Source organism: Streptomyces sp. NPDC017991, from assembly GCF_044328075.1.
Classification (GTDB): domain Bacteria; phylum Actinomycetota; class Actinomycetes; order Streptomycetales; family Streptomycetaceae; genus Streptomyces.
The window spans coordinates 287,020-339,638 of record NZ_JBIRGP010000016.1 but is presented as its reverse complement, the minus strand read 5'-3'; the positions used below and the strand labels follow the sequence as shown (position 1 = coordinate 339,638).

Sequence of the window (52,619 nt, the reverse complement as noted above, 5' to 3'; positions counted from 1 at the left end):
CGGGGTATCAACATATCTGGCGTTGATTTTTGGCACGCTGTTGAGTTCTCAAGGAACGGACGCTTCCTTTGTACTCACCCTCTCGGGCTTTCCTCTGGGCGCTTCCCTTCGGTCTTGCTGTTTTACTGTTGTGCTTGTCTTGCTGTCTTGCGTTTCCGACTCTATCAGACCGTTTCCGGTTCCGATTTCCTCGGTGCTTTCCAGGTTTTCGCTTTCGCGTTTCCCTTTCCGGCGATTCCGACTTTATCAGAAGTTCTGAGTCAGAATTCCCGCCCCGTCCGGGGAGGTCCGGACACCAAGTTGTGTCGGGTTCCCGTTCAGGCGGAGCCGTAAACGTACTGGAGCGGAGCGCCCCGATGCAAATCGAGGTGCCCCGCTCCGGGTGTACGTGCTACGAGGTGGCTCAGACCTCGACGACGACCGGCAGGATCATCGGGCGGCGGCGATAGGTGTCCGAGACCCACTTGCCCAGCGTGCGGCGGATGAGCTGCTGCATCTGGTGGGCTTCGACGACGCCGTCCTGGGCCGACCTCTCCAGGACCTCGACGACCTTCGGGAGGACGGCGCTGAAGGCGGAGTCCTCGATGCCCGAGCCGCGGGCCTGGATGTGCGGCCCGCCGGTGATCTTGCCCGTGCTGGTGTCCAGCACCACGAAGACCGAGATGATCCCCTCGTCACCGAGGATCTTGCGGTCCTTGAGCGTGGGCTCACCGACATCGCCGACCGAGAGGCCGTCGACGTACACGTAACCCGCCTGGACCTTGCCGGAGATTCTCGCCTTGCCCTCGATGAGGTCGACGACCACGCCGTCCTCGGCGATCACGATCCGGTCGTGCGGGACGCCGGTGAGGGCGCCCAGTTCGGCGTTGGCGCGCAGGTGGCGCCACTCGCCGTGGACCGGCATGAGGTTGCGTGGCTTGCAGATGTTGTAGAAGTACAGGAGCTCGCCGGCGGAGGCGTGGCCGGAGACGTGCACCTTGGCGTTGCCCTTGTGGACGACGTGGGCGCCCCAGCGGGTCAGGCCGTTGATGACGCGGTAGACCGCGTTCTCGTTGCCGGGGATCAGCGACGACGCCAGGATCACGGTGTCGCCCTGCACGATCCGGATCTGATGGTCCCTGTTGGCCATCCGCGACAGGGCCGCCATCGGCTCGCCCTGGGAGCCGGTGCAGACGAGGACGATCTCGTGTTGCGGGAGGTCGTCCAGTGTCTTGACGTCCACCACGAGGCCCGGCGGAACCTTCAGATAGCCGAGGTCTCGCGCGATGCCCATGTTGCGGACCATCGAGCGGCCGACGAAGGCGACCCGGCGGCCGTACTCGTGGGCGGCGTCGAGGATCTGCTGGATGCGGTGCACATGGCTGGCGAAGCTGGCCACGATGATGCGCTTGCTGGCACCCGCGAAGACCTGGCGCAGCACGTTCGAGATGTCGCGCTCGGGCGGGACGAAGCCCGGGACCTCGGCGTTCGTGGAGTCCGAGAGGAGGAGGTCGATGCCTTCCTCGCTCAGCCGCGCGAAAGCGTGCAGGTCCGTGAGACGGCCGTCCAGCGGGAGCTGGTCCATCTTGAAGTCGCCGGTGTGCACCACCATGCCCGCGGGGGTGCGGATGGCGACCGCGAGGGCGTCCGGGATGGAGTGGTTGACCGCCACGAACTCGCACTCGAAGGGACCGATGCGCTCCCGGTGGCCCTCCGCGACCTCAAGCGTGTACGGGCGGATGCGGTGCTCCTGGAGCTTCGCCTCGATGAGGGCGAGGGTCAGCTTGGAGCCGATGAGCGGGATGTCCGGCTTCTCGCGGAGGAGAAAGGGGACACCGCCGATGTGGTCCTCGTGGCCGTGCGTGAGGACGATGCCCTCGATGTCGTCGAGACGATCCCTGATCGAACTGAAGTCCGGAAGGATCAGGTCGATCCCGGGCTGCTCCTCCTCGGGGAAGAGCACGCCACAGTCGACGATCAGAAGGCGGCCGTCGTACTCGAAGACCGTCATGTTTCGGCCGATTTCACCGAGGCCACCGAGCGGGGTGACGCGGAGGCCCCCCTGGGGAAGCTTCGGCGGCAGACGGAGTTCCGGATGCGGATGACTCAAAAGACTCTCCTCACCACACGCGCCACGTACCTGGCAGGGCACGTGGCGCGCATGACGTTCGTGCAGTAGCAGTTGTCTGGTGGAGCAGGCGCTGGGCCTGCGTGGTCGTACGTATTCAGTTGTGAAGTCTGTGGTTAGAGCTGTACCCCGCCGGCGGCAAGATCGATCTTGAGTTGCGCGGTCTCCTCGGGCGACAGGCCGACCATGGGCAGGCGCAGCGGTCCGGCGGGCAGGCCCTGCAGGGCGAGTGCGGCCTTGCTGGTCATGACGCCCTGGGTCCGGAACATCCCGGTGAAGACGGGGAGCAGCTTCTGGTGGATCTCGGTCGCCTTCCGGACGTCGCCGCTCGTGTACGCGTCGAGCATCGCCCGCAGCTCGGGGGTGACCACGTGGCCGACCACGGAGACGAAGCCGACCGCACCCACGGAGAGCAGCGGCAGGTTCAGCATGTCGTCGCCCGAGTACCAGGCGAGGTCGCAGCTGGCGATGGCCCAGCTGGCGCGGCCGAGGTCACCCTTGGCGTCCTTGTTGGCGACGATACGCGGGTGCTCGGCGAGGCGCACCAGGGTCTCGGTGTTGATCGGGACACCACTGCGGCCGGGGATGTCGTAGAGCATCACCGGCAGGCCGGTGGCGTCGGCGATCGTGGTGAAGTGCTGGTACAGCCCCTCTTGCGGGGGCTTGTTGTAGTACGGCGTCACGGTGAGCAGGCCGTGTGCGCCGGCCTTCTCGGCGTCGCGGGCCAGCTCGATGCTGTGGCGGGTGTCGTTCGTGCCGACGCCCGCGACGACGTGGGCGCGGTCGCCGACGGCCTCCAGTACGGCTCGTACGAGATCCGCTTTCTCCGCGTTGCTGGTGGTCGGGGACTCGCCCGTGGTGCCGTTGACGATCAGGCCGTCGTTGCCTGCGTCCACCAGGTGGGTGGCGAGCCGCTGCGCGCCGTCGAGATCGAGTGCGCCGTCCGCCGCGAAGGGCGTGACCATGGCAGTGAGGACCCGCCCGAAGGGGGTCTGCGGAGTGGAGGTCGGAGCCATGGGTAACACGCTACTCGCTGCTCACCGTGCGGTCTGCCCTCGGGGGAGTCGACAAGTCAGGACAAAAGTGGAACCCGGCACTGCCTGCTCGGGGGTTCAAGCAGTGCCGGGTCCGTTTCATCAGGCTAGATGAACTTCTCGAAATGCCGCAATACGGACACTTCACCTGGCCGACCCGTACAGATGTGCCCGACCGGCGTCCGACAGGGTGTCGAGGCGCGTTACGGCGCGACGCGCCCGTTCGTGTTGAAGGCGGCGTACGTGAGGGGCATGAGCCGCGCCCACTCCGCCTCCATCTTCTCGCCGACCATCTCGATCTCCCGCTGCGGGAAGGACGGGACCCTGGCCAGCTCGTGCTGGGTGCGCAGGCCGAGGAAGTGCATCAGGGAGCGCGCGTTGCACGTCGCGTACATCGAGGAGAACAGGCCGACCGGGAGGACGGCGCGGGCGACCTCGCGGGCCACCCCGGCGGCGAGCATCTCCTGGTACGCCTCGTACGCCCGGCGGTACGAGTCCTCCATGACGCGGCCCGTGAGCTCCTGCTGGGCCTCGGTGCCGTCCACGAAGACGTACTTGCCGGGGCGGCCCTCCTGGACCAGCTTGCGGGACTCGCCGGGGACGTAGAAGACCGGCTCCAGCTCCCTGTAGCGGCCCGATTCCTCGTTGTACGACCAGCCCACGCGGTGCCGCATGAACTCGCGGAAGACGAAGATCGGGGCGCTGATGAGGAACGTCATCGAGTTGTGCTCGAAGGGGCTGCCGTGCCGGTCCCGCATCAGGTAGTTGATCAGGCCCTTCGAACGCTCCGGGTCCTTCTGCAGCTCACCCAGGGACTGCTCCCCGAGGGTCGAGACCCGGGCGGCGAACAGCACGTCGGAGTCGGAAGCGGTGTGCTTGACCAGCTCGACGGTGACATCGCTGCGGAAGCTGGGCTTGAGATCGTCGGCGGGGGTGTCGGTCACGGCGTGGAGGGTCCTTCCATCACTGGCTCGGGCGGCGCCCACTCTACGGCCCGGCACCGACAACGGGACGTTCGGTGCCGGGCCGCGACACAGGTCGGCGAACTTCTGCGGATCCGGTGGAAGACGGCACCTTTTGGGGCACTCGCTCGTCTGTATTGATGACAACGATTCGTTCGAGTCTCCAGGGGAGATTCGAGTCTCCGGAGGAGAAGCGCACCCCATGTTCCGTCGGCGCGAGCCAGTACCGTTCGCCTTCATCGCCGAAGCCGACCAGTTCCGCAGCAATGTCGCTCCCCCGCCGCGTCAGCGTGCCTCCGCCGGTGAGCTGGTCGGCCGATGGCTCATAGGCCTGACCGTGGTCGCGGGTCTCGTGGGCTCCCTGCTGGTCGGGCTGCCCGCCCTTTCGGCCGACGTCTCGCCCGCGCACACGCAGCAGTCCGACGCGTCCTCGCGCCGCTGACCCTCCTCCTCTGGCCCCATGGCCGGGCAGCACCCTCATGGACCCCCGCGAGTGGTGGGCGGAGATCGGGCTAGGTAGCCTCACCGGGCATAGTCCATGCGTGGATTGAGTGAGGATCAGTCGTGCCCCTGCCCTTTCTGACCGCCGATCGCGCTTTCGACGAGGCCGGCGAGGATCTCGCGCTGCCGTTCGACGACCGCGACCAGTGGCGGCGTCCCTACCGGCCCGGCCCGTGGCGGGTCGGCGCGGCCGCGCTTCTGCTGCTGCTCGCCTCGTACCTGCTGTTCGCGGCGGTCATCATCACCGCGGCCGGTAACGCGTCCGGGGGCGCGGTGTGCCTGACCCTCGCCGTGGTGGTCATCGCGGGCGCCCTGCGGCTGCTGCGGATGGGCGCGTGGGTCAGCGCCGCCGGGCTGCGCCGGGTGCGTTTCCTGCATACGAGTACGACCTCGTGGGCGCACGTCATGGTCGTACGAACGGTGCAGCAGCCGGTGCGCTGGCTCGGGCTCCCGCGGACCGTGCAGGGGCAGGCGCTCGTCCTCGTCCGTGGCGGCCACTCCGGCAACGAGACGACCCCTCTGCTGACCACGCACAACGCGGACTTCCTGGGACGCCCCGAGGCCTTCGACCGGGCCGCGGACGGTGTCGAGGTCTGGGCGGACGAGTACCGACAGCACGCCTGAGCGTCATGACCACCGCGGTCGTGACGACGAAGGGGCCGGCCCGCTGATGCGGGCCGGCCCCTTCGTCGTCATGCCGTTCAGGCCCGTACGGGCTTGCCGTCGTGCAGGGCGATCGCGTGCTGCATCGCCTTGCGGGCCCGTGGGGTGTCGCGAGCGTCGTGGTAGGCGATCGCCAGGCGGAACCAGCTGCGCCAGTCGTCGGGGGCGTCCTCCGTCTCGGCCTTGCGCCGGGCGAAGACCTCGTCGGCGGAGTCGCGGTCGATACGGCCCGCCGGCGTGCGCGCCAGCTCGTCGACGGGCAGCCCGCCCTCGGCGTCGAGCTCGGTGGCGAGCCGGTTGGCCCGCTTCACGAACTGGGTGTTCTTCCAGAGGAACCAGACGCCGATCACCGGCAGGATGAGGACGGCGACACCGAAGGTGACGGTGAGCAGCGTGCCGTGCTGGATCAGCATCACTCCGCGGCTGCCGACCAGGACGAAGTAGACGACCAGGACGGCGGCCGTGACGGCGTACGTGATTTTCGCGGCCATGGCGGTTACTTCAGGTCCAGGAAGTGTTCCAGGCCGAAGGTGAGGCCCGGGGTGTCCACGACGCGGCGTACGCCGAGCAGGATGCCCGGCATGAAGCTGCTGTGGTGGAGGGAGTCGTGGCGGATCGTGAGGGTCTCGCCCTCATCGCCGAGCAGCACCTCCTGGTGGGCCAGCAGGCCGCGCAGCCGGACCGCGTGCACCGGCACGCCCTCGACGTCCGCGCCGCGGGCGCCGTCCAGGCCCGTCGCCGTGGCGTCGGGCTGCGGGGCGATGCCCGCCTTCTGCCGGGCGGCGGCGATGAGCTGGGCGGTGCGGGTGGCGGTGCCGCTGGGGGCGTCCACCTTGTTCGGGTGGTGCAGTTCGATGACCTCGACGGACTCGAAGTACTGCGCGGCCACCTCCGCAAACTTCATGGTGAGGACCGCGCCGATGGAGAAGTTCGGGGCGATGAGCACGCCCGTCCCCGGTGCGGCTGCCAACGAGGTGGTCAGCTGTGCGAGGCGCTCGTCGGTCCAGCCCGTCGTACCGACCACGGCGTGGATGCCGTGGCGGACGCAGAAGTCGAGGTTGTCCATCACCGAGTCGGGCGTGGTCAGTTCGACGACGGCCTGGGCGCCCGAGTCGGTCAGGGTCTCCAGGGTGTCCCCGCGCCCGAGGGCGGCCACCAGCTCCAGGTCCCCGGCGGCCTCGACGGCCCGGACCGCCTCTGATCCGATACGCCCCTTGGCGCCGAGGACCGCCACGCGCAGCTTGCTCATGTTCTTGCTTCCTTAGTCGGGGGCGTACCCCAGTCGAGGACTTGTGCCGCTCTACGCGACGGCTTCGTGCAGACGGGACGCCTGCTTGTCCTTCAGCGGGCCGATGACCGACAACGAGGGCCGCTGTCCCAGGATCTCGGCGGCGACCTCCCGGACGTCGTCCGGGGTGACCGACGCGATCCGGGTCAGCATGTCGTCGACGGACATCTGCTCGCCCCAGCACAGCTCGCTCTTGCCGATACGGTTCATCAGCGCGCCCGTGTCCTCCAGGCCGAGGACCGTGGAACCGCGGAGCTGGCCGATGGCCCGGCCGATCTCGTCGTCGGACAGGCCGTGCTCGGCGACCTGGTCGAGCTCGTCGCGGCAGATCTTCAGCACGTCGTGGACCTGGCTCGGACGGCAGCCCGCGTACACGCCGAAGAGGCCGCAGTCGGCGAAGCCCGAGGTGTACGAGTACACGCTGTAGGCCAGGCCGCGCTTCTCCCGGACCTCCTGGAAGAGGCGGGAGGACATGCCGCCGCCCAGTGCGGTGTTCAGGACGCCGAGCGCCCAGCGGCGCTCGTCGGTGCGGGCCAGTCCCGGCATGCCGAGGACGATGTGGGCCTGCTCTGTCTTGCGGCCGAGGAGCTCGACGCGTCCTGCGGTGCGGAGGGTGCGGGAGCCGTCGCGCGGGGCGATCGGGGTGGCGGCCTGCTGCTTGAGCGCGCCGGCCTTCTCGAAGGCGGCACGGACCTGGCGTACGACCTTGTTGTGGTCGACGTTGCCGGCGGCCGCGACCACGAGGTGGGTCGGGTCGTAGTGCTTCTTGTAGAAGCGCCGGATGCGGTCCGCGGTGAGAGCGTTGACCGTGTCGACCGTGCCGAGGACCGGCCGGCCGAGCGGGGTGTCGCCGAGCATGGTGTGCGCGAACAGGTCGTGCACGCAGTCGCCCGGGTCGTCCTCGGTCATGGCGATCTCTTCGAGGATCGCGCCGCGCTCGACGTTCACGTCGTCCTCGCGGATCAGCGAGCCGGTGAGCATGTCACAGACCACGTCGATGGCGAGCGGCAGGTCGGTGTCGAGCACGCGTGCGTAGTAGCACGTGTACTCCTTCGCCGTGAACGCGTTCATCTCGCCGCCGACCGCGTCGATCGCGGAGGAGATGTCCAGGGCACTGCGCGTGCTCGTGCCCTTGAAGAGGAGGTGTTCGAGATAGTGCGTGGCGCCGTTCAGAGCCGGCGTCTCGTCGCGCGAGCCGACGTGCGCCCAGATGCCGAAGGTGGCGGAGCGCACGGAGGGCAGGGTCTCGGTGACGACGCGCAGGCCCCCGGGGAGGGTGGTCTTGCGGACCGTACCGATGCCGTTCTCGCCCTTGATCAGGGTTTGGGTACGGGCGACGGCCCGCGCCTCCGAGGAGGTGCGGGCCGTCGCCGTGGAGCTGCTCGACGTCACTTGTCGGTGTCGTCCTTCTTCTCGTCGTCGCCCTCTTCGCCCTCGATCACGGGGATGAGGGAGAGCTTGCCTCGGGAGTCGATCTCGGCGATCTCGACCTGGACCTTGGAGCCCACGGCCACGACGTCCTCGACGTTCTCCACGCGCTTGCCGCCGGCGAGCTTGCGGATCTGCGAGATGTGCAGCAGTCCGTCCTTGCCCGGGAGCAGCGACACGAACGCACCGAAGGTCGTCGTCTTCACGACGGTACCCAGGTAGCGCTCACCGACCTCCGGCATGGTCGGGTTGGCGATCGCGTTGATCGTGGCGCGCGCGGCCTCGGCCTGCGAGCCCTGCTGGGCACCGATGTAGATGGTGCCGTCGTCCTCGATCGTGATGTCGGCGCCGGTGTCCTCCTGGATCTGGTTGATCATCTTGCCCTTCGGGCCGATGACCTCACCGATCTTGTCCACGGGGATCTTGACCGTGATGATCCGCGGGGCGTTCGGGGACATCTCGTCCGGCGTGTCGATCGCTTCCATCATCACGTCGAGGATGTGGAGGCGGGCGTCACGGGCCTGCTTGAGGGCCGCGGCCAGGACGGAGGCCGGGATGCCGTCCAGCTTGGTGTCCAGCTGGAGGGCGGTCACGAACTCCTTGGTGCCGGCGACCTTGAAGTCCATGTCGCCGAAGGCGTCCTCCGCACCGAGGATGTCGGTGAGGGCGACGTAGTGCGTCTCGCCGTTGATCTCCTGGGAGATCAGGCCCATGGCGATACCGGCGACGGGGGCCTTGAGGGGCACACCGGCGTTCAGCAGCGACATGGTGGAGGCGCAGACCGAGCCCATGGACGTCGAGCCGTTGGAGCCGAGGGCCTCGGACACCTGACGGATCGCGTAGGGGAACTCCTCGCGCGTCGGCAGGACCGGCACGATGGCGCGCTCGGCGAGCGCTCCGTGGCCGATCTCGCGGCGCTTCGGGGAGCCGACGCGGCCGGTCTCGCCGACGGAGTACGGCGGGAAGTTGTAGTTGTGCATGTACCGCTTGCGGGTCACCGGGGAGAGGGTGTCCAGCTGCTGCTCCATCCGGAGCATGTTCAGGGTGGTGACGCCCAGGATCTGGGTCTCGCCACGCTCGAACAGGGCGGAACCGTGCACGCGCGGGATGGCCTCGACCTCGGCGGCGAGCGTACGGATGTCCGTGACGCCGCGGCCGTCGATGCGGACCTTGTCCTTGATGACGCGCTCACGGACGAGGGCCTTGGTCAGCGAGCGGTACGCGGCGCTGATCTCCTTCTCGCGGCCCTCGAACTGCGGAAGCAGCTTCTCGGCGGCGATCTCCTTGACGCGGTCCAGCTCGGCCTCGCGCTCCTGCTTGCCTGCGATGGTGAGCGCCTGGGACAGCTCGCTCCTGACCGCGGCGGTGAGGGCCTCCAGGACGTCGTCCTGGTGGTCGAGGAAGACCGGGAACTCGCCGGTCGGCTTGGCGGCCTTGGCGGCGAGGTCGGCCTGGGCCTTGCAGAGCACCTTGATGAAGGGCTTCGCGGCGTCCAGACCGGCGGCGACGACCTCCTCGGTCGGCGCCTCGGCGCCGCCCGCGACCAGCGTGATCGTCTTGTCGGTGGCCTCGGCCTCGACCATCATGATCGCGACGTCGCCGTCCTCCAGGACGCGACCGGCGACGACCATGTCGAAGACGGCGTCCTCAAGCTCGGTGTGCGTCGGGAACGCCACCCACTGGCCGTTGATCAGCGCGACGCGGACGCCGCCGATCGGGCCGGAGAAGGGCAGACCGGCCAGCTGCGTGGACGCGGAGGCGGCGTTGATCGCCACGACGTCGTACAGGTGGTCGGGGTTGAGCGCCATGATCGTGGCGACGACCTGGATCTCGTTGCGCAGGCCCTTCTTGAAGGAGGGGCGCAGCGGACGGTCGATGAGGCGGCAGGTGAGGATCGCGTCCTCGGAGGGCCGGCCCTCGCGGCGGAAGAAGCTGCCGGGGATCTTGCCGGCCGCGTACATCCGCTCCTCGACGTCCACCGTGAGGGGGAAGAAGTCGAGGTTGTCCTTGGGCTTCTTGGAAGCGGTGGTGGCCGACAGCACCATGGTGTCGTCGTCCAGGTACGCCACGGCGGAGCCGGCGGCCTGCTTGGCCAGGCGGCCCGTCTCGAAGCGGATGGTGCGGGTGCCGAAGGTTCCGTTGTCGATAACGGCCTCGGCGTAGTGGGTCTCGTTCTCCACTAGCGTTTTCTCCGATACTTTTCGTCTTTCGTCCCGGCCTGCCCGTGTGGCAGGGGGACGCTTCTGCGGAGAAGCGCGCCTTCTTGTGCGGGCCGGTCTTCGATCGAAGCTCCCGGGGCTCGCATTCCCCCGGGGGCCACTACCGAGGACCGGCGGCGGCGAGGTGCGCTTTTCCTCGTGTCCTACCTGTGGTGCTTGGTGTCCTACATGTGGTGCCTGTCGTACGCGTGGTGCGTCTCGTACGTGTGGTGCGACGTGGCGGCCGCGCATCGCTGTGCGCTGTGACGGTGCCACGCTGTGTTCCGCGTATTGCGTTGTGCCACCACACTACAAAGGGGTGGTGACACTCCGCACGTACAGCAAAGGGAGCGGCCCCGTCTTGCGTGGGAACCGCTCCCTTCACGATGTCTTACTTGGCGCCGCCGGCCGCACCGCGGCGGATGCCCAGGCGGTCGACCAGCGCACGGAAGCGCTGGATGTCCTTCTTCGCCAGGTACTGCAGCAGGCGACGGCGCTGACCGACCAGGATCAGCAGACCACGACGGGAGTGGTGGTCGTGCTTGTGGGTCTTGAGGTGCTCGGTCAGGTCCGAGATACGGCGCGAGAGCATCGCGACCTGAACCTCGGGAGAGCCGGTGTCGCCCTCCTTCTGACCGAACTCCGTGATGAGCTGCTTCTTCGTAGCGGCATCGAGCGGCACGCGTACTCCTCGTAGTGTTCTGGTGGCCACCGAGTGCCCCTGGTCCACTTCTCAGGGGAGCTTCCGTAACTCGGGAGGCGGGGATCCGCTGAGCGCGTCCTCCAGGGCCCCTAGGGGCGGTCCGGGGGTGCGTACACATACGGCCGTAACACAGCGTACCAGGGGGTGGGGGCCCTTCCGACCGGGGTTCCCGGAGTCCGGGGAGGCCAGGGCCGGTCCCAGTAGGGTGACGCGAAGTCGTTCGCAGGTCGGGTTCGTTTGTCGGGTTGGTTCGTCGGAAGGGGTCGCTTCGCCATGGCCGAGGCAGAGGACAAGGACGTCAAGGCGCGCAAGGAGCGGGAGAAGGACGAGCTCTACGCCCTCGACATCTCGGGGGTCGAATGGCAGAGCGCGCCCGGTACCGAGGAGCACGAGGAGCGGGTCGAGATCGCGTATCTCCCCGAGGGCGCGGTGGCCATGCGGTCGTCGCTCGACCCGGACACGGTCCTGCGGTACACGGAGGCCGAGTGGCGCGCCTTCGTGCTCGGTGCTCGTGACGGTGAGTTCGACCTGGAGCCGGCGCCGCAGGACGGCGGGGCCGCGGCCGGGTAGTACGGCGGCGGAACCACGCGGCGGCGCGGAGCCGCACAGCGGCGCAGTCCGCACAGCGGCGGAGCGTCAGCCGCAGAACGTCAGCAGCGGAGCGTCAGCAGCAGAAAAGAAGGGCCGGTGGCATGGATGCCGCCGGCCCTTCTCGCTTTAGCGCTCTTTGTCCACTTTGCCTTCCGTGCAAGGCCGTTCGTACGCCACTTCTGGGCAGGCTGTGACGTAGTGGGCGCGACCGGAGGGGTGGACGGGCCTGCCCTGGGGGTGGTTGTGGTGATTAGGCTGGGGTGGGCGCGGCAGTAGTACCCGTGGACGGGACCGCCGCTTCACAGGGGGATCCGGGGCGCGTCGAAAGGCCCCGGACGACGAGAACGGTCGCCCCAGCTCGGCATGAGGGTGCTCGACCACATCAGGAGGAATTGTGAACAGCGATCGGGACGGGATCCGCGGGGGCTGGGCCACACCCGGCGATGACCAGTCCGACGCGGAGTCCGCCGTCGAGACGACGGGCGAGTTCACCATCGACTACGCCCCTCCTGCCTGGTACACGCAGAACGCGTCAGGCAGTTCCGACGGAGCTTCTCCGGCCGCGCCGGAGGCGGACACGACGGACGAGCCGGACGCCCCGGATGAGTCGAACGAGTCGAAGCAGGCCGAGGAAGAGGGGGCGGCCGCGAAGGCGGAGCGGGACGCGGGCGGCACGACCGGCACGGCGCCGGTGGCCGAGCAGGCTCCGGTGGCCCGGCAGGCTCCGGTCGCGCCTTCGTTCGGCCCTCGGCTTCCGGGCGTGCCCGCGTTCGCCTCCGGGACTCCCTACAGTCGACCGGTCGCGCCTCCTGTTGCTCCCGTCGCTCCCGTTGCTCCTGTCGCTCCCGTTGCTCCTGTCGCTCCCGTTGCTCCTGTCGCTCCGGCCAGGGGGCCCGCCGGCGTTCCGAACCTGCCGAACTTCCAGGCACCAGGGCAAGGGGCGGGGCACGGACAAGGCCAGGGCCAGGGCCAGCAGTCGTGGTCTCCGTCACCGTCGGGTGCGGCGGTCCCTCCGGTTGCCGCCCCTCAGGCCGCGCAGGCTCCCGGCGACGCCGAGGGCGACAGCGGCGACGTCGAGAGCGGCGCCACTCTGCGGATCTCCCCCGGCGCCGTGAAGCGAGAGGCCGCGGAGCGGGCCGCAGCCGGTTCCCCGACCGCCGAGGGCGGGCGCGTACCCGGCGCCGAGGCGGCTGCCGAGCCCAAGGCCGCGACCGAGTCCGGGTCCGGGTTCGGGTCCGGGTCCGTCGGCCCGGACTATGTGGCTGACGTTCCGGAGACCGCCGACGGGGAGGTCGTCCAGGTCGCGTTCGGGAGTCAGTCCGAGGACGACGATCAGGTGGACGAAGGGGCCGAGGAGGCGCCTGCGGCGGACGAGGACGAGGAGCGGGAGGACGTGGCCTCAGCTCCGACCCCGGCCCCTGCCGGGGTCGGAGCCGCACAGACGTTCGCGGACGACGACGAGCCGCGACCCGTTGACGCCCTCGCACAGAACTCCGGCAACCCCGATGCTTCCGCGCCCGTGCCGGACGCCGAGCAGGGGGACGCGCCGCCGACGGATGAGGCCGAGCCCGTCGCCGCCGAGCCCCAGGACGCCGTCGCGGAGCCGGTCCCGGACGCGGCCGACGTCGTACAGGACACGCCTCCCGCCTGGACTCCGCCGCCGCTGCCGCAGGGCGGACTGCCTCCGCTGCCGCCGTCGTACCAGCCTGCCGCGCCTGCTGCCGCCGGACAGTGGCCCACGTCGACGGAGGGTGAGGACGAGCAGTCGCAGCCGGATGCTCCGGCTCGGCCGTCCGCGCCGCCGCAGGGACAGCCGTTCCAGCCGCAGGCGCCGCAGCCCTCCCCGCCGGCCTGGCCTGTCACACCCGGTACGCCCGCTGCGCCTGGTGCACCCCCCGCTGCTCCCGGTACGCCCGCTGCCGCCAGTACGCCTGCCCCCGGTGGTCCGGCGTCTCCGGGGCAGCCCGGTGGTTACGGGTTCCCGCAGTTCAGCGCTCCGGGTACAACTCCGGGGGCGCAGGACAGCGTTCCCGGTACGCCCCCTGCGGCCCAGGCAGCCCCTGACTTCCCGCAGCCCCAGCCGCAGCAGCCGCAGCCCGGGGTCGCGACCGCACCTCCGGCTCAGGCTCCTGTTCCGGGTCCCGCGCCGGTCGCGGGTCCGGGACCGCAGGGCGGTTACGGCTTCCCGCAGCCCGGACCCGTCGCCGCGCAGCCCCCTGCCGCCCCCGCACCTCAGGACGGCTACGGTCTCCAGCAGCCGGCGCAGCCCGCGCAGCCCGCGGAGGATCTGCGCGGCGCCCTGGAGGAGGCACGGCGTGCGCGCCGGGCGGCCGCTCAGGCCCAGCCCGTCCAGCCCGTCCAGCACCCGCAGCCTGTCCAGCCCGCCCAACCCGATCCGGCTGCCGCGAACGCGCCCGCGCAAGCCCCTGGTTACGGGTTCCCGCAGCCGGGTGTCCCCAGCGTCCCCAACTCACCTGTGCAGCAGGGGGGGTATGGGTTCCCGCAGGCGCAGGCTCCGCAAGCCCCGCAGGCTCCGGCTCCCCAGCAGCCCGCCGCGCAGCCCTTCCCCCAGCAGGCCCAGCCCTACCAGCAGCCCCAGGCCCAGCCCCAGCCGCCTCAGACCCAGGCCCAGCCGGAACAGCAGGCCCCCGTCGATCCCCGTACCGGTACCGCCTGGCCGCAGCCCGTGCAGCACGATCAGCGGCAGCGGACCAACCCGGGGGCGCCGCTCGGCTACACGGCGGCCGTGGAGCTGTCGTCCGACCGGCTGCTCAACAACAAGAAGCAGAAGGCGAAGAGCGGGCGGCCCACCGCCGGGTCCTCCCGGTTCAAGCTCGGCGGGAAGAAGGAGGAGGCCGAGCGGCAGCGCAAGCTCGACCTGATCCGTACTCCGGTCCTGTCGTGCTACCGCATCGCCGTCATCAGCCTCAAGGGCGGCGTGGGCAAGACGACCACGACGACCGCCCTCGGCGCCACGCTCGCCACCGAGCGGCAGGACAAGATCCTCGCCATCGACGCCAACCCGGACGCCGGTACGCTCGGCCGCCGGGTGCGCCGGGAGACCGGGGCCACCATCCGTGACCTCGTCCAGGCGATCCCGTACCTCAACTCGTACATGGACATCAGGCGGTTCACCTCGCAGGCCCCGTCGGGCCTTGAGATCATCGCCAACGACGTCGACCCGGCCGTGTCGACGACGTTCAACGACGAGGACTACCGGCGCGCGATCGACGTGCTCGGCAAGCAGTACCCGATCATCCTCACGGACTCCGGTACGGGCCTGCTGTACAGCGCCATGCGGGGCGTGCTCGACCTCGCCGACCAGCTCATCATCATCTCGACGCCGTCCGTCGACGGTGCCAGCAGCGCCAGTACGACGCTGGACTGGCTCTCGGCGCACGGGTACGCGGATCTGGTGTCGCGGTCCCTCACCGTCATCTCCGGGGTGCGCGAGACCGGGAAGATGATCAAGGTGGACGACATCGTCAGCCACTTCGAGACGCGCTGCCGCGGCGTGATCGTCGTGCCGTTCGACGAACACCTGGCGGCGGGCGCCGAGGTCAATCTCGACATGATGCGGCCGAAGGTGCGCGAGGCGTACTTCAACCTCTCGGCGTTGGTCGCGGAGGACATCGCGCGGCACCAGCAGTCGCAGGGCCTGTGGACGTCGGACGGCAACCCGCCGCCGGTCGCGGCCCCGCCGATGCCGGGCCAGCAGTATCCGGGCCAGCCCGTGCCCGGACAGCCCGTCCCTGGCCAGCAGTACCCGGGCCAGCCCATGCCCGGCCAGCCCATGCCCGGACAGCCCGTACCGGGCCAGCAGCATCCCGGGCAGTTCCCCCACCAGGGCCAGCCCGCGCAGCCGTCGCAGCCGGCTCAGCCTTACCAGCAGCCCCAGCCTCAACCCCAGCCCCAGCCCCAACCGCCGCATCCCGGCCAGCCGTACCCGCCGCACGGCTCGCAGCCCCCGCACGGAGCATCGCCGCAGCAGCCCGGGCAGCCGGACTACCCCGCCCCCCAGAGCTGGCAGCCCCAGCCCGGGCAGCAGCCGGGCCAGCCCTTCAACCCGAACGCACCCGCGCCCACCCCGGGGCAGCAGTTCCAGCCGGGTGCGACCTACCAGCCCCAGCCCCAGCCCCCGCAGGCGGAACAGAGCGGTCAGGACTCCCAGGGTCAGGGCCACGGCCAGGGGCAAGGCCAAAGCCAACCTCAGACCCCTCCGCCCCCACCGCCCCACCAGTAACCGCCCGCACAGCCAACCCACACAGCTGACCCGTACAGCTAACCCGTACGGTCCAATCCTCGGCCGTCGATCCAAGCTCAGGGCCCGCCCCGTTCACCTACGGCGCGGGCCCTCGGCATACCCCCGGGCGCCTCTCGCGCGGCCGGTGCCAACACACCGCCGCACCAGCCCCGTTCCGTACCGCCAGCCTCCCACCAGGCACCCTTCACCGGTCTGGACCAATGACCATGAAATCTGGGTCAACTCGTTATTTCCGCAGGCCACACGGGGTTCACGGGCCGTTGACGCATGCCGACCAGCGCTGATAGACACTCACATCGACCCGGCCGCGGTCACCGGATCAGCAGGGCAACCGCCCATCTCCGTGCATGTGATGACGTGAGGTCAGCGAGCCATGGACACACACGACCAGTACGGCATGAAGGGCACCGTCCTCCGACTTCTCGCGGTCGCCGGTGCCGCCGCCCTCACACTCACCGTCGGTCAGATGACCCCGCTCGGCCCCGCTCCCCAGCAGGCCGAGGCGAAGGACGACAAGCAGGTCCTCACGGTCGCGGTGGCGCAGAGCGTCGACTCGCTGAGCCCGTTCCTGGCGGCTCGGCTGGTCAGTACGAGCATCCACCGGCTCACGTACGAGTACCTGACCAACTACGACCCGAAGGACAACCACGCCGTCCCGGGGCTGGCCACCAAGTGGGAGCCCTCGGCCGACAAGCTCACCTGGACCTACACGATCCGCGACAACTCCACGTGGTCGGACGGAAAGCAGGCCACCGCCGAGGACGCGGCGTGGACGTTCAACACGATGATGACCGACGAGGGCGCTGCCACCGCGAACGGCAGTTTCGTCGCGAACTTCGAGAAGGTCACCGCTCCGAGCCCCACCAAACTGGTCATCGAGCTGAAGAAGCCGCAGGCCACGATGGCCGCGCTGGACGTGCCGATCGTGCCGAAGCACGTGTGGGAGAAGGTCGACGACTTCTCCGAGTTCAACAACGACAAGAAGTTCCCCGTCGTCGGCAACGGCCCCTTCGTCCTGACGGCCTACAAGGCCGACAGCTACGTACGGCTGAAGCCCAACAAGTCTTTCTGGCGCGGGGCTCCGAAGTTCGACGAGCTGGTCTTCAAGTACTACAAGGACGGCGACGCGGCGGTCGCGGCGCTGCAGAAGGGTGAGGTCTCGTTCGTCTCCGGGCTGACGCCCGCGCAGGCCGCGGCGCTGAAGAGCCAGCAGGACGTCACCGTCAACGACGCCCCGGGCCGCCGTTTCTACGCGCTCGCCACCAACCCGGGCGCCCGGGCCAAGGACGGCAAGAAGTTCGGCGACGGCCATGAGTCGCTGAAGAACCAGAAGGTCCGCCGGGCGCTGTTCGCGGCCGTGGACCGCAAGACCGTCGTCGACAAGGTCTTCCAGGGCCACGCGGTGGAGGGCGAGGGCTACATCCCGCCGCGCTTCTCCACGTACTTCTGGAAGCCGGCGGACGGCAAGCAGATCTCGTACGACCCCGCCGAGGCCGCCCGGCTGCTCGACGAGGCGGGCTACGAGAAGAACGGTGACGGCAAGCGCGTCGGCAAGAACGGCGAGCCGATCACCTACCGCGTCCTCTGCCACGCCACGGACCCGCAGGACAAGGCCGTCGGGAAGTATCTGCAGGAGTGGTGGGGCAAGCTCGGCATCGGTGTCTCGCTCGACTGCCGGGACAACGTGAGCGACCCCTGGCTCGCGGGCGAGTACGACCTCGCCTTCGACGGCTGGTCCGTCAACCCCGACCCCGACTTCGTCCTCTCCATCCACACCTGTGCGGCGCTCCCGGCGACGCCCAAGGACATCGGCGCGACCGACAACTTCATCTGCGACAAGAAGTACGACGAGCTGTACGACCAGCAGCTCGCCGAGTACGACGCCACCAAGAGGGCGGAAATCGTCAAGCGGATGGAGTCGCGGCTGTACGACACCGGGTACATGAACGTCATGGCGTACCCGAACGCGGTCGAGGCCTATCGCTCGGACCAGATCGCGTCGATCACGAAGATGCCCGAGGCCGCGGGCAACATCTACGGCCAGGACGGCTACTGGAGCTGGTGGTCGGCCACTCCGGCCGCCGCCAGCGAGTCCTCCGACGAGTCGAGCCAGACAGGCGTCATCATCGGCATCGTCGCGGGCGTCGTGATCCTCGCGGGTCTCGGGGCGTTCTTCGCGATGCGCCGCCGCGCCACCGCCGAGGACCGCGAATAGACCCCGGGATCCCGGAACCCCCGGCCCACGGAGTCCGGACTCCGGACTCCGGACTCCGGACTCCGGACTCCGGACTCCGGCAAGGCAGGACAACCGAGAGTGGCCCAACAGTGAAAGCCGTTCATGACCGCTGAAGCGACACCCTCGCCGGCCTGGAAGACCGGCGGTCCGGCCGAGGCCGGTCCGCCGGCGGCCCGCGGACGACGGGTACGCGGCACCGCCTATCCGCGGTACGTGGCCGGCAAGCTGGGCGGCGCGGCCGTCTCCCTGCTCGCCGTCCTCGTCACCAGCTTCTTCCTCTTCCGGCTGATCCCCGGCGACCCGGTGAAGTTCATGACGGGCGGGCGCCAGGTGTCGGCCGAGCAACTGGCCGCGTATCGAAGGGAGTTCGGGCTCGATCTGCCGTTGTGGCAGCAGTTCACGGACTACTGCGGCAAGGCGCTCACCGGTGATCTCGGCACCTCGTACCAGTTCCGGGCGCCGGTCATGGACAAGATCAGCGAGGCCCTGCCGAACACGCTGCTGCTCACGGGGACGTCCTTCGTGATCTACACGGTGATCGGCGTCCTCCTCGGCACCCGGGCCGCGTGGCGCAACGGCGGCCTCGGCGACCGCCTCAACACCGGCCTCGCGCTGACCCTCTACTCGATCCCGTCGTTCTGGCTGGGCCTGCTGCTGATCATCGTCTTCTCGGTCGGGGTCGGGCCGATCCCGGGCCTCTTCCCGACGGGCGGCATGGAGTCCGGCGACGAGGTGGGTTTCGCCTACGTCCTCGATGTCGCCCATCACCTCGTCCTCCCCGTGGTGACGCTGGTGGCGGTCGAGTACGGGCAGACGCTGCTGGTCACCCGCTCGGCGCTGCTCGACGAGATGGGCAGCGACTATCTGACGACCGCGCGGGCCAAGGGCCTGCGGGACGATCTCGTCCGCCGCCGCCACGCGGTACCGAACGCGCTGCTGCCGACGATGACGCTGGTCTTCATCAACCTCGGCCGGACCGTCGCCGGTGTGATCCTCGTCGAGACGGTCTTCTCCTGGCCCGGCCTCGGCGGGCTCTTCTACCAGGCGCTGAGCGTGCCCGATCTGCCGCTGGTGCAGGGGCTGTTCTTCGTCTTCGCCGCCGCGGTGATCGTGATGAACACGCTCGCCGACCTGATCTATCCACTGCTCGACCCGAGGGTGGGCCGATGACGACGACGGACCCGGACGAGCCGATGAGGGACCCGGGTGAACCGATGACGGACGCCGGTGAACCGATGATGTCCCGGCCGGTCCCGGCGAAGGCCGGTCCCCGCGCGCTCGCCCGGCAGCGGCGGCGCGCTTCGGCCGTCCGTTTCTGGCAGCGGTACCGCACCCACCGCTCCGGCCTCTTCGGTCTGGCCGCGCTCGCGCTCTTCGCCCTGGTCGCGCTGACCGCACCGCTGACCGTCGGCTCCGACGTGCAGAGCGTGACGGGCGCACCGGGGCGGCCCATGGAGAGCCCGAGCCTCGAATTCCCGCTGGGCACCGACCAGTTCGGGCGCAGCCTGCTCGGTCTCGTGGTGTGGGGCTCGCGGGTGTCACTGCTCGTGGGACTGCTCGCGGCGGTCCTCTCCGTGGCGATCGGCGCGCTCATCGGTGTCACCGCCGGTCACTTCCGCGGCTGGTTCGCGACGGTGATGATGCGGATCACGGACTGGTTCCTGGTCATGCCGACGCTGGTGCTCGCGATCGCGCTCGCGACCGTGATGTCCCGCTCGCTCGGCACGATCATCCTGGCGATCGGTGTCACGACCTGGCCGACGACGGCCCGGCTGGTGCGTGCGCAGACCCTCGCCGTGGAGTCCAGGCCGTACATCGAGCGGGCCAAGGCGCTCGGCGGCGGCCACTGGCACGTCATGTCCCGCCACGTACTGCCCAATGTCATGCCGCTGGTGCTCGCGCAGACGACCCTGATCATCTCCTCCGCGATCCTCGCCGAGGCCACGCTCGCCTTCCTCGGCCTCGGCGACCCGACGGTCGTCTCGTGGGGCGGTCTGCTCCAGGACGCGCGCGAGGCGGGTGCGGTGAGCGCCGGGAAGTGGTGGTACCTCGTGCCGCCGGGCATCGCGATCGCCGTCGTGGCCCTCGCCTTCACGCTGTGCGGGCGTGCCGTGGAATCCGTCCTCAACCCCAAGCTGGGGGTGGCCCGTTGAGCACACCGACCACAGAGCGTCCGCCTGCCGCGGAGCATCTGCTGGACGTACGGAACCTGGAGGTGACGTACGCCGGCGGGGTGGCCGCCGTGCGCGGCGTGAACCTCACCGTGGACGCCGGGCAGAAGGTCGGCATCGCGGGCGAGTCCGGCTGCGGCAAGTCCACGCTGGCGCTCGCGCTGCTGCGACTGCTGCCGGCCGGGGCCCGGGTGGGCGGAGAGATCCTCCTCGACGGCGAGGACGTACTGACCATGAAGTGGGGGCGGGTACGGGCGGTCCGCTGGGCCGGGGCCTCGATCGTCTTCCAGGGCGCGATGCACTCGCTCAACGCCGTGCACCGCGTGGGGGACCAGATCGCCGAGCCGATCCTGCTGCACCGCAGGGCCACCGCGGCGGGAGCGCGGAAGCGGACCGGCGAGCTGCTGGAGCAGGTGGGTCTCCCGGCGGCGCGGGCGTCCGCGTATCCGCACGAGTTGTCCGGCGGTCAGCGGCAGCGCGTGATGATCGCGATGGCGCTGGCCTGCGATCCCCGGCTGGTCGTCGCCGACGAACCGACCACCGCGCTCGACGTGATGATCCAGGCGCAGATCCTGCGGCTGATCCAGCAGCTCGTCTCCGAGCAGGAGCTGGGCCTCGTCATGATCAGCCACGACCTCGCCGTCCTGTCGGACACCTGCGACCGGCTCGCGGTGATGTACGCGGGCCGGGTGGTCGAGGAGGGGCCCGCCCGGCAGGTGTACGAGGACGCCCGGCACCCGTACGGGGCGGCGCTGTCGGCGGCCTTCCCTCGGATCGGGGACGCCGGGTCGCGGTTCGCGCCGCGCGGGCTGCCCGGGGACCCGCCCGATCCGGCCGCGCTGCCGTCCGGCTGCGCGTTCCATCCCCGATGCGCGGTGGCACTGCACTCGTGCGCCTCGCAGGACCAGCTCCTGCGCCCGGCCGCCCCGGACCACCGGGCGGCCTGCGTGCACGTGGGCACGGCGGGTCCGCCAGGTCCCGCGAGTCCTGCGGGTTCGGGTTCTGAGGACTCTGAGGGCTCTGAGGGCTCTGTGAGTCCTGCGGGACCTGCGGGACCTGCGAGTCCTGCGGGACCTGCGGGACCTGCGGGGGCGGCCGTGGCGGAAGAGGCGAGGAGCACCCCATGACGACGACGCCCCAGCCGGTCCCCGCCGCGACCCCGGTCCCCGCCGCTCCCCTCCTGAGCGCCGAAGGGCTGCGGGTCAGCTTTCCGGCGCGGCGGGGCGATGCCGCTCGGGCCCGTGCCGTCGACGGGGTGGATCTCGACATCCGGCCCGGTGAGATCGTCGCGCTGGTCGGCGAGTCGGGCTGCGGCAAGACGACCCTGGCGCGCTCGCTCCTCGGGTTGGTCCCGCCGACAGCGGGCCGGGTCACCTTCGCGGGCCGGCCGCTCGACTACTCCTCGCGGGCCCTCAAGGCGTACCGCAAGCGGGTCCAGCTGGTCCTCCAGGACCCGAGCGGCTCGCTCAACCCCCGGCACACGGTGTACGACGCGGTCGCGGAGGGGCTGCGCATCCACGCGTACCCGGGCGACGAGCACGAGGCGGTCCGGGCGGCCCTCGCGCGGGCCGGACTTCGACCGCCCGAGCGGTTCCTCCTGCGCTACCCGCACGAGCTCTCCGGCGGCCAGCGCCAGCGTGTCGTCATCGCGGGCGCGCTCGTCCTCGAACCCGAACTCATCGTCGCCGACGAGCCGGTGGCGTCCCTGGACGCGTCGGTACGCGGCGAGATCCTGGCCCTGCTGCTGCGACTGCGCGCCGAACTCGGCCTGTCCGCTCTGGTGGTGACCCACGACCTCGGTCTCGCGTGGAACATCGCGGACCGGGTAGCGGTGATGTACCTGGGCCGGATCATCGAGACGGGGGCGGTGGAGGATGTCCTGAGGGCACCTCAGCACCCGTACACGCAGGCCTTGTTGTCCGTCCTGCCCGAGGCGCCCGGTGAGCCGATCGTGCTGACCGGCGAGCCCCCGGACCCGTCCCGCATCCCCTCGGGTTGCCGCTTCCACGCCCGCTGCCAGATCCTGGCGAACGGCGAGGCGGAGCGAGCGGGCGTGTCGACCGCGTGCCGCACGGAGGACCTACCGGTACTGAACGGCACGGGCGAGGCACAGGTGGCCTGCCACTGGGCGCGAGCCGCGCCCCACTAGGGCCAAAGGGAACCGCACGACCAAGCCCCGGCCCCGTAAGGGGCGCGGGGAACTGCGCGACCAAGCCCCGGCCCCGTAAGGGGCGCGGGGAACTGCGCGACCAGACTCTCGGCCCCTCAGCGGCACGGAGAACTGCGCGACCAGGCCCCGGCCCCTCAGGGGCGCGGGGAACTGCGCGACCAGCCACAACGCACCCGCAGCCGAAAAACCCGCCGACCAGCCCCCGGTGGTTCAGCCCCCCGGCCGGTCAGGCCCCCGCGTCGTACTCGGCGACAAGCTCCCGAGACCGCTTCACGTCGTCCGAGATCGCTTCCAGCAACCCCTCGATGGAGTCGAACTTCGCCATCCCCCGCACGAACGCCAAGAAGTCGACGGCGACATGCAACCCGTACAGATCGAGCCCCACACGATCGATGGCGTACGCCTCCACCGTGCGCTCGGTCCCGTCGAACTGCGGATTCGTCCCGACCGAGATCGCCGCCGGCATCGCCTCGCCCTGCGCGTGCAGCCACCCCGCGTACACCCCGTCCGCGGGGATCGCGGTGTGCGGGAGCGTCTCCACGTTGGCGGTGGGGAAGCCCAGTTCACGGCCGCGCTGGGCGCCACGGACGACGACGCCCTCGACGCGGTGCGGGCGGCCGAGGATCTCGCGGGCCCCCTCGACCTCGCCCTCGGCGACCAGCCGCCGGGTGAGGGTCGACGAGAACGGCTCGCCACCCCCCGCCTCGCCGGTCACGTACAGATCGACCACGTCGACCTCGAAGTCGTACGTCTTGCCCTGCTCGGCGAGGAAGGCGACATTGCCGGCGGCCTTGTGGCCGAAGCGGAAGTTGGGGCCCTCTACCACGATCTTCGCGTGCAGCTTGTCGACGAGGACCTTCACCACGAACTCGGCGGGCGACAGCTTCGAGAACTCGGTCGTGAAGGGCAGGATGAGCAGCGCGTCCACACCCAGTTCGGCCATCAGCTCGGCGCGGCGGTGGTGCGGCGCGAGCAGGGGCGGGTGGCTGCCGGGACGGACGACCTCGCTCGGGTGCGGGTCGAACGTGACCACGACGGACGGAACGCCCAGTTCACGCGCCCGCTCGACGGCATGGCTGATGATCAGCTGGTGTCCGCGGTGGACCCCGTCGTACGAGCCGATGGTGACGATGCTGCGCCCCCAGTCCTGGGGGATGTCCTCCAAGCCACGCCAGCGCTGCACTGTGACCGCTCCTCGTCGAACCTGTGTCCGTGTCTGCCTCATACGCAGCTCTAAGGGTGCCATGCCGCGTCCTGTGGACCCGCATCGGCATGGGCCCTGTGACCGGTGGCACGTGACAGTGGCGGTGGCGGGGGGACGGCGGGGGTCACACCGGGACCCGTACCTCCGCGAGGTTCTCGATCATGCGGCCCGTGCTCGGTCCGACCACGGTGGACCACTCCTCGGGCGCGGCGGCCAGCCAGCGGGCCACGAGCACGGCGAAGCCGGGGATCCGGCGGCCGAGATCGACGAGGGCGCGGTCGAAGCGGGTGGCGCCGTCCGGGGTGCGTACGAGCAGGACGCCCGCGGTGTGGATGAGGGCGCCGGTGTGCTCCTCGTCTCCCTGGGCCGCTCCCTCCGCGGCGGCCCGTACCAGCGCGTCCAGCACCACCGGATCGTGTTCGCGCGTCAGCAGGAGGTCCAGGAACTCGCGCCGCGACGGGCGGGAGGCGGGCGTGCCGGGCGCCGCGAACACCTCGGCGAGCGCGGCCCGCAGCAGTGGCCCGCCACCGTCGAGCAACCCCGCGACGAGGGGGTACAGCACCGCGCCGGCCTCGGGGGCCTGCTCCAGGCGCCGGTCGACGAACACCGCCACCTGCGCCGCCGTCTCCGGACGCCGGTCCACCACCTCGCGTACGAGGGCGGCGACTCGGCGGGCGAGGGCCGGTGTGGTGGCCTCGGCGAGCGTGCGCAGCGCCGTGCCGTCGTCCGGTTCGCGCAGGCGGTCGTGGAACGCGGCGAGCACCGGATCGGGGTGCGTCGCCAGCGCGGCGACCAGCGCGCTCGCGGGCAGCCGCGGGTCGCGGGCCCGGAAGCGGGCGAGGGCCTGCGGCAGATGGCGGGCCCTGGTGTGCGGATCGCGGACCAGCAGGGCCAGGGCGTCGCCGTGCAGGGTGCAGTCGCCGGGGCGGGCCAGCAGGGCGAGCGCGGTCCGGCGCAGCAGCTCCCTGTCGGCCTCGGTGCGTACGTGCGCGGCGGTCCGCAGCGCGTAGGCCGCCGCCGCTGCCCGCCGGGCCGGGCGCACGTCGTGCACCCAGCGGACGACCGCGCGGCAGAGCGCGGACGGCTCCTCCTCGGCGAGCACGTCCAGCAGTTCGTCCGCGCGCGCGTGCCCGCTGTCGACCAGGGCCTCGGTCAGGTCGTCCGGAGCGCGACGCCGATGGGTGTGCAGCAGGACCTGCGCGGCGGTCGCCACGGTGGCGTCGGGGGTCGCGGGGAGCGGACGGTCGTCGTCGAACCAGTGGGTGAGGTGCGGCTGCACACCGGCCGGATCGGCGACGAGGAGTTCGGACGCGGCGTCCAGATAGCGCGGTTCGGTGGCGGGCGGCGCCCCGTCCGCCACGACGAGCCGCCTCAGCAGATCGAAGCGGTGCGCCCGAGGCAGGGGCAGTCCGCGCCAGAAGCCGGGCCCGAACTCCTCGGGCACGGCCCGCCCTTCGGCCCGCCACCTGACCACATGCTCGGCGAGGTGCCGCAGCACTCCGAGATACGGGGTCGCGTCGGGCACCCGGAGCAGTACGCCACGGAGCAGCCGGGTGGGCCACCAGGCATCGGCGTCCGCGTCGTCGAGCGTCTCGTCGAGCACGCGGAGCAGTTCGCGCAGGCGGAGGGTGAGGCGATCGTCCCCCTGTTGACGGGGCACGAGAAGCAGGGCCTGCAGCACGGGGGCGAGGCGGTGGCGGGGGAGGTCGAAGGCCTCGGGCCCGCTCGGACCGCACGCGGGGCCGCGACGGGACGCCAGGGCCCCGAACACCGCGTCCAGGTCGAGGTGCATGCCCTGGATCCAGTCGGCGAACTCCTCGTGCGCGAAGCGGTAGCCGTCCCCGGCGGGTACGAGCAGGCCCTCGGTGAGCACGGCGGAGGCCCACCCGGTGCAGCCGCCGAGCCGCCGGTCGGGCACGGGACCCCACGGGAACAGGGTCTCGAACGCCGACCGGTCCAGCTCCCCCTCCCCCGGGCCCAGGCAACGCCGTGCCGCCACGTGCACCTGCCCGGAGACCCGGGCCGCGAGGCGCCTCACCGCCGTCCCGCGCAGTCCGTTGGCCGCCGCGAGCCGCACGGCCACCCGCAGACACATCAGATCGAGATACGCGGCGAAGACCTCGTCCCGCTTCGGCTTCCCGGGCGGGGCTCCGGACAGCGCGGCCCGCACCTCCGACAGCAGCCGCAGCGTCAGCGGATGCCGTGCGTCGGCCGCGTCCAGGGCGCCCTCCGGGATCCCGTACCGGGCCCGGGCCTCGCGTGCCTCGTCCTCCTCCAGGTCTCCCAGGCGTACGCAGGCGGGCAGTTCCGCGGACGCCTCGCCTCCGCCCCACCGGGGCCCGTACAGCAGCTCGGGCGGGAACCGGGTCCCCGCCCACTCCCAGTACTCGTCCCGGCAGGCCACCACGAGACGCACGCCGTGCTCCCGCAGCCAGTCGGCGGTACCGGCGGCCCACTCCGGCAGCCGGTGGGCAAGGGCGGGCGGCATCTCCTCGGGGCTGTCGAGCAGGAGCAGCAGGGGTCGCCCGGCGTCCCCGGCGAGGCGGGCCAGCCGCTCGGGCCCGATGTCTCCGAGCCCGCCCCGCCCGCCGCCGGGCTCCTCTCCCCCGTCCCTGTCCGTGGGCTCCGGCCGGGAGCCGAGGGGTGAGGTCACGATCCGCCCCGCCCGCTCCAGCGTCCGCCGGGCCGCGTCGGCCACCGACAGGTCGGTGTCCCGCAGATCGGCTCCGCGCAGCCACAGGGTCGGAGCCGGTTCCGCGCCCCGGTTGCGCCGGGCGGCCAGGCCCGCCAGCTCCGTCGTACGCCCGCTCCCCGGAGCGCCGACCAGCGCGAGAACACCGTACGAACCGGACGCGTCACAGGGGTTGTACGGCGTGTACGAGCCGTGGGGCGGGTGCCAGGGACCTTCGCTGAACGCGGTGAACTCCCGTACCACCGAGGCCCGTTCGACGGACAGGCCCTCGTCGGAGCCCGCCGGGGACTCGACGGTGGCCGTCAGTTCCAGGACGCCCGCCAGATTGAGGTCGTCCCCGTGGGCGGGCACCGTCGCGGCGTTACGGGCCAGCAGTCGGGCGAGCGGACCGCAGGGAGCGGGGCCGCCCGCGGACAGCGGTACGGCGAAGCCGCCGACCCGTCGGTCGGAGTGGAGCGCCGTGCCCAGGACGGCGACCACCGCGCCGGTGGCCGCGTCGACCACCGGCCCCCCGGCCGCCCCGCCGCCGAGCCGCAGCGCGTCGCTGCCGGCCGTACCGATCGCCAGTTCCAGGGCGCGGTCGAGGAGATGGAGGCGGTCGGTCGCCGTGTACGTCACGGCGGAGGAGCCCAGTACGCGGGCCTCCCGCCAGCCGCCCGCGGCGATACGGACGTACGTGCCGGTCTCCACGGAGTCCCGGACGGTGATCGGGAGGGGGGTGAGGCCGCCCAGTCCGTCGCAGTGGACGAGTGCGAGACCGAGGGCCGGGAGCGCGGTGACCGAATCGGCCGGGACCAGGCAGGTGCGGTCTCCGGCGGGCGCGTACAGGACGAGGCGGGAGAGGCCGTCCACCGCCTCGTGACTGGTGACGACCGTGCCGTGGTGGTCCGCGACGAAGCCGGTACCGCGCGGCCGGCCGGCGAGATCCAGGATCCGCACCAGGGACCCGTCCGCCGCTTCACCGGACCGGACAGCGGGCTGCCCGGTCCTGTCGGGCGCTGCGAGGGCGACGTCCCGGTGGATTCCGCCATCCGCCTCAGCCGTCACCGAGGTCTCCCGGGTCATGCTCGAACCTCCCCGCCGCGCGCGCCGTACCGTGCCTTCGACGCTTCGATTTCCGACGGTAGGCGCGCGATGATCGGCCGCGACAGATCCCGGGCCGAACAAGCCCCCTTCCGCTCCCCCGGTTCACTCCGAGCGCCTGGCCGGACGGGTGAATGGAAGGGGCTGGATGGATACACCCTTGATGGGGGGTATCGAGGGGGACAGTGGAGCGGCGCCCACAGGGCACCCCGTGAACGCCGCTCCACGACGAAGAAGGAAAAAGAAAGAACACGAACAGCGCGAAGAACGCGAGGAACGGAACGGTCAGACGAAGACCGCGAGGCTCTTGGCCTTGCCCTTCTGCTCCTCCACCAGCGCCAGGAACCGTCCCTCGGGATCGAACACCCCGACGGCCCCGGCCCCGGTGTACTCCTCGGGCATCTCCAGCCGCACACCGTTCGTCAGCAGCTGCGCGCGCTTGGTGTCCACGTCCCAGCGGGGGAACGCGGTCGCGGCGGCCTCCGCCACGGGCATCACGGACAGCTCCTCCTGGAGCTGGTCGAGAGTCCGCGCGGTGTCGAGCTTGTACGGGCCCACGCGCGTGCGCCGCAGCGCCGTCAGATGACCGCCGACACCCAGGTCCGCGCCCAGGTCACGGGCGAGCGCACGGATGTACGTACCGGACGAGCACACCACCGAGACGATCAGGTCCAGGACCGGTGTGCCGTCCTCGGCCACGGCGCCCCGGACGTCGTACACGGCGAAGGACGAGATCCGCACCGGGCGGGCCGGGATCTCGAAGTCCTCGCCCTCGCGCGCCCGCTTGTACGAGCGCACGCCGTTGATCTTGATGGCGCTGACCTTGGACGGCACCTGCATGATGTCGCCGCTGAGCTTGGCGATCCCGGCGTCGATGGCGTCCCGGGTCACCTCGGAGGCATCGGCCGACGAGGTGAGGTCGCCCTCGGCGTCGTCCGTGAGGGTGTTCTGCCCCAGCCGGATGGTGCCGAGGTACTCCTTCTCGGTCAGCGCGAGGTGCCCGAGGAGCTTGGTCGCCTTCTCGACACCGAGGACGAGCACGCCCGTCGCCATGGGGTCGAGGGTGCCGGCGTGTCCGACGCGGCGGGTCTTGGCGATCCCGCGCATCTTGGCGACCACGTCGTGCGAAGTGAAGCCCGACGGCTTGTCGACGATGACAAGGCCGTCGGGCGTCTGCTGCTTCTGCGTCATTTGGCGGCGTCGCCGCCCGTCTCGTCGCCGTCGGACGCGTCGTCGGACTCGTCCTCGTCGTCGTCCTCTTCCGGCTTCTTGTACGGGTCGGCGTCACCGGCGAAGGTGGCGCCGGCCGAGACCTCGCGCACCTGGGCGTCCTTGGCCCGCGCCTTGTCGAGGAGGTCCTCGATGGTCTTGGCGGTGTCCGGCAGGGCGTCCGCGACGAAGGTGAGCGTCGGGGTGAACTTCACGCCCGCCGCCGCGCCGACCGCCGAGCGGAGCACGCCCTTGGCGCTCTCCAGGCCTGCGGCGGCCTCCGCGCGCTGCGCGTCGTCCCCGTACACCGTGTAGAAGACGGTCGCCTCACGGAGGTCCCCGGTGACCCGGGTGTCCGTAATGGTCACATGCGAACCGAGCCGCGGGTCCTTGATCCCACGCTGCAGCTTCTTGGCAACCACCTCTCGGATGAGGTCCGCCAGCCTCTTCGCCCGCGCGTTGTCGGCCACTGGTCCGTCTCCCTCTTATCTGCTGATCCGTGTACGGGCGATCCTTGTCGCCGCACGCTCATTCGTCGTCTTCGCCGTGCAGCCGCCGTCGCACCGACAGCAGCTCCACCTCGGGGCGCCCGGCGACCAGGCGCTCGCACCGGTCGAGTACGTCGGTCAGGTGACCGGTGTCCCCGGAGACCACCGCGAGTCCGATGACGGCCCTGCGGTGGAGGTCCATGTGCTCCACCTCCGCCGCGCTCACCGCGTGCTTGCGGATGAGTTCGGCCACGATCGGGCGGACGACGGAGCGTTTCTCCTTCAGCGACCGTACGTCGCCGAGGAGGAGATCGAAGGACAGAGTCCCCACGTACATGTGTGTCCGGATGTCCCGCCGGGTCGGGGTAGGTGGCCCGGCCAAGCTTCTTGCCGGGGCACTTGAACGGTACCCCGAACCTCCGGTACCGCTCGACGGGGTTTCCGCCCCCGCCGCCCCTACCCTCCCCGTCACTGCATGGGGGCTGCGCCCCCTCGCCCCCCTTTGTCCTCAAACGCCGGACGGGCTGGTTTTCCAGCCCGTCCGGCGTTTGAGGACCGGGGTTCGGGGGCTGGCCCCCGAGTCAGTGACGGGAACGGGTAGGGGCGGCGGGGGCGAAAAACCCCGTGGGGGTTGGCCCACAGGAACGAGTTCCCGTGGGCCAACCCCACACGGTCAAGCCAAGCCGCAGGCGCTACGCGCGCGGCTTCTCCCGCATCTCGTACGTCGCGATGACGTCGTCGATCTTGATGTCGTTGAAGTTGCCGAGGTTGATACCGCCCTCGAACCCTTCGCGGATCTCGGTGACATCGTCCTTGAAGCGACGCAGACCGGAGATGTTGAGGCTCTCCGCGATGACCTTGCCATCACGCAGCAACCGCGCCTTGGTGTTGCGCTTGACCTCGCCGGAGCGGACCAGCACACCGGCGATGTTGCCCAGCTTGGACGAGCGGAAGACCTCGCGGATCTCCGCCGTACCGAGCTCGACCTCTTCGTACTCCGGCTTGAGCATGCCCTTGAGGGCCGCTTCGATCTCCTCGATGGCCTGGTAGATCACCGAGTAGTAGCGGACGTCGACGCCCTCGCGCTCCGCCATCTGCGCCGCGCGGCCCGCAGCGCGGACGTTGAAGCCGATGACGATGGCGTCGGATCCGGTCGCCAGGTCGATGTCCGACTCGGTGACCGCACCCACACCGCGGTGCAGGACACGGATGTCGACCTCTTCACCGACGTCGAGCTGGAGCAGCGAGGACTCAAGAGCCTCCACCGAACCGGACGCGTCGCCCTTGATGATGAGGTTGAGTTCCTGCACCAGACCGGCCTTGAGGGCCTCGTCCAGGTTCTCCAGGGAGAACCGGACTCCGCGCCGGGCGAAGTTGGCGTTGCGCTCACGCGCCGCGCGCTTCTCGGCGATCTGGCGGGCCGTACGGTCCTCGTCGACGACGAGGAAGTTGTCGCCGGCGCCCGGGACGTTGGTGAGACCGAGGACGAGGACCGGAGTCGAGGGACCCGCCTCTTCCACGTTCTCGCCCTTGTCGTCGAGCATCGCGCGGACACGGCCGTACGCGTCGCCGACCACCATGGTGTCGCCGACCCGCAGGGTGCCTCGCTGGACCAGGACGGTCGCGACGGCGCCGCGGCCACGGTCCAGGTGGGACTCGATCGCGATGCCCTGCGCGTCCTGCTCCGGGTTGGCCCGCAGGTCGAGCGAGGCGTCCGCGGTGAGGACCACGGCCTCCAGCAGGCTCTCGATGTTGAGGCCCTGCTTGGCGGAGATGTCGACGAACATCGTGTCGCCGCCGTACTCCTCGGCCACCAGACCGAACTCGGTGAGCTGACCGCGCACCTTGGTCGGGTCCGCGCCCTCGACGTCGATCTTGTTGACCGCGACCACGATCGGCACACCGGCCGCCTTGGCGTGGTTCAGCGCCTCGATCGTCTGGGGCATCACACCGTCGTTGGCCGCCACCACGAGGATCGCGATGTCGGTCGACTTCGCACCACGCGCACGCATGGCGGTGAACGCCTCGTGACCCGGGGTGTCGATGAAGGTGATGCGACGCTCTTCTTCGTTGACGACGGTCGCGACCTGGTAGGCACCGATGTGCTGGGTGATGCCACCGGCCTCGCCCGCGACGACGTTCGTCTTGCGGATGGTGTCGAGAAGGCGGGTCTTACCGTGGTCGACGTGACCCATGACGGTCACGACCGGCGGACGCGCGACGAGGAACTCCTCGCCACCCTCGTCCTCGCCGAACTCGATGTCGAAGGACTCAAGAAGCTCGCGGTCCTCCTCCTCGGGGCTGACGATCTCCAGGACGAAGTTCATCTCGTCCGCGAGGAGCTTCAGCGTCTCGTCGGAGACGGACTGCGTGGCAGTGACCATCTCGCCGAGGTTCATCATCACGCCGACGAGCGACGCCGGGTTGGCGCCGATCTTCTCGGCGAAGTCGGTGAGCGAGGCACCGCGCGACAGGCGGACGGACTGTCCGTTGCCGCGAGGCAGCATGACGCCGCCGACCGACGGGGCCTGCATGGCCTCGTACTCCTGGCGCCTCTGCCGCTTCGACTTGCGACCGCGACGCGCGGGACCACCGGGACGACCGAAGGCGCCCTGTGTGCCACCACGGCCACCGGGACCACCGGGACGGCCGCCGAAGCCGGGACGGCCACCGCCGCCGCCACCGGGACCACCCGGACGGCCGGCGAAACCGCCGCCACCGCCACCGGGACCACCCGGACGGCCGGCGAAACCGCCACCGCCGCCACCGGGACCGGCCGGACGGCCGGCGAAGCCGCCGCCACCGGGACGACCGCCGCCGGCACCGCCGGGACGGCCACCGCCACCGCCGGGACCGCGGCCACCGGGGCCACCGCCGCCGGGACGCGGTCCCGCAGCCGGACGCTGCGGCATCATGCCGGGGTTGGGACGGTTGCCGCCGGGACCGCCACCGGGACGCGGAGCGCCACCGGGACCGCCCTGCGGACGGGGCATGCCGCCCGGGCTCGGACGGTTGCCGCCGGGACCGCCACCGGGACGCGGAGCGCCACCGGGACCGCCCTGCGGACGGGGACCACGGTCCTGGCCCGCGCCCTGGGGACGCGGAGCGCCGCCCGGGGCACCGGAACCACCGGGTCCGCCGGGGCCGGGACGTGCGCCGCCCGGACGGGGCGTCTGCGGACGTGCCATGCCGGTGGAGCCACCGGAGGTGAACGGGTTGTTACCGGGACGCGGACCTGCGGGACGACCGCCGGGACGCGTGCCCTGGCCGCCGGGACGCGGGGCGCCCTGACGGTCACCGCGGTCGCTGCGCTCGGGACGCTCGCCACGGCCCTGACCGGGACCGCCCTGGCCGCCCTGTGCGGGGCCTGCCGGACGGACACCGGGCTTCGGGGCGCCGGGACGTGCACCGCTCGGACGCGGGTTGGCCGGTGCCGGCGCCGAGGAGGCGGCCGGAGCGGCCGGAGCCGCAGGTGCCGCGGGCGGCGCCGTGAACTCGGGTACCGCCGGAGCCGGAGACGCCGGAGCGGGCTTCGGCGTGGGCGGCTTGGGACCCGGACGCGGGCCTGCGGCCGGAGCGGCCGGAGACACGGGTGCCTCCGCGACGGCCGGCTTCGGGGCCGGCGGGCGCGGGGCGGCCGGACCCGGACGGGCGGCCTGCGCCGGTGAAGGCGCGCCGGGCCTGGCGGGCGCGGCCTTGCGCGGGGCGGGCTTGCCGCCGCCGTTGCCCTGCTGGAGGGCGTCGGTCAGTTTGCGTACTACGGGCGCCTCGATCGTCGAGGACGCCGAACGGACGAATTCACCGAGTTCTTGGAGCTTGGCCATGACGACCTTGCTCTCCACCCCGAACTCCTTGGCGAGTTCGTATACCCGGACCTTAGCCACTTCGCTCCTTTTAGGTCCGGGTTGCGTCCGGACCGTCGCTACTTCATGGGCGTACTCATCGCGTGCTCATCGAGTGCTCATCGCAATCTCGACCTACTTCCAACTCGCGGGGTACCAGGGCCGCACGGGGTTCCGTACGGCTCTTCCTTACGGTGTTGCCTGCTCAGCAACTGTCTGCCGCTCGACGTACAGGCGCAACGCCTTTGTGTCGAGCTGACCCGGGGCACGCAGCGCCCGTGGGAACGCCCGGCGGCGGACCGCCAGGTCCAGACAGACCAGGGCGGGGTGTACATACGCACCCCGGCCGGGCAGCGTACCGCGAGGATCGGGGACGCATTCGCCCCCGGCCGCCACAGCACGCAGCAGATCGGTCTTGGCCGCTCGCTCCCGGCACCCCACACAGGTGCGTTCAGGGCATGCTCGGGCGTGCGTCCGGCCAGACACTGTTAAGTCTACCTCCCTGCACCGACCTCACCCCTTTGGGGCAAGTATCGAACAGTTGCCGCGCATAAAACTGTCGTGAAACCGCTGTGATCCAAACCACCCGCGGCTGGGATCTATTCCCGGGTCACTCCCCGGACCGACCGTCACGCCGGTCGTCACGCCGGTCGTCGCGCCGGTATTCGGGGCGGTCTGCGCCGTCCTCACCGGCCTGCTCGGTGTCCGGGCGGATGTCGATGCGCCAGCCGGTCAGCCGGGCGGCGAGGCGGGCGTTCTGGCCCTCCTTGCCGATGGCCAGCGACAGCTGGTAGTCGGGCACGGTCACGCGCGCGGACCGGGCCGCGAGGTCGACGACCTCGACCTTGGAGACCCGGGCCGGGGAGAGCGCGTTGCCCACCATGTCCGCGGGGTCGTCCGACCAGTCGACGATGTCGATCTTCTCGCCGTTCAGCTCGGCCATCACGTTGCGCACCCGGCCGCCCATGGGGCCGATACAGGCGCCCTTGGCGTTCAGGCCCGACCGGGTGGACCGGACGGCGATCTTCGTGCGGTGGCCGGCCTCGCGGGCGATGGCGGCGATCTCGACGGATCCGTCGGCGATCTCCGGCACCTCAAGCGCGAAGAGCTTCTTCACGAGGTTCGGGTGCGTGCGGGAGAGCGTCACGGACGGACCGCGGACACCCTTCGCCACCCGTACGACGTACGACCGCAGCCGCATGCCGTGCTGGTACGCCTCACCGGGGACCTGCTCCTGCACCGGCAGGATGGCCTCCAGCTTGCCGATGTCGACGAGCACGTTCTTCGGGTCGCGGCCCTGCTGGACGACACCGGTGACGATGTCGCCCTCACGGCCCGCGTACTCGCCGAGCGTCGCGTCGTCCTCCGCGTCCCGCAGACGCTGCAGGATGACCTGCTTGGCGGTGGTGGCGGCGATCCGGCCGAAGTCCGACGGGGTGTCGTCGAACTCGCGTGCCTCCTGCCCCTCCTCCAGGTCGTCCGGGTCCTCCTTCGCCCACACGGTCACATGACCGGTCTCCCGGTCGAGCTTCACGCGCGCGTGACGGCGGCTTCCCTCGGTGCGGTGGTAGGCGATGAGGAGGGCCGACTCGATCGCTTCGACCAGCAGGTCGAAGGAGATCTCCTTCTCCCGCACCAGGCCCCGCAGGGCACTCATGTCGATGTCCACGGCTACGCCTCCTCCTCTTCCATGTCCTTCTCGTCCTTCTTGTCCTTGCGGTTGAACTCGACCTGGACGCGGGCCTTGACGATGTCCTCGAAGGCGAGCCTCCTGGCGGTGGGCTTGCGCCCCTTCACGCCGGGCACCTCCGCGTCCACGCCCTCCTCGTCGACCGTGACGATCCGGGCGACCAGCTCGTCGCCGTCCTTCAACTGGAACTTCACGAGCCGGCCGGTGGCACGTACGTAGTGCCGGTGTTCCCTCAGCTCGCGCTCGGCGCCCGGGGTTCCCACCTCAAGGGTGTACTCGCCCTGGCCCATGGCGTCGGTCTCGTCGAGCTTCGCCGAGAGCGCGCGGCTCACATCGGCGATCGCGTCGAGGTCGGCTCCTTCGTCGGAGTCGACGACGACACGCAGCACACGCTTACGGCCCACCGAGGCCACTTCGATCTCTTCGAGGTCGAGTCCCTGTGAGCTGACGAGCGGTTCCAGGAGCTCTCGCAGCCTCTCGCTCTGGGTGGTGCTCATCCGGGTGACTCCTCGGCCGCGTGTGCTGTTGTGGGTAGGTCGCGTGTCAGGTCAAAGGGTATCCGGTCCCAAGGGGTGTTGCCGTCCACCGTGTCCCGCCCGGCGGCGGGGCGGCGCCGCTGGTGGGCCCGGGGGCGGTACGCGGGTACCGTGATCAAGGGTCTGCCGCCCATTTCGTTCGTACGAGCCCTGACGAGGACGTCTGCCGTGCCGTTCACCCTGCCGTCGCGCACCCCCTCGGGGCCGCGCCGAAGGAGCCTGCTCGCCGGGGCCGCCGGAGCGGGCACCGTGCTGCTCGCCGGCTGCTCCGACTCCGACTCCGCCTCCGGGACCACCAGCGGGAGTTCGTCCGCCGCCGCACGGGCACGCGCGCGTGCGGCCCGCGACAGCGAACAGCTCGCGCGGCGGTACGAGGCCGTGCTCGCCGCGCATCCCGCGCTGGGCACCCGGCTGTCACCGCTGCTCGCGGAGGTCGTACGGCACGCCGAGGCGTTCGGCGGCGGCAAGCGGGCGAAACCTTCCGCCGACCCTTCCGCCGACGCTTCCGCGAGCGCTTCGCCCACCCCGTCTGCCTCCGCCTCCGCTTCCCCCTCCCCCGAGGCGCCGGCCACGGAGAAGGAGGCCCGCGGCGAACTCGCCGCGGCCGAGCGGGCGTTGGCGGACCGGCGGATGAAGGCGCTGGCGGACGTGCCGGGAGAACTGGCCCGGCTGCTCGCTTCGGTGGCGGCGGCCGGTGCGGGCCACGCGTTCCTGCTGACGGAGGACAAGAAGTGAGCGGTTCCGGCAGGACTGGAGCGACCGGAGTACAGGCGAAGGCAGCCGCGAAGGCGTCGGCGGAGCTGACGGCCGCGCAGGCCGCGCTCGCCGCGGAGCACGCCGCCGTGTACGGCTACGGGGTCGTGGGCGCCCGGATCACGCAGACACGGCAGACCGAGGCGCGGGCCGCCTACGACGCGCACCGTGCCCGCCGGGACGAGCTGGCCCGCGCGGTGCGCGACCTGGGCGGCAAGCCAGGACCGGCGGCAGCGGCCTACGCGCTGCCCTTCGCGGTCCCGGACGCGGAGTCGGCCCTGCGGCTCGCCGCCGAACTGGAGGACCGGGTGGCCGGGGTGTACTCCGACCTCGTCCGGGCCGCCGACGGCGACCGGCGGCAGGCCGCGGCGCAGGCCCTGCGGGACGCAGCGGTGCGGGCGGTGCGCTGGCGCGGCGAGAGCGTAGCCTTCCCTGGTCTCGCCGAGCGGTCGGCCACCGCCACCGCGTCGGCGACACCGACCTCGTAACGCACAGAGGGACAGCCGTGGAAGGGCCCCCGTACCCGGAAGGGAACTACTCGCGCATGGCTTTCGAACCGCCGCGGCGTCTGGTCAAGGCGCTCGGCGAGGCGGCACCGGGTGGTGACGGCTGGCTGGAGAAGCTGCCCGAGGCGGCCGAGCGGGCGGTCGCGCTACGCGGGTCGACCGTGGAGCGTGTGCAGGTTCCCGGCGGGCGCGGCAGTCTGGTCATCCTGGTCCGGCTGCCGGACGGCACCCCCGCCGTCCTCAAGCTGGCACCGGACCGGGCCCGCCCGGAGAGCGAGCGGGCCGCGCTGGCGCACTGGGACGGCCTGGGCGCGGTCCGCCTCCTGGAGCCGGCCGGCGCCGAGGGCGTACTGCTCCTTGAGCGGCTGCATCCCGATGTGTCGGTGCGGTCGCTGCCGGAGGCCAAGTCGATGCTGGAGGCGGCCGGGACACTGCGCCGGCTGTGGGTCGAGCCGCCTGCGGGCCATGTCTTCGAGACGGTGGCCGAGCGGACGGGACGGCAGGCCGCGGCGATGCGGGCGGGCGCCGACGCGGACGCGGTGCCGCTGGTCGACGCGGCCCTCGCGGTCCGCGAGGAACTGCTGGCGTCGCCGCCGCCGGCGCACCTGCTGCACGGCACCTTCCGCCAGAGCAAGGTCCTGGCCGGCGAACGCAGTCCCTGGCTGGCCGTCGGCCCCGATCCCGTGGTCGGCGAGTGCGCCTTCGACCTGGCCCGGCTGGTCCGTGACCGGGTCGAGGACCTGATCGCCTCGCCGTCCGGCGGCGCCACCACCCGCCGGCGGATCAAGCGGCTCGCGGAGTCCCTGGACGTGGACCAGGAACGGCTGCGCGGCTGGACCCTGTTCCGGGCCGTGGAGTCGGGCGTACGGGCGCGGCGGGTGGGCCGGCCGCAGGACGCCGAGCTGCTGCTGGAGTTCGCGGCCTGGTTGTAGGAGCGGTGGGGTGACGGTGGCCCGTCGTGCGCGCGTGGTCGTGAGCTGAGCGCCCGGAGTCCCGCGCCTCTTGCGGGGCGCGGGACTCCGGGGTGCTATGCCGTGAGGCGGGCGATCGCCTCGTCCACGGTCAATTCCTCGCGCTCGCCGGTACGGCGGTCCTTCAGCTCCAGGACGCCCTCGGCCGAACGCCGGCCGGCCACCAGGATCTTCGGTACGCCGATGAGTTCCGCGTCGGTGAACTTCACGCCGGGCGAGACGCCCGCGCGGTCGTCCACGAGCACGCGTACGCCCGCCGTGCCCAGCTTCTCGGAGACGTCGAGCGCCAGCTCGGTCTGCAGGGCCTTGCCCGCCGCGACGACATGGACGTCGGCCGGGGCGATCTCGGCGGGCCAGACCAGGCCCTGCTCGTCGGCGTGCTGCTCGGCGAGCGCCGCGACCGCGCGTGAGACACCGATGCCGTACGAGCCCATGGTGACGCGGACCGGCTTGCCCTGCTTGCCGAGCACGTCGAGCTGGAGGGCGTCGGCGTACTTGCGGCCGAGCTGGAAGATGTGGCCGATCTCGATGGCGCGGTCCAGCTTGAGGCCGGTGCCGCAGGCGGGGCAGGGGTCGCCCTCGCGCACGACGACCACGTCCACGTATTCGTCGACCTCGAAGTCCCGGCCCGCGACGACGTTCTTCGCGTGCACGCCGTCCTGGTTGGCGCCGGTGATCCAGGCGGTGCCGGGGGCGACGCGCGGGTCGGCGAGGTAGCGGACCTTCTCCAGGCCCTGCGGGCCGACGTAGCCGCGTACGAGGTCGGCGCGGCCCGTGAAGTCCTCGGCCGTGACCAGTTCGACGGGGGCGGGGGCGAAGTGGGCCTCCACCTTGTCCAGGTCGACCTCGCGGTCGCCGGGGACGCCGACGGCCACGATCTCGCCGGCCACCTTGACCAGCAGGTTCTTCAGCGTGGCGGAGGCCGGGACCTCAAGGTACGCGGCGAGCGTCTCGATGGTCGGGGTCTCGGGGGTGGGGATCTCCTCCAGGGCGGGGACCCCGGCGGCGTCGACGGGCCGCAGCGGGTAGGTGACCGCCTCGGTGTTGGCGGCGTAGTCGCAGTTCGGGCAGTCGGCGAAGGTGTCCTCGCCGGCCGCGGCCGGGGCGAGGAACTCCTCGGACTTGGAGCCGCCCATGGCGCCCGCGGTGGCCGCGCAGATGCGGTAGTCCAGACCGAGACGCGCGAAGATCCTCTGGTACGCCGCGCGGTGCAGGGCGTAGGACTCGGCGAGGCCCTCGTCCTCCGTGTCGAAGGAGTACGAGTCCTTCATCAGGAACTCGCGGCCGCGCAGGATGCCGGCGCGGGGGCGGGCCTCGTCGCGGTACTTGTTCTGGATCTGGTAGAGGATCACGGGCAGGTCCTTGTAGGACGTGCACTGGTCCTTGACCAGGAGGGTGAAGATCTCCTCGTGGGTCGGGCCGAGGAGGTAGTCGCCGCCCTTGCGGTCGTTGAGGCGGAACAGCTCGGGGCCGTACTCCTCCCAGCGGCCGGTCGCCTCGTAGGGCTCCTTCGGCAGCAGGGCGGGGAGGGTGACCTCCTGGGCGCCGATGGCGTCCATCTCCTCGCGGACGACCCGCTCGACGTTGGCCAGCACCTTCTTGCCCAGCGGCAGCCAGGACCACAGGCCGGCGGCGGTCCGGCGGACGTAGCCGGCGCGCACCAGCAGCTTGTGGCTGAGCACCTCGGCGTCCGCCGGGTCGTCACGCAGTGTCTTGACCATCAAACGGGACATGCGCTGGACCTGGGCCATGGTTCTCGACTCCTGCTGCGTAAGGGTGGTGCTTGGAGGTTAGCCGGGGGGCCGCCGTCGCCGGAAATCCGTTTCGGCGACGGCGGTGGCGGGCCGGGGTGCGGCGGGGGGCCCGGCGGAGGGATCCGTCAGCGGCGTGCGAGGGGCAGCGGGGCGCCCATCACCACGTACGGCTTCGGCGCGCTGGGGAACAGGACCCGTACGACCAGGTCCTCGTAGCCGAGCGAGCGGTACAGCCCGCGGGCCGGGCTCTCCGCGTCGATCGCGGAGAGGATCGAGCGCGGTTCGGCGGCGCCGTCCGTGATCGTGGTGATCAGGGCGCGGCCGACCCCGCGGTTCTGGAAGTCCGGGTGGACGTGCAGTTCGGTGATCACGAAGGAGTCGTCCAGCCAGCCGTCGTGTCCCCGCCCGCGCAGATAGGGCTCGACGACGGTGGACCACCAGTGCGCGCGGTCGTTGGGCATGCCGTAGACGAAGCCGGCGAGCCGTCCGTCGGCGGTGGTCGCGCCGAGTGCGCGGGCGCCGGGGAAGGTGAGGTGCCGGAGCACGATCTGGCGCCGTACGGCGATCTCGTCCGCGCCGAGCCCGAAGGCCACGGCCTGGACGTTCAGCGCCTCGTCGATACGGGTGGCCAGGTCCAGGGGGCCGATGACGATGTCGTCGGGGGTGAGGGGGCCCTGACCGGGCTGACCGGGGAAGCGCAGCATGAACCGGAGACTACCTGGGGCGTCTCCACCGCGTGGGCCGGGCGGGGGTTGCTCTGTCGGGTGCGGGTCCGATGCGGCTGGTCGCGCCCACGCGGCGGAGCCGCACGATGTCAGCACCCCGCGCCCCTGAGGGCGTGCCCCCGCGAGGCAGCGCCCTTTCAGAACAGGACGCTCATGAACGCGCCTATTTCCTGGAAACCGGTTCTGCGGTATGTGGCTCGGGCCGCTGTGTTGTAGTCGTTGACGTAGAGGCTGACCAGGGGGGCCACGTCCGCGAGGGCGTAGCGCAGGACCGCCGCCATGCCGGGGGCCGCGTAGCCCTGGCCGCGGTACTCGGGGGCGACCCAGACGCCCTGGATCTGGCAGGCCTGGGTGGTCGCGGCGCCGATCTCGGCCTTGAAGACGACCCGGCCGTCACGGTCGACGCGGGCGAACGAGCGCCCGGAGCCGACGAGTTCGGCGACCCGCGCCTGGTAGAGCAGGCCGCCGTCGCCGGCGAGCGGGGAGACGCCGACCTCCTCCGTGAACATCGCCACGCAGGCCGGCATGATCGTCTCCATCTCGTCCTTGCGGATGCGACGGACGTACGGGTCCGGCGGGATGTCGGCGGGGAGCCGGTCGGCGACCATCAGGGGCTGGTGCGGCCTGACCTCGCGGGCGGGGCCCCAGTTCGGTTCGAGGAGGCGCCAGAGCTGGGCCGTGGCCTCGGAGGGGCCGACGATGGAGGAGCAGCGGCGGCCTGCCCTGCGGGCGCGGTCCGCGAAGGCGCGTACGGCGCGGGGGGTGGCGCAGATCGGGACGAGGTTGGCGCCAGCGTAGCAGAGGGACGTGAGCATGCCGTCCTCGTACCAGCCCCACATCTCGCCGCCGAGGCGCCAGGGGTCGAGGCCGGCGACCTGTACGCGGGAGGTCACGAAGGCGTTCGCCACCGGCTCGCGGTCGAGGACGGCGAGCGCGGCGTCCAGGTCGCTCGGGTCGAGGACTCTGGTGGTCGTCTGCGTCAACACGTGCGGGGCCTTCACCATCAGGTCTGCTGGTCTCCGCACTGTACCTGGCGAATATGTGGCGTGCCGCCCGGTGGGGGCGGGTGGGGTTGCCCCCACCGCCGCTGCCCTCCCCCATCGTCACTGCGTGGGGGCTGCGCCCCCTCGCCCCCATTGCGCAGTTCCCCGCGCCCCTGAAGGGGCGCGGGGAACTGCGCAATCCTTTGGGCCCGCCCCCACCGGCCCGCAAGCCGAGCCCGGTTCGGGGGCAGGGGCAGTGGCCTCAGCCTGCTACGGCCACAGAAGGCTCCCCGGAGGGGACCCCGTCCGCTTCCATCTGCTCGGCGATCTTCATCGCCTCTTCGATGAGCGTCTCGACGATCTTCGACTCCGGGACCGTCTTGATGACCTCGCCCTTGACGAAGATCTGCCCCTTGCCGTTGCCGGAGGCGACGCCGAGGTCGGCCTCACGGGCCTCGCCGGGCCCGTTCACGACGCAGCCCATGACGGCGACCCGGAGCGGGACCTCCATGCCCTCAAGGCCCGCCGTGACCTCCTCCGCCAGCTTGTAGACGTCGACCTGTGCGCGCCCGCAGGACGGGCAGGAGACGATCTCCAGGCGGCGCTGCTTGAGGTTCAGCGACTCCAGGATCTGCATCCCGACCTTGATCTCCTCGACCGGCGGGGCCGAGAGGGAGACCCGGATGGTGTCGCCGATGCCCTCGCTGAGCAGCGCCCCGAAGGCGACCGCCGACTTGATCGTGCCCTGGAAGGCGGGGCCGGCCTCGGTCACGCCGAGGTGCAGCGGGTAGTCGCAGGCGGCGGCGAGCTGGCGGTAGGCGTTGACCATGACCACCGGGTCGTTGTGCTTGACCGAGATCTTGATGTCCCGGAAGTCGTGCTCCTCGAAGAGCGACGCCTCCCAGAGCGCGGACTCGACGAGCGCCTCGGGCGTCGCCTTGCCGTACTTCTGGAGCAGCCGCCTGTCGAGGGAGCCGGCGTTGACGCCGATGCGGATCGGGGTGCCGTGGTCCTTCGCGGCCCGCGCGATCTCCTTGACCTGGTCGTCGAACTGCTTGATGTTCCCCGGGTTCACGCGCACCGCCGCGCAGCCGGCGTCGATCGCCGCGAAGACGTACTTCGGCTGGAAGTGGATGTCGGCGATGACCGGGATCTGCGACTTCTTGGCGATGGTGGCGAGTGCGTCGGCGTCGTCCTGGGTGGGGCACGCCACCCGCACGATCTGGCAGCCGGACGCGGTCAGCTCGGCGATCTGCTGAAGCGTGGCGCCGATGTCCGACGTACGCGTGGTCGTCATCGACTGGACCGAGACGGGTGCGTCGCCACCCACCGCCACGGTTCCGACCTGGATCTTCCGGCTCTTGCGGCGCTCGGCGAGCCTGGTCGGAACGTCCGGCATGCCGAGTGAAATCGCGGTCATCTGCTGTGCAACCCCAAGGTAAGGATTCGGTCGGTCCCGAAAGCTGACGGGCTCCAGTCATCGAGATTACGGCACCCCCGAAGGCGGAGGCACATTCCCCGAACAGGACCACCCGATGGAGGACGGCCGGACACACATCGTGTCCGGCCGCCGCGAACTCCGTGTGGCTACGAGATTCTGACGGGGTTAACCACGTCCGCGATCAGGACCAGGATCGTGAAGCAGATGAAGATGCCGGCCACCACGTACGCGACGGGCATCAGCTTCGCCACGTCGAAGGGGCCGGGGTCCGGGCGGCGCAGCACCTTCGCGCCGTTGCGCCGCAGCGACTCCCACAGGGCGCCCGCGATGTGCCCGCCGTCGAGCGGCAGCAGCGGGAGCATGTTGAACAGGAACAGGGAGAGGTTGAAGCCCGCGACGAGGAACAGCATCATCGCGATCTGGTTCTCCGGCGGGATGTCCAGCGTGAAGACCTCGCCGCCGACGCGCGCCGCGCCGACCACGCCCATCGGGGAGTCCGCCTCGCGCGGGCCGTCGCCGAAGGCCGCGTCCCACAGGGCGGGCACCTTGGACGGCAGGTTGACCAGCGACTCGACGCCGTTCTGCATCATGTCGCCCATGCGGTCCACGGACTGTCCGAAGGACTGCTGGACGATGCCGGAGGCGGGCGTGAAACCGAGGAAGCCGGCGTACACGTACTTGCCCTCGACGTAGCCGCCCTGGCCGTCGGTCTTGCTGACCTGGTTGCGGATGAGGTGGGCGGAGAGGTCGAGCTGCCCGCCGTCGCGCTCGACGGTCAGGGTGACGTCCTTGCCGGGGTTGGCGCGGATGTCGGACTGCAGGGCGGACCAGTCGGTGACCTTCTCGCCGTTGAACGCGAGGATCTTGTCACCGCCCTTGAGCCCGGCGGCCTTGGCGGGCGCGGCCGTGTCGCTCTTCTGGCACTCGGAGCGGGACTCGCTCTGCTCGATGACGCAGTCGGAGACCTTGCCGACCGTGGTGGTCTGGGTCTGGACGCCGAAGGTCATCATCACGCCGAGGAAGATCGCGACGGCCAGGATCAGGTTCATGAAGGGGCCGGCGAACATCACGATCACGCGCTTCCACGGCTTGCGCGTGTAGAAGAGCCGGTTCTCGTCACCGGGCTGCAGTTCCTCGAAGGACTGTGCCCTGGCGTCCTCGATCATGCCGCGCCACGGGGAGGTCGAGCGCGCCTCGATACGGCCGTCGGGGCCGGGCGGGAACATCCCGATCATGCGGATGTAGCCGCCGAGCGGAATCGCCTTGACCCCGTACTCCGTGTCGCCCTTCTTGCGCGAGAAGATCGTCGGGCCGAAGCCGACCATGTACTGCGGCACGCGGATGCCGAAGAGTTTGGCCGTGGAGAGATGCCCCAGCTCGTGCCAGGCGATCGAGAAGAGCAGGCCGACCGCGAAGACGACTATGCCGAGGATCATCATCAGGGTCGTCATGCACGAGCCTCCGCCGTTGTCTTGGCTGTCGTCCGAGCTGCTGTCCGTACTGTCAGTTCGCGGGCCCGGGCGCGGGCCCAGGTCTCCGCTTCGAGGACGTCCGCCACGGTGAGCGAGGTTCCCGTCCGATGGGGGTCCCCCCGATCGAGCGAAGCCGAGGTTGGGGGAGTGCCGTGCTCGGCGACGACCTCGGTGACGGTCTCCATGATCCCGTTGAACGGCAGTGTGCCGTTCAGGAACGCGTCCACGCATTCTTCGTTGGCCGCATTGAACACCGCGGGGGCCGTGCCCGCGAGCTCCCCGACGTGCCGGGCGAGCCCCACCGACGGAAACGCGTCGTTGTCGAGGGGGAAGAACTCCCAGCTCGACGCCTTCGACCAGTCGAAGGCGGGCGCGGCGTCGGGGACGCGCTGGGGCCAGCCCAGACCGATGGCGATCGGTCCCCGCATGTCGGGGGGCGTCGCCTGGGCCATCGTCGATCCGTCCGTGAACTCCACCATCGAGTGGACATACGACTGCGGGTGCACGACCACCTCAATGCGGTCGAAGGGAATGTCGTAGAGGAGGTGCGCCTCGATGACTTCGAGGCCCTTGTTGACGAGGGTCGCGGAGTTGACGGTGATGACCGGGCCCATGGCCCAGGTGGGGTGCGCGAGGGCGTCCTCGGGCCCGACATCGGCCAGCTCGGCCTTCGTACGTCCTCTGAAGGGGCCGCCCGAGGCGGTGACGACGAGCTTGCGTACGTCGGCCCTGGTGCCCGAGGCGAGCGCCTGGAACAGGGCGGCGTGCTCGGAGTCGACGGGGATGATCTGGCCCGGCGCGGCCAGCGCCCTCACCAGGGGGCCGCCGACGATGAGCGACTCCTTGTTGGCGAGCGCGAGGGTGCGGCCCGCCTCCAGGGCGGCGAGGGTGGGGGCGAGGCCGATCGAGCCGGTGATGCCGTTCAGGACGGTGTGTCCCGGGGAGGCCGCGAGCCGGGTGGCCGCGTCCGCTCCGGCGAGCAGCTCGGGAAGGGGCTCCCCGGGCCCGTACCGGGCGGAAAGGGCCGCACGCAGGGCCGGTACGGCGTCCTCGCGGGCGACGGCGACGGTCCGGACGCGGAGCCGGTGCGCCTGCTCCGCCAGCAGCTCCACCCTCCCGCCCGCCGCGGAGAGCCCGGTCACCCGGAACCGGTCGGGGTTGCGCAGCACGAGGTCGATGGCCTGGGTGCCGATCGATCCGGTGGAGCCGAGGATCACGACGTCCCGGCTCCCGTCCACAGGATCGAAGACGAGATGCGGATCGGCGAGGGGGGCTGGACTGTCGCTCATCCCCCCATTGTTGCCGCAACGCGACAGCAGAGGGGACGGGGGCGCCCCATGAGTGCCCCGTAAGGGGCCCGTCAGGGCCTTGAGGGACGCGGGGAACTGCGCGACAAGCCCCCACCGGACCCGCACCCGGACCCGCCGACACGGTTCCCGCCCCCTACCTCTTGCGCTTCCTGCGGCTCCGCCCCTTGCCCGCCCGCGGCGAACGCGGTCCCACATCGGCCGCACCCTCCGCCGGAGGCACCGGCACCGGCACGGCGTCGGAAGGCTCGAAGTCCCCTTCGACAACCCCTTCCGCCGTGTCCAGCGTGGGCGCGCTGAAATGCAGGCCGTCGGTGCGCCGGCCGGCGTCCAGGGCCTCCTGGCCCACGGACCTGCCGGACGCGTCCAGATTGAAGACGTACCCGACGGACTCCTCCTTGATCGCGTCGTTCATCGCGACGAACATGTCGTAGCCCTCACGCTCGTACTCGATGATCGGCTCCCGGCCGAGGGTCCAGCGCAGTCCGATCCCGTCCCGCAGGTAGTCCATCTCGTACAGGTGCTCGCGCCACTTACGGTCCAGGACCGACAGCACCACGAGGCGTTCCAGGTCGCGCAGCGCGTCCGCGCCCAGCTCGGCCTCGCGCTCCTCGTACCGGGTGTGGATGTCCTCGATGACGGCGTCGGCGATCGAGTCCGCGGTGAGGTCGGAGCGGTCGCCCGCGGCCTCCTCCAGGTCGCCGACGGTGACCGCGACCGGGTACAGCTGTTCGAAGGCGACCCAGAGCCGGTCCAGGTCCCACTCCTCGGGGAAGCCGTCGGCGGTCTCCACGGCGACGTACGCGCGGATGGTGTCGTCCATGAAGTGGAGGATCTGTTCCCGCAGGTTCTCACCGGCCAGCACCCGGCGGCGTTCCGCGTAGATGAGGGTGCGCTGGCGGTTGAGGACCTCGTCGAACTTGAGCACGTCCTTGCGGGACTCGAAGTGCTGCTGCTCCAGCTGGGACTGGGCGGAGGCGATGGCGCGCGTGACCATCTTGTTCTCGATGGGGACGTCGTCGGGGACGTTCGCCATGGACATCACGCGCTCGACGACCTGGGCGCGGAACAGCCGCATCAGGTCGTCCCCGAGGGAGAGGTAGAACCGGGAGGCGCCGGGGTCGCCCTGGCGGCCGGAGCGTCCGCGCAGCTGGTTGTCGATGCGGCGTGACTCGTGGCGCTCGGTGCCCAGCACGTACAGGCCGCCGAGGTCCTTGACCTCCTCGTGCTCGGCGGCGACCGATTCCTTGATCCGCTCCAGGGTCCGGCGGTGTTCGTCCCGGTACTCGTCGGGGCTCTCCTCGGGGCTGAGGCCGCGCCCGTCCAGCTCGGCGAGCGCCATGGCCTCGGGGTTGCCGCCGAGCATGATGTCGGTGCCGCGGCCGGCCATGTTGGTGGCCACGGTGACCGCGCCCCTGCGGCCGGCCTGCGCCACGATCTGTGCCTCGCGCCGGTGGTTCTTCGCGTTGAGCACCTCGTGCCGTATGCCGCGCTTCCTGAGCCGGGCGGCGAGGATCTCGGACTTCTCGACGGAGGTGGTGCCGACGAGGACCGGCTGGCCCTTGTCGTGCCTGTCGGCGATGTCGTCGAGGATCGCCGTGTACTTGGCGTCGACGGTCCGGTAGATCTGGTCGGGGTCGTCGGCGCGGGCCGTCGGCCGGTTGGTGGGGATCGGCACCACGTGAAGCTTGTAGATCTGGTGGAACTCGGCGGCCTCGGTCATGGCGGTGCCGGTCATTCCGCCGAGCTTCTCGTAGAGCCGGAAGAAGTTCTGCAGGGTGATCGTGGCGAGGGTCTGGTTCTCGTCCCTGACCGTCACCCCTTCCTTCGCCTCGATGGCCTGGTGCAGGCCCTCGTTGTAACGGCGTCCGGCGAGGAGGCGGCCGGTGTGCTCGTCGACGATGAGGACCTCGCCGTCCACGACGACGTAGTCCTTGTCGCGTCCGAAGTGTTCCTTCGCCTTGAGCGCGTTGTTCAGATGGCCGATGAGGGACGTGTGGTCGGACTCGTAGAGGCTGTCGATACCGAGCTGGTCCTGGAGGAACTCCACGCCGCGGTCGAGGATCGCCACGGTGCGTTTCTTCGGGTCGTACTCGTAGTCGTGGGTGGCGCGCAGCCCCGCGAGGCGGTCCTTGTCGGCCGGAGTGGTGAAGTTCTCGTCCTGGACGGCGACTCCGCGCATCCGGGTGACCATCTTGGCGAACGCCTCGTACCAGTGCGTGGGCTGGTCGGCCGGGCCGGAGATGATCAGCGGGGTCCTGGCCTCGTCGATGAGGATCGAGTCGGCCTCGTCGACGATGGCGAAGTGGTGGCCGCGCTGGACCAGTTCGTCCCTCGACCAGGCCATGTTGTCGCGCAGGTAGTCGAAGCCGAACTCGGTGTTGGTGCCGTAGGTGATGTCGCAGGCGTACTGCGCGCGGCGCTCGGCGGGGGTCGACCGGGTCCTGATGACACCGACGGTCAGCCCGAGGAAGCGGTAGGCGCGGCCCATCCAGTCGGCGTCGCGCTGGGCGAGGTAGTCGTTGACGGTGACGAGGTGGACGCCCTTGCCGGTCAGGGCGTTCAGGTAGACGGGCAGGGTGGCGACCAGGGTCTTGCCCTCGCCGGTCTGCATCTCGGCGATGTTGCCGAGGTGGAGGGCCGCGCCGCCCATCAGCTGTACGTCGAAGTGGCGCATCCCGAGTGTGCGGCGGGCGGCCTCGCGCATGGTGGCGAAGGCCTCCGGCAGGAGGTCGTCGAGGCTCTCGCCCGCCTCGTGGCGTTCTTTGAACTCGGGTGTGAGCGCTTGGAGTTCCTCGTCGGTGAGCTGCTCGAATTCCGCTTCCAAGGAGCCGACCTGCTCGGCGATGCGCTGGAGTCTGCGCAGGATTCTTCCCTCGCCGGCTCGCATGATCCTGCCGGTGATGTTGTCGAGACCCAGTACCGGCATCGGGATTCCCCCTGATACGGATATGACTGATCCGGACCCGACGGCTCTTCGGGTGCCGGCCGGTGGGGGCTGGTCGCGCAGTTCCCCGCGCCCCTGAGGGGATGCATGCCGGGGATTCGTCCGCACGTCCCCGGTTTTGCCGTCGCGCAATTCTCCGGGCGGCCCTGAGAGGGCGGCACATGCCCTGTCCCCTTCGCCGTTCCACTCATTGTCGGCGCACATTTTCCGTGCGGCAAGCAGCGGAGTGACGACGGGGACAGCAGTGCGCTCCTGGGGAGAAGGTCAGCGGATGGGGCGGTGGACGTTCTCCTTCCCGGACGCTCCGGGTGTCGCGTCGGCGATCCAGGGGCCGTCGCCGGACGGGTCGACGATCCCGTCCTCCAGCCAGGTGTAGGCGCCGCCGAGGACGCCCTTGACGACCTTGCCGTCGACGTCGTCGGTGTTGGACCACAGACGGCCGAAGAGCTCCTCCACCCGGATACGGGACTGGCCGCAGAAGGCGTCCGCGAGCTGGTACGCCTCGCGGCCGTGAGCCTCGGTGGTGCGCAGGAGTTCGGCACGGACGCAGACGGCGCTCATCGCGAACAGTTCGGCGCCGATGTCGACGATCCGGGCGAGGAAGCCCTGCTTGGTCTCCATCCGGCCCTGCCAACGGGACATGGCGTAGAAGGTGGAGCGGGCGAGCTTGCGGGCCGAGCGTTCCACGTACCGCAGGTGACCGGAGAGGTCGACGTGTCCGGCCGGGTGGAAGTCCCCGTACGCACGCGGGAGTTGACCGGGGCCCGCGACCAGCTTGGGGAACCACTTGGCGTAGAAGAGCCCGGCGTTCGCGCCCGCCCTCGCCTTGTCCGTCAGGGACTTGTCGGGGTCGATGAGGTCACCGGCGACGGAGAGGTGGGCGTCGACGGCCTCGCGGGCGATCAGGAGGTGCATGATCTCCGTCGAGCCCTCGAAGATGCGGTTGATGCGCAGATCGCGCAGCACCTGCTCGGCGGGGACGGCCCGTTCGCCGCGGGCGGCGAGCGAGTCGGCGGTCTCGAAACCGCGTCCGCCACGGATCTGGACCAGCTCGTCGGCCATCAGCCAGGCCATCTCGGAACCGAACAGCTTGGCGAGGGCGGCCTCGATCCGGATGTCGTTGCGGTCCTCGTCGGCCATCTGGGACGACAGGTCCAGGACGGCCTCCAGGGCGAACGTGGTCGCCGCGATGAAGGAGATCTTCGCGCCCACGGCCTCGTGGTGGGCGACCGGCTTGCCCCACTGCTCCCGCACGGACGACCACTCGCGGGCGATCTTCAGACACCACTTGCCGGCGCCGACGCACATCGCGGGCAGCGAGAGCCGTCCGGTGTTGAGGGTGGTCAGGGCGATCTTGAGCCCGGCGCCCTCCGCGCCGATGCGGTTCGCGGCGGGCACCCGGACCTGGTGGAAGCGGGTGACGCCGTTCTCCAGGCCGCGCAGCCCCATGAACGCGTTGCGGTTCTCGACGGTGACACCCTCCGAGGCCGCCTCGACGACGAAGGCGGTGATGCCGCCCTTGTGCCCCTCGGACTTCGGCACGCGCGCCATCACGACCAGCAGGTCGGCGACCACGCCGTTGGTCGTCCAGAGCTTCACCCCGTCGAGGACGTAGTCGTCCCCGTCGGGCACCGCGCTGGTCGCGAGCCGCGCCGGGTCGGAGCCCACGTCCGGCTCGGTGAGCAGGAAGGCGGAGATGTCGGTACGGGCCAGCCGCGGGAGGAAGGCGTCCTTCTGCTCCTGGGTGCCGAAGATCTTCAGCGGCTGGGGTACGCCGATCGACTGGTGCGCGGAGAGCAGCGCGCCGAGTGCCGGGTTCGCCGAGCCGACCAGGGCGAGCGCCTTGTTGTAGTAGACCTGCGTCAGGCCGAGGCCGCCGTACTTCGTGTCGATCTTCATGCCGAGGGCGCCGAGCTGCTTGAGCCCGTTGATCACCTCGTCGGGGATGCGGGCCTCCCGCTCGATGAGCGCGGAGTCGACCCTGGTCTCGCAGAAGTCGCGCAGCTTGGCGAGGAACTGCTCACCGCGCTGGGCGTCCTCGGCCGGGGGCATCGGGTGGGGGTGGATCAGGTCGAGCCGGAAGCGGCCGAGGAACAGCTCCTTGGCGAAGCTGGGTTTGCGCCAGTCCTGCTCCCGCGCGGCCTCGGCGACCTGACGGGCCTCACGTTCGGAGACAGCGGGCTGGTGGGGTGTTGCGGACAAGAGGCTCACCTCGCCGCGAATAGGGATCTTGGTCCGGTTACGTTACTCACCGGTGCTACTCGACCGTATGTACCCGATAACGACTCCACCCACCAGTCCTCGCGCACCATTCAGGGGGCAGGGCCGGCCCGAAGGGCCGCCCTGCCAGGGGCGCGGGGAACTGCGCGCCCGACCCCCACCCCCACCCCCCGGCACCCGCCGAACAACCCCGCCCCCCACCCCCGGTGGGCGCCCCGCGGAACCGACGGAGTCGAAGCGCTTCGACAACCTATGGACACCCACCCGCCATCAAGCTAATGTCAACCTACCCACACCGACCCCGCGCACCGTCGAAGCGCTTCACACAGAACCTGGAGACCTGGATGGTCACCCTTGCCGAGGTCGCCCAGCACGCCGGAGTCTCGGCGAGCACGGTGAGCTACGTCCTCAGCGGCAAGCGGTCCATCTCCGCGGGCACCCGCGAGCGGGTCGAGGAGAGCATCCAGGTGCTCGGCTACCACCCCAACGCGGGAGCGCGGGCGCTGGCAAGCAGCCGGTCCAACATCATCGCGCTGATGATCCCGCTCCGCACGGACATGTACGTACCCGTGATGATGGAGATCGCCATCGCGGTGACGACCTCGGCACGCTCCCACGGGTACGACGTGCTGCTGCTCACCGGCGAGGAGGGCCCCGACGCCGTACGCCGGATCACCGGGAGCGGGCTCGCCGACGCGATGATCCTGATGGACGTCGAGCTGGACGACGAGCGGCTGCCTCTGCTGCGCGGCACGGCGCAGCCGTCCGTCCTCATCGGCCTGCCCGCCGACACCAGCGGTCTGACCTGTGTGGATCTCGACTTCGGCGCGACGGGCGCGCTGTGCGCCGAGCATCTCGCGATGCTCGGGCACCGTGACATCGCTGTCATCGGTGAGGCGCCCGCGGTGTACGAACGGCACACGGGGTTCGCCGAGCGCACGCTCGACGGACTCAGGTCCCGCTCGCGCGAGCTGGGCCTGCGGGTGCTGCACCGCCCGTGCGAGGGCGGCTTCGACGCGATGTCCCTGACCCTGGCCCGGGTCTTCGACGAACGCCCCGGCACCACGGGCTTCGTCGTGCAGAACGAGTCCGCGGTCGAGCCGCTGCTCGCGCTGCTGCGCCGGCAGGGCCGGGCCGTGCCCGAGGACGTCTCGGTGATCGCGATCTGCCCGGACCAGGTCGCCGTCCAGGCCTCGGTACGGCTGACCTCGGTGGCCATCCCCGCCCAGGAGATGGGCCGTAACGCGGTGGAGCATCTGATCGCCAAGCTGGAGGGGCACGGCAAGGACGAAGTCGTGCTCATCGCGCCCGAGTTGACGGTCCGGGCGAGCACGGGCCCGGCCCCGGCCGCCGCCTGACCCGACCCACCCCCGCCCACCCGATCTGGTCCTCCGGAGCCACGTCACCGGGTCTTGCCGCCACTCCTCCCTTCAGGAGCACCCCGTATGAATCAGCATGCCGAGAGCCAGCCGGAGCGGTCCGGGCAGCCGGGAGGGTCCGGCTCGGGGTCCGCGAGTCTCGCCCAGTCCTCGCCCACCGTCGGCACGTTCCGTGAACGCGAGGGCGCCCTGGAGTGGAGCGGCCGGCAGGAGACCGTACGCATCGAGCCGTGGGGCCCCGACGCCGTCCGGGTGCGGGCCAGGCTCGGCGGTCCCGTCCTGGAGGGCCTGCCCGCCGCCGTCCTCGACGAGGCGCCCGCCACCGAGGCGACCGTGAAGATCGAGGGGGGCCGGGGTCTGCTGACCGTCGGCGCGCTGACGGTCGAGGTCGACGCCGAGGGACTGGTCCGCTTCGTCCGCACCGGCGACGGGGCCGAACTCCTCACCGAGGAGCGCGCCCACTTCTGGTGGCCGGGACCGCGCCTCTACACCCCCGTGGGCAACGGCTACCACCGCCTGGAACAGCGCTTCGCCGCCTACGAGGGCGAGAAGCTGTACGGCCTCGGGCAGCACCAGCACGGGCTGCTCGACCAGAAGGGGGCCGTCCTCGACCTGGTCCAGCGCAACGCCGAGGTGACCATCCCGGTCCTCACGTCCAGCCGCGGCTACACCCTCCTGTGGAACAGCCCGGCGATCGGCCGGGTCGAGCTGGCGGGCAACGGTACGCGCTGGGTCGCGGACTCGGCCCGGCAGATCGACTACTGGATCACGGCGGGCCATCCGGCCGACGCGCAGCGCCGCTACAGCGCGGTGACCGGCCGGACGCCGATGCTGCCCGAGTGGGCGGCGGGCTTCTGGCAGTGCAAGCTGCGCTACCGCACCCAGGACGAACTCCTCGGTGTGGCACGGGAGTACAAGCGCCGCGGGCTGCCGATCGACGTCATCGTCTGCGACTTCTTCCACTGGACGCACCTGGGCGACTGGAAGTTCGACCCGGCGGAGTGGCCGGACCCCGCGGGGATGCAGCGGGAGCTGGCGGAGCTGGGCATCAAGCTCGTCGTGTCCGTCTGGCCGTCCGTCTCACCGCTCTCCGAGAACCAC

The 52,619-nt window shown here is 70.8% G+C and carries 39 protein-coding genes (1 of these 39 running past the window's edge); 14 read left to right on the top strand and 25 right to left on the bottom strand.

The window, feature by feature from the left end; all coding sequences use genetic code 11:
* Nucleotides 1-403 precede the first annotated feature (403 nt).
* The 3 genes from ACH4DZ_RS38385 to thyX all read right to left on the bottom strand — a co-directional run bounded on the left by ACH4DZ_RS38385 (nucleotide 404) and on the right by thyX (nucleotide 4,085).
* Complete coding sequence (locus ACH4DZ_RS38385; RefSeq protein ID WP_398293298.1) at nucleotides 404-2,089, bottom strand: ribonuclease J; 1,686 nt, start codon at nucleotides 2,087-2,089, stop codon at nucleotides 404-406.
* A gap of 134 nt (nucleotides 2,090-2,223) precedes the next feature.
* Nucleotides 2,224-3,123 (bottom strand): 4-hydroxy-tetrahydrodipicolinate synthase, encoded by a 900-nt coding sequence (dapA, locus tag ACH4DZ_RS38380; protein WP_398293295.1) that lies wholly within the window; start codon nucleotides 3,121-3,123, stop codon nucleotides 2,224-2,226.
* A gap of 221 nt (nucleotides 3,124-3,344) precedes the next feature.
* A complete protein-coding gene (gene thyX, locus ACH4DZ_RS38375; RefSeq protein WP_398293293.1) occupies nucleotides 3,345-4,085 on the bottom strand; it encodes an FAD-dependent thymidylate synthase in 741 nt (246 codons plus the stop codon).
* A 220-nt stretch (nucleotides 4,086-4,305) separates the two neighbouring features.
* Here thyX and ACH4DZ_RS38370 point away from each other — a divergent pair, with 220 nt between their 5' ends.
* Both ACH4DZ_RS38370 and ACH4DZ_RS38365 read left to right on the top strand, forming a co-directional pair.
* Complete coding sequence (locus tag ACH4DZ_RS38370; protein ID WP_398293291.1) at nucleotides 4,306-4,545, top strand: hypothetical protein; 240 nt, start codon at nucleotides 4,306-4,308, stop codon at nucleotides 4,543-4,545.
* Between the two features lie 122 nt (nucleotides 4,546-4,667).
* The gene (locus tag ACH4DZ_RS38365) at nucleotides 4,668-5,228 is read left to right on the top strand and encodes a hypothetical protein (RefSeq protein WP_398293290.1); all 561 of its coding nucleotides are present in this window, start codon (nucleotides 4,668-4,670) and stop codon (nucleotides 5,226-5,228) included.
* Nucleotides 5,229-5,305: 77 nt separating this feature from the next.
* On the opposite strand, the gene ACH4DZ_RS38360 is transcribed toward ACH4DZ_RS38365, so the two are convergent.
* From ACH4DZ_RS38360 to rpsO, 5 genes are all read right to left on the bottom strand, one after another.
* Nucleotides 5,306-5,758, bottom strand: coding sequence for a hypothetical protein (locus tag ACH4DZ_RS38360; protein ID WP_398293288.1), 453 nt, complete (start codon nucleotides 5,756-5,758; stop codon nucleotides 5,306-5,308).
* 5 nt (nucleotides 5,759-5,763) lie between these two features.
* On the bottom strand, nucleotides 5,764-6,516 hold the full coding sequence (gene dapB, locus ACH4DZ_RS38355; RefSeq protein ID WP_398293286.1) for a 4-hydroxy-tetrahydrodipicolinate reductase: 753 nt from the start codon (nucleotides 6,514-6,516) through the stop codon (nucleotides 5,764-5,766).
* 51 nt (nucleotides 6,517-6,567) lie between these two features.
* The gene (locus ACH4DZ_RS38350) at nucleotides 6,568-7,947 is read right to left on the bottom strand and encodes a M16 family metallopeptidase (RefSeq protein ID WP_398293283.1); all 1,380 of its coding nucleotides are present in this window, start codon (nucleotides 7,945-7,947) and stop codon (nucleotides 6,568-6,570) included.
* Complete coding sequence (locus ACH4DZ_RS38345; RefSeq protein ID WP_398293281.1) at nucleotides 7,944-10,163, bottom strand: polyribonucleotide nucleotidyltransferase; 2,220 nt, start codon at nucleotides 10,161-10,163, stop codon at nucleotides 7,944-7,946. Before ACH4DZ_RS38345 ends, ACH4DZ_RS38350 begins: the two co-directional genes overlap by 4 nt.
* Before the next feature lie 409 nt (nucleotides 10,164-10,572).
* Nucleotides 10,573-10,863, bottom strand: coding sequence for a 30S ribosomal protein S15 (rpsO, locus tag ACH4DZ_RS38340; RefSeq protein WP_107021727.1), 291 nt, complete (start codon nucleotides 10,861-10,863; stop codon nucleotides 10,573-10,575).
* A gap of 294 nt (nucleotides 10,864-11,157) precedes the next feature.
* Between rpsO and ACH4DZ_RS38335 the strand changes: the two genes are divergently transcribed.
* From ACH4DZ_RS38335 to ACH4DZ_RS38305, 7 genes are all read left to right on the top strand, one after another.
* Nucleotides 11,158-11,454, top strand: a complete 297-nt coding sequence (locus ACH4DZ_RS38335) for a DUF397 domain-containing protein (RefSeq protein WP_398293279.1) — start codon at nucleotides 11,158-11,160, stop codon at nucleotides 11,452-11,454.
* A 415-nt stretch (nucleotides 11,455-11,869) separates the two neighbouring features.
* Complete coding sequence (locus tag ACH4DZ_RS38330) at nucleotides 11,870-15,718, top strand: SCO5717 family growth-regulating ATPase (protein ID WP_398293277.1); 3,849 nt, start codon at nucleotides 11,870-11,872, stop codon at nucleotides 15,716-15,718.
* A gap of 394 nt (nucleotides 15,719-16,112) precedes the next feature.
* Nucleotides 16,113-17,954 (top strand): ABC transporter substrate-binding protein, encoded by a 1,842-nt coding sequence (locus ACH4DZ_RS38325; protein WP_398293275.1) that lies wholly within the window; start codon nucleotides 16,113-16,115, stop codon nucleotides 17,952-17,954.
* Between the two features lie 123 nt (nucleotides 17,955-18,077).
* Nucleotides 18,078-19,145 carry an ABC transporter permease gene (locus tag ACH4DZ_RS38320; RefSeq protein WP_398293273.1) on the top strand — a complete coding sequence of 356 codons (1,068 nt, stop codon included), beginning with the start codon at nucleotides 18,078-18,080 and terminating at the stop codon, nucleotides 19,143-19,145.
* 44 nt (nucleotides 19,146-19,189) lie between these two features.
* The gene (locus tag ACH4DZ_RS38315) at nucleotides 19,190-20,128 is read left to right on the top strand and encodes an ABC transporter permease (RefSeq protein WP_398293335.1); all 939 of its coding nucleotides are present in this window, start codon (nucleotides 19,190-19,192) and stop codon (nucleotides 20,126-20,128) included.
* Nucleotides 20,125-21,273, top strand: a complete 1,149-nt coding sequence (locus ACH4DZ_RS38310) for an ABC transporter ATP-binding protein (protein WP_398293271.1) — start codon at nucleotides 20,125-20,127, stop codon at nucleotides 21,271-21,273. Before ACH4DZ_RS38315 ends, ACH4DZ_RS38310 begins: the two co-directional genes overlap by 4 nt.
* A complete protein-coding gene (locus tag ACH4DZ_RS38305; RefSeq protein ID WP_398293269.1) occupies nucleotides 21,270-22,295 on the top strand; it encodes an ABC transporter ATP-binding protein in 1,026 nt (341 codons plus the stop codon). The genes ACH4DZ_RS38310 and ACH4DZ_RS38305 overlap by 4 nt, the downstream gene beginning before the upstream one ends.
* 247 nt (nucleotides 22,296-22,542) lie before the next feature.
* Here ACH4DZ_RS38305 and ACH4DZ_RS38300 read toward each other — a convergent pair whose 3' ends face one another.
* The 9 genes from ACH4DZ_RS38300 to rimP all read right to left on the bottom strand — a co-directional run bounded on the left by ACH4DZ_RS38300 (nucleotide 22,543) and on the right by rimP (nucleotide 35,021).
* Nucleotides 22,543-23,499 (bottom strand): bifunctional riboflavin kinase/FAD synthetase, encoded by a 957-nt coding sequence (locus ACH4DZ_RS38300; protein WP_398293267.1) that lies wholly within the window; start codon nucleotides 23,497-23,499, stop codon nucleotides 22,543-22,545.
* 145 nt (nucleotides 23,500-23,644) lie between these two features.
* Entirely contained in the window at nucleotides 23,645-27,277 is a 3,633-nt protein-coding gene (locus ACH4DZ_RS38295; protein WP_398293265.1) for a trypsin-like peptidase domain-containing protein, read from the bottom strand.
* Between the two features lie 303 nt (nucleotides 27,278-27,580).
* Nucleotides 27,581-28,486 (bottom strand): tRNA pseudouridine(55) synthase TruB, encoded by a 906-nt coding sequence (gene truB / locus ACH4DZ_RS38290; protein ID WP_398293262.1) that lies wholly within the window; start codon nucleotides 28,484-28,486, stop codon nucleotides 27,581-27,583.
* Complete coding sequence (rbfA, locus tag ACH4DZ_RS38285) at nucleotides 28,483-28,974, bottom strand: 30S ribosome-binding factor RbfA (protein ID WP_398293260.1); 492 nt, start codon at nucleotides 28,972-28,974, stop codon at nucleotides 28,483-28,485. The genes truB and rbfA overlap by 4 nt, the downstream gene beginning before the upstream one ends.
* A gap of 58 nt (nucleotides 28,975-29,032) precedes the next feature.
* Nucleotides 29,033-29,329, bottom strand: coding sequence for a DUF503 domain-containing protein (locus ACH4DZ_RS38280; RefSeq protein ID WP_307536080.1), 297 nt, complete (start codon nucleotides 29,327-29,329; stop codon nucleotides 29,033-29,035).
* Nucleotides 29,330-29,684: 355 nt separating this feature from the next.
* On the bottom strand, nucleotides 29,685-32,876 hold the full coding sequence (gene infB / locus ACH4DZ_RS38275; RefSeq protein ID WP_398293258.1) for a translation initiation factor IF-2: 3,192 nt from the start codon (nucleotides 32,874-32,876) through the stop codon (nucleotides 29,685-29,687).
* A 147-nt stretch (nucleotides 32,877-33,023) separates the two neighbouring features.
* Nucleotides 33,024-33,320: a YlxR family protein gene (locus tag ACH4DZ_RS38270; protein WP_398293256.1), complete on the bottom strand. Its 297-nt coding sequence runs from the start codon at nucleotides 33,318-33,320 to the stop codon at nucleotides 33,024-33,026.
* 124 nt (nucleotides 33,321-33,444) lie between these two features.
* Nucleotides 33,445-34,503 carry a transcription termination factor NusA gene (gene nusA / locus ACH4DZ_RS38265; RefSeq protein ID WP_398293254.1) on the bottom strand — a complete coding sequence of 353 codons (1,059 nt, stop codon included), beginning with the start codon at nucleotides 34,501-34,503 and terminating at the stop codon, nucleotides 33,445-33,447.
* A 2-nt stretch (nucleotides 34,504-34,505) separates the two neighbouring features.
* Nucleotides 34,506-35,021: a ribosome maturation factor RimP gene (gene rimP, locus ACH4DZ_RS38260; protein WP_398293252.1), complete on the bottom strand. Its 516-nt coding sequence runs from the start codon at nucleotides 35,019-35,021 to the stop codon at nucleotides 34,506-34,508.
* Between the two features lie 207 nt (nucleotides 35,022-35,228).
* On the opposite strand from rimP, the gene ACH4DZ_RS38255 reads away from it, so the two are divergent.
* Genes ACH4DZ_RS38255 through ACH4DZ_RS38245 form a run of 3 tightly spaced genes read left to right on the top strand, consistent with a single transcriptional unit; the run spans nucleotide 35,229 to nucleotide 37,251 of the window.
* Nucleotides 35,229-35,795, top strand: coding sequence for a hypothetical protein (locus ACH4DZ_RS38255; protein WP_398293333.1), 567 nt, complete (start codon nucleotides 35,229-35,231; stop codon nucleotides 35,793-35,795).
* Nucleotides 35,792-36,301: a ferritin-like domain-containing protein gene (locus ACH4DZ_RS38250; RefSeq protein ID WP_398293250.1), complete on the top strand. Its 510-nt coding sequence runs from the start codon at nucleotides 35,792-35,794 to the stop codon at nucleotides 36,299-36,301. The genes ACH4DZ_RS38255 and ACH4DZ_RS38250 overlap by 4 nt, the downstream gene beginning before the upstream one ends.
* 56 nt (nucleotides 36,302-36,357) lie before the next feature.
* Nucleotides 36,358-37,251, top strand: a complete 894-nt coding sequence (locus ACH4DZ_RS38245) for an aminoglycoside phosphotransferase family protein (RefSeq protein WP_398293248.1) — start codon at nucleotides 36,358-36,360, stop codon at nucleotides 37,249-37,251.
* A 95-nt stretch (nucleotides 37,252-37,346) separates the two neighbouring features.
* On the opposite strand, the gene ACH4DZ_RS38240 is transcribed toward ACH4DZ_RS38245, so the two are convergent.
* The 8 genes from ACH4DZ_RS38240 to ACH4DZ_RS38205 form a co-directional block, all read right to left on the bottom strand.
* A complete protein-coding gene (locus ACH4DZ_RS38240; protein ID WP_398293246.1) occupies nucleotides 37,347-39,041 on the bottom strand; it encodes a proline--tRNA ligase in 1,695 nt (564 codons plus the stop codon).
* Between the two features lie 128 nt (nucleotides 39,042-39,169).
* A complete protein-coding gene (locus tag ACH4DZ_RS38235) occupies nucleotides 39,170-39,748 on the bottom strand; it encodes a GNAT family N-acetyltransferase (RefSeq protein ID WP_398293244.1) in 579 nt (192 codons plus the stop codon).
* Nucleotides 39,749-39,906: 158 nt separating this feature from the next.
* Nucleotides 39,907-40,755: a GNAT family N-acetyltransferase gene (locus ACH4DZ_RS38230; protein ID WP_398293242.1), complete on the bottom strand. Its 849-nt coding sequence runs from the start codon at nucleotides 40,753-40,755 to the stop codon at nucleotides 39,907-39,909.
* Nucleotides 40,756-41,014: 259 nt separating this feature from the next.
* The gene (gene ispG / locus ACH4DZ_RS38225) at nucleotides 41,015-42,172 is read right to left on the bottom strand and encodes a flavodoxin-dependent (E)-4-hydroxy-3-methylbut-2-enyl-diphosphate synthase (RefSeq protein WP_398293240.1); all 1,158 of its coding nucleotides are present in this window, start codon (nucleotides 42,170-42,172) and stop codon (nucleotides 41,015-41,017) included.
* A gap of 167 nt (nucleotides 42,173-42,339) precedes the next feature.
* Nucleotides 42,340-43,644: a M50 family metallopeptidase gene (locus ACH4DZ_RS38220; RefSeq protein WP_398293238.1), complete on the bottom strand. Its 1,305-nt coding sequence runs from the start codon at nucleotides 43,642-43,644 to the stop codon at nucleotides 42,340-42,342.
* Nucleotides 43,641-44,954 (bottom strand): 1-deoxy-D-xylulose-5-phosphate reductoisomerase, encoded by a 1,314-nt coding sequence (dxr, locus tag ACH4DZ_RS38215; RefSeq protein WP_398293236.1) that lies wholly within the window; start codon nucleotides 44,952-44,954, stop codon nucleotides 43,641-43,643. The genes ACH4DZ_RS38220 and dxr overlap by 4 nt, the downstream gene beginning before the upstream one ends.
* A gap of 154 nt (nucleotides 44,955-45,108) precedes the next feature.
* Nucleotides 45,109-47,901: a preprotein translocase subunit SecA gene (gene secA, locus ACH4DZ_RS38210; protein WP_398293234.1), complete on the bottom strand. Its 2,793-nt coding sequence runs from the start codon at nucleotides 47,899-47,901 to the stop codon at nucleotides 45,109-45,111.
* 282 nt (nucleotides 47,902-48,183) lie between these two features.
* The gene (locus ACH4DZ_RS38205) at nucleotides 48,184-50,130 is read right to left on the bottom strand and encodes an acyl-CoA dehydrogenase family protein (RefSeq protein ID WP_398293232.1); all 1,947 of its coding nucleotides are present in this window, start codon (nucleotides 50,128-50,130) and stop codon (nucleotides 48,184-48,186) included.
* A gap of 353 nt (nucleotides 50,131-50,483) precedes the next feature.
* Between ACH4DZ_RS38205 and ACH4DZ_RS38200 the strand changes: the two genes are divergently transcribed.
* Together ACH4DZ_RS38200 and ACH4DZ_RS38195 are read left to right on the top strand one after the other, a co-directional pair.
* Nucleotides 50,484-51,497 carry a LacI family DNA-binding transcriptional regulator gene (locus tag ACH4DZ_RS38200; RefSeq protein WP_398293229.1) on the top strand — a complete coding sequence of 338 codons (1,014 nt, stop codon included), beginning with the start codon at nucleotides 50,484-50,486 and terminating at the stop codon, nucleotides 51,495-51,497.
* A gap of 87 nt (nucleotides 51,498-51,584) precedes the next feature.
* Nucleotides 51,585-52,619, top strand: partial view of a TIM-barrel domain-containing protein gene (locus tag ACH4DZ_RS38195; protein WP_398293227.1) — the 5' end (the start) only. The gene runs 1,044 nt beyond the window's last position; 1,035 of the gene's 2,079 nt are visible here — the first part of the coding sequence; the start codon lies at nucleotides 51,585-51,587; its stop codon lies beyond the right edge, outside the window.

Bases quoted from the DNA above. Each gene is read 5' to 3' on its own strand.
- ACH4DZ_RS38325 (WP_398293275.1), top strand. From the start codon at position 16,113: ATGGACACACACGACCAGTACGGCATGAAGGGCACCGTCCTCCGACTT.
- ACH4DZ_RS38315 (WP_398293335.1), top strand. From the start codon at position 19,190: ATGACGGACGCCGGTGAACCGATGATGTCCCGGCCGGTCCCGGCGAAG.
- ACH4DZ_RS38320 (WP_398293273.1), top strand. From the start codon at position 18,078: ATGACCGCTGAAGCGACACCCTCGCCGGCCTGGAAGACCGGCGGTCCG.
- ACH4DZ_RS38280 (WP_307536080.1), bottom strand. From the start codon at position 29,329: ATGTACGTGGGGACTCTGTCCTTCGATCTCCTCCTCGGCGACGTACGG.
- ACH4DZ_RS38220 (WP_398293238.1), bottom strand. From the start codon at position 43,644: ATGACGACCCTGATGATGATCCTCGGCATAGTCGTCTTCGCGGTCGGC.
- dxr (WP_398293236.1), bottom strand. From the start codon at position 44,954: ATGAGCGACAGTCCAGCCCCCCTCGCCGATCCGCATCTCGTCTTCGAT.
- ACH4DZ_RS38370 (WP_398293291.1), top strand. From the start codon at position 4,306: ATGTTCCGTCGGCGCGAGCCAGTACCGTTCGCCTTCATCGCCGAAGCC.
- ACH4DZ_RS38240 (WP_398293246.1), bottom strand. From the start codon at position 39,041: ATGGCCCAGGTCCAGCGCATGTCCCGTTTGATGGTCAAGACACTGCGT.
- secA (WP_398293234.1), bottom strand. From the start codon at position 47,901: ATGCCGGTACTGGGTCTCGACAACATCACCGGCAGGATCATGCGAGCC.
- ACH4DZ_RS38295 (WP_398293265.1), bottom strand. From the start codon at position 27,277: ATGACCCGGGAGACCTCGGTGACGGCTGAGGCGGATGGCGGAATCCAC.
- ACH4DZ_RS38245 (WP_398293248.1), top strand. From the start codon at position 36,358: ATGGCTTTCGAACCGCCGCGGCGTCTGGTCAAGGCGCTCGGCGAGGCG.
- ACH4DZ_RS38360 (WP_398293288.1), bottom strand. From the start codon at position 5,758: ATGGCCGCGAAAATCACGTACGCCGTCACGGCCGCCGTCCTGGTCGTC.
- truB (WP_398293262.1), bottom strand. From the start codon at position 28,486: ATGACGCAGAAGCAGCAGACGCCCGACGGCCTTGTCATCGTCGACAAG.
- ACH4DZ_RS38335 (WP_398293279.1), top strand. From the start codon at position 11,158: ATGGCCGAGGCAGAGGACAAGGACGTCAAGGCGCGCAAGGAGCGGGAG.
- ACH4DZ_RS38200 (WP_398293229.1), top strand. From the start codon at position 50,484: ATGGTCACCCTTGCCGAGGTCGCCCAGCACGCCGGAGTCTCGGCGAGC.
- ACH4DZ_RS38305 (WP_398293269.1), top strand. From the start codon at position 21,270: ATGACGACGACGCCCCAGCCGGTCCCCGCCGCGACCCCGGTCCCCGCC.
- ispG (WP_398293240.1), bottom strand. From the start codon at position 42,172: ATGACCGCGATTTCACTCGGCATGCCGGACGTTCCGACCAGGCTCGCC.
- dapB (WP_398293286.1), bottom strand. From the start codon at position 6,516: ATGAGCAAGCTGCGCGTGGCGGTCCTCGGCGCCAAGGGGCGTATCGGA.
- rimP (WP_398293252.1), bottom strand. From the start codon at position 35,021: ATGAGCACCACCCAGAGCGAGAGGCTGCGAGAGCTCCTGGAACCGCTC.
- dapA (WP_398293295.1), bottom strand. From the start codon at position 3,123: ATGGCTCCGACCTCCACTCCGCAGACCCCCTTCGGGCGGGTCCTCACT.
- ACH4DZ_RS38235 (WP_398293244.1), bottom strand. From the start codon at position 39,748: ATGCTGCGCTTCCCCGGTCAGCCCGGTCAGGGCCCCCTCACCCCCGAC.